This is a genomic window from Corynebacterium mastitidis DSM 44356 (genome assembly GCF_000375365.1).
Lineage (GTDB): Bacteria > Actinomycetota > Actinomycetes > Mycobacteriales > Mycobacteriaceae > Corynebacterium > Corynebacterium mastitidis.
Map to the genome: position 1 here is coordinate 284432 of NZ_AQXB01000002.1, position 57671 is coordinate 342102.

Consider the following 57671-nt stretch of genomic DNA (forward strand, 5'->3'; position numbering starts at 1 on the left):
GGGTGGCCCGGAACATGCCGAGGGGAAGCAACAGGCTTAAGGGGGTGAGCTTGATGGCCGCCGCGATGCCGAGCACGAACCCGGAGAGGGCGGGGCGGTGCGCCGCCATGGCGAGGCCGTAGGCGATGGCCGCCAGGATCAGCGGCGTGGTCTGGCCGATGTCCGAGGAGAGCTGGAAGGCGGCGGTGAGCCACAGCACCACGGTGGCCGCCGCGAGGTGCGGCAGGCGCATGGTCTTTTTAAACCACAGGGTATAGGCGGAGGCCACCAGGGTGACCAGGCAGAAGCCCTGGGCGAAGGTGAGGATGACCTCCGAGGTTCCGTAGCTCATGACCCTGGTGAGCAGGGAGACGAACCAGGCCACGAAGGGGATGTGGACGTAGGGGTGGGGGAAGCGGTAGTCCGCGTTATTTTCCACGTAGGCGTTCCACACCCGCGTGGTCCAGCGGGAGAAGTCCTTCTCCCAGATGTCATAGAGCAGGTGGGTATCGCCGCGCACCACCATCTCCCCGGCGATCCAGAGGGAGGCCCAGTCATCCGTGGACTGGCTGCGGAACCACACCGCCGCGTTCGCGGCCCCGAAGAAGAAAGCAAACACGAGGGTAACGGGGCTGAAAACGCGGATCCTGTGGAGAGAGCGGCGTGGCATAGAGCTACTTTTCAGATGAGGGGAGGCGAGGGGACACGGGGTGGGAAACCCCTTTTCGGTGTTATCGCCACTGACTCCCTTGATGTTAGCGGGTGGGGTGGCGGCCTTAAGAAGCGGTGGGCGCGTTGCCGGTGGGGCGTGCGAGGGATGTGGCGGGCGTCATGGGGTCCGGGTGGGGAGGCGCCCCGCCCGTCACCCCTCTCCTTGAAGTGAGGTCCCGGTCACCCCGTGTTTGTTATTGTTCAGACCATGCCTGATTTCACCCTCACCGCGCAGGACCTCGCGCGCCTGCGCGAGTCCGCCGATACCCCGCAGGTGCGCATGGCCACCAACGCCGTGACCGTCACGGACGTGGACGAGGTGGCGCTCAACCGCAGGGCGGTGGTGGCGCTGCACCCCGTTACGGAGGCCAAGCTCGATTCCCTCAAAGTGACGGATCAGAAGCAGTCGGGCCGCTGCTGGATGTTTGCCGCGCTCAACGTGTTCCGGCACCGGATCGCACGGGACATGGGCGTGCGGGACTTCGAGTTCTCCGAGGCGTACCTCCAGTTCTATGACCTTTTGGGCAAGGCCGAGGTGTTCCTCGACGCCATCGAGGAGCACCTGGGGGATCTTGACGATCGCCGCGCCCACGCCCTGCTGAGCGCCCCGGTGGGCGACGGCGGGGAGTGGAACTACGCGGTGCACCTCATAGAGCGCTACGGCGCGGTGCCCAAGTACGCCATGCCGGAGACGCAGTCCAGCTCCCATACCGTGCACCTGCGCCGGGACCTGAACACGGTGCTGCGCCGGGGCGTGGCGCGCCTGAGGCAGGGCGTCACCACCAAGGAGGAGGTGCTGCGCGCCGCGCACCGGGTGCTGGTGATTCATCTGGGGGTGCCGCCGGAGAGTTTCGTGTGGCAGTACCGGGACAAGGAGGGGGAGTTTCACCGCGAGGGCGAGTTGACCCCGGTGGAGTTCGCCCGCCGGTATCTTCCGGGGGACTTGGGGGAGTACGTGGTGCTGGGGCACGATCCCCGGCCGCAGCGCCGGGTGGGGCGTCGCTACGCCATTGACACCCAGACGAGCGTGCCGGGCACGGAGCCGTTTACCTACCTCAACGTTGAGATGGCGGACCTTACCCGGGCGGCCCGCGATAGCGTGGCGGCGGGGGAGCCGGTGTGGTTCGCCTGCGACGTGAACCGCCAGTTCCACCGGGACATGGGCGTGTGGGACGAGGGGCTGCTGGAGCGCGACGCCCTCTACGGCGTGGACACCGCCACCACCAAGGCGCAGCGCATGGAGACCTTCGAGTCCGTGCTCACGCACGCGATGGTGCTCAGCGGGTACGACGCCGCCCCGGCCCGCTGGCGGGTGGAGAACTCCTGGGGTGAGAAGAAGCAGAGCGCCAAGAACGAGGCGGCGGACAAGGGCTACGCCACGATGTCCCAGGAGTGGTTTGAGCAGAACGCCTTTGCGGTGGCGGTGCATCGCCGCCACGTGCTGCCGCACCTGCGCGCGGCGCTGGACGAGGAGCCCACGCTGCTGCCCCTGTGGGACGCGATGGCCTAGGGCGAGGAGAGGGAGCAATGACGATGGATTATGCACAGTGGAACCGCGACCTTGCCGGAGACCCCGCGGTGCGCCTGGCCACCAACGCGGTGACGGCCACGGACGTGGACCGCATCGCGCTGAACCGCAGGGCCGTGGTGGCCCTGGATACCTCGGTATCGCACAAGGTGGATGACTGGGCGGTGGCCAACCAGAAGCGCTCCGGGCGGTGCTGGATCTTCGCGGGACTGAACTCCCTGCGCGGCGAGGTCATGGCCCGGCACCGGATCAAGGACTTCGAGTTCTCCCAGAACTACATCCACTTTTACGACAAGCTGGAGAAGGCCAACTACTTCCTGGCGGCGATGCGCGACCTCAAGGATCGCCCCCTGGAGGATCGCACGGTCTCCCACCTGCTGCGCACGCCCCTGGAGGACGGCGGCCAGTGGAACATGTTCGTCTCCGTGGTGGAGAAGTACGGCGTGGTGCCCAAGTACGCCATGCCGGAGACGCAGTCCAGCTCCAACACGGGCAAGCTCAACCGCGACCTGCTCACCGTGCTGCGGCGCGCCGCGCTGCGCCTGCGCGAGGCCTCGGACGGCGAGGCGGAGGAGCGGGCGCGCGCGGAGGCCCTGCGGGACGTGTACCGCATCCTGGTGATTCACCTGGGGGTGCCGCCGGAGAGTTTCGTGTGGCAGTACCGGGACAAGGAGGGGGAGTTCCACCGGGAGGGCGAGTTAACCCCGGTGGAGTTCGCCCGCCGCTACCTGCCGGGGGACCTGGCGGAGTACGTGTGCGTGGTCAACGATCCCCGCCACGAGTACCGCGCGCGCTACACCGTGGAGTACCTGGGCAACGTGGTGGGAAGCGGCCCGGTGACCTACCTCAACGCCCCGGCGGGGGTGCTCAAGGAGGCCGCCGCCCGCGCCGTGGCGGAGGGCCACCCGGTGTGGTTTGGCTGCGAGACGAGCCGCCAGGGGGAGCGGGAGAACGGCTTCTGGGCCGCCGACCTGTATGACTACGAGTCCGTCTACGGCGTGGAGATGGGCATGACCAAGGAGGAGCGCCTGCGCACCGGGGAGTCGCTCATGGAGCACGCGATGGTGCTCACCGGCGTGGACCTGGACGAGGGCGGCAGGCCGCGCCGCTGGCGGGTGGAGAACTCCTGGGGAGACGAGAAGGCGGAGAAGGGCTTTTGGACCATGGACGATTCCTGGTTTGACCCCTACGTGTTCGAGATCGCCGTGCCGCCGCGCTTCCTGCCCGAGGAGGTGCTGGCCGCGCGGGACGCCGAGCCGGTGGCGCTGCCGGCCTGGGACCCGATGGGCGCGCTGGCGCGGGCGGCGGGATAGCCCCGCGCCGTCGTCACGGCCCCTGAACCGGGGCTAGTGCCCGGCCTCCGCCGAGCCGTAGGGGGTGGTGCGCGGGTTGCCGCTAAAACACCAGGCCGCCACCGCCGCGCAGGCGGCCGCCACGGCGGCGATGAGCCAGAGGATCACCCGGTAGGCGTGGTCGTAGGCCGTAAGAGGCGCGGCCTCCGGCCCGGAGAACGCCGCGAGCAGGGCGGGGAAGAGGCTGCCCAGCACGGCCACGGAGAGCAGGCTGCCGAACTCGTAGGAGACCTCCTCCACCCCGGAGGCCATGCCCGCGCGCTCCCGGGGAGCGGACCCGATGATGGCCACGGAGGAGACGGACATCACCGCCCCGGCCCCGGCCCCGGTGAGCGCCATGCCGAGCAGGAACAGCGGCATGCTGCCCGCGTGCAGGGAGGCGGCGGCCAGGGCGGTGGCCGCCGCGATGAGCCCGAAGCCCCCGGCGATGAGCGTGCGAAAGCCCAGCCGGTGCAGGTTGGCCCCGCCGAGGATCGCCAGCGGCATGGCGCAGGCCGCCGCGAGGGAGACCACCAGCCCGGCCTGGAGGGGGCTGTAGCCCGCCGCCACCTGGAAGCGCTGGGTGGTCATGTACTGCAGGCCCGTCATGGCGAACATGCCCCCGGCGGCGGCGAGCACCCCGCCGTTGAACATGCGGTGGCGGAACACCGTGGCGTCGAGAAGCGGCATGGTAAGGCGGCGCTGGCGGCGGGCGAAGAGCAACCCGGCGCACGCCGCCACGAGCAGGGCGGCCGCCAGCAGCCACGCCTGACGGTGCGGGTTGGCGGCCTCCTTGATGGACATGACCAGCCCGGAGACCGCCAGGAGCGCCAGCAGGGAGGAGGGGGCGTCCCAGTGGGCGCGGGGGTTGGGTATGTTCGGCGGGGCGAGCAGCAGGGTGGCGATCAGTGCGGCGACGCCCACGGGCACGTTGATGAGAAAGACCGAGCCCCACCACAGGTGCTCCAGGAGCGCCCCACCCACGACCGGCCCGGAGGCCGAGGCCACCACGGCCACGGAGCCCCAGATGCCGATGGCGGTGCTCAGCTCGCGCTCGTCGTGGAAGGTGACGCGGATGAGCGCCAGGGTGGCGGGCATCATCGTGGCGGCGGCCAGGCCCAGCACCGCGCGGGCGGCGATGAGAGCCCAGGCGGTGGGGGAGAAGGCGGCGGCTAGCGAGCCGAGGACGAACAGCCCCATGCCGATGAGGAACATGCGGCGGTGGCCGAGGCGATCGCCCAGGGTGCCGGTGCCCAGCAGCAGGCCGCTGAGCACCAGGGGGTAGGCGTTGATGATCCACAGGGCCTGCAGCTCCGTGGTGTGGAGCTGCTCCTTAAGCTGGGGCAGGGCGGTAAAGAGCACGGAGTTGTCCATGCCGATGAGGAAGAGCCCGGCGCTGATCACGGCCAGGAAGGTCCACCGCTGCCGGGGCGTGGTGGGGGCCGTTGCGGGGTTGCGCCGAGGGGGCTGGGCAGGCCGGGGGGAGTGCATGGGCAAACTGTACCAATGCGGGGCGGGCGCGCCGCGCGGTCGCAGGGCCCTGGCGAGCGGTGGTAAGGAGGAGCATACTGGTGGGCATATCCACACAAGCGGAATAAAACAAAAGCAACCCCACCCGGCGGGACGGCGGGGTGGCCGTCGGGGGATGCCGACACGCGGGCTCCTCGGCGCGCCCGGGGCTTGGGGCTCCGCGCCCCGCCTGGGTGGGCATTGCTCGGACGCGAAGGAGTATTCATGGCTCAGGACTACGCCACCGTACTAATCAGCGCCCTGGAAAGGCAGGGCGTGCGGCGCATCTACGGCGTGGTGGGGGACTCGCTGAACCCCATCGTGGACGCGGTGCGCGATTCCTCCATCGAGTGGGTGCACGTGCGCAACGAGGAGGCCGCGGCCTTTGCCGCCGGGGCGGAATCCCTCGTCACCGGCGGGCTGGCGGTGTGCGCCGGGTCCTGCGGGCCCGGCAACACCCACCTCATCCAGGGGCTGTACGATGCCCACCGCAACGGCGCCAAGGTGCTCGCGCTGGCCAGCCACATCCCCTCCCGGCAGATCGGCTCGCGCTTCTTCCAGGAGACGCACCCGCAGCAGATCTTCCAGGAGTGCTCCGGCTACTGCGAGATGGTCAACTCCGGGGACCAGGGCGCGGTGATTACCCACCACGCCATCCAGGCCACCATGAGCGGCAAGGGGGTGTCCGTGCTGGTCATCCCCGGGGACATCGCCGCAAAGGAGGTGGAGGACACCCGGATCATCGACTCGGTGATCGCCTCCGGGCGGCCCATCTCCTACCCGGATCAGCGCGAGGTCGCCGCCCTGGTGCAGGCCATCAACGAGGCCTCCTCGGTGACGCTCTTCGTGGGCGCGGGCGTCAAGGACGCCCGCGAGCAGGTGCTGGCCTTAGCGGAAAAGGTCAAGGCCCCCATCGGGCACGCCTTCGGCGGCAAGCACTACATCCAGTACGGCAACCCCTTCGACGTGGGCATGTCCGGCCTGCTGGGCTACGGCGCCTGCCACGAGGCCTCTCACGAGGCGGACCTGCTCATCCTCATCGGCACGGACTTCCCCTACAACGACTTCCTGCCCTCGAAGAACGTGGCGCAGATCGACATCGACGGCTCCCACATCGGGCGGCGCACCACCATCACCTACCCCGTGGTGGGCGACGCCGGCGCGGTGATCGAGAACATCCTGCCCCACGTGGAGGAGAAGAAGGACCGCTCCTTCCTGGACAAGATGCTCAAGAAGCACGCCAAGGCCCTCGAGGACGTGGTGGCCGCCTACACCAAGAACGTGGAAAAGCACACCCCCATCCACCCGGAGTACGCGGCCTCGCTCATCGACGAGCTGGCGGCCGAGGACGCGATCTTCACCGTGGACACCGGCATGTGCAACGTGTGGGCCGCGCGCTACCTCACCCCCAACGGGCGGCGCGTGGACATGGGCTCCTACCGCCACGGCACCATGGCCAACGCCCTGCCGCAGGCCATCGGCGCCCAGGCCGCCGACCGCAGCCGCCAGGTGGTGACCTTCAGCGGCGACGGCGGGCTGAGCATGCTCATGGGCGAGCTGATCACCGTCAAGCAGCACGACCTTCCGATCAAGATGTTCGTGTTCAACAACTCCTCCCTGGGCATGGTGAAGCTGGAGATGCTGGTGCAGGGCATGCCGGAGTACGAGACGGACCACGACCAGGTGGACTACGCGCAGATCGCGCGCGGGGTGGGCATCAAGGCGATCCGCATCGAGGACCCCGCCCAGTTGCGCGCCGGGATCCAGGAGGCCCTGGCCCACGAGGGCCCGGTGCTGGTGGACATGGTCACCGACCCCAACGCGCTGTCCATCCCGCCGAGCATCACCTGGGAGATGCTCATGGGCTTTTCCAAGGCGGCCACCCGCACCGTGTTCGGCGGCGGGGTGGGGCAGATGCTCACCCTGGCGCGCTCGAACCTGCGCAACATCCCCACCAGCCCGTCCCAGTTCTAGTGCGCCTTCAGGCGGCCCAGGGGCTCGGCTTGACCTTCACGCCGCGTCAACCCGCAGGATCGTTCCCGTGAGCGATACCACCGGAGATAACGCCGAGTACACCATCGGGCGGGCCGCCGAGATCCTCGGCGTAACCCCGCGCACGCTGCGGCATTGGGAGGCCGTGGGCCTGCTGGAGCCACGGTGGCGCACCCTGGGCGATTACCGCCTGTACACGCCCGAGGACGTGGAGCGCGGCCTGCAGATCGTGGTGTACCGCGCGGCAGGGGTGCCGCTGGCGCAGATCGGGGAGCTGATCGACGCCTCCGGCACCCGCCGCGAGCGCCTGCGGCGGCAGCGCGAGATCCTGGTGGGCAGGATCGCTCACCTGCGCGGAATGATCCGCGTGGTGGACGAGATTCTGGAGGGAGACGCCACGATGAGCGTGGAGGAACCGGCAAAGAAATGGCGTGAGCAGTGGTCCGAATACCGGGCCGAGGCGCAGGAGCGCTGGGGTAATACCCCCGAGTGGGAGCAGTCCCGCGAGCGGATGAGGCAGATGTCCGCCGGGGACTGGGAGGAGGCCACGGCCGAGGCGGCGGCGCTCCGGGAGGCCCTGGCCGAGGCCGCCGAGCGCGGAGTAGAGCCCGGCTCCCCGGAGGGCGACGCCCTGGCGCTGCGCCACCGGGCCGAGATCGCGCGCTGGTACGAGGCCACCCCGAGCAAGCAGGTGATCCTGGCCCGCATGTACGTGGCCGACCACCGCTTTGCGCGCAGCTACGGGGAGCGCCGCGGGTACCTCCGCGACCTGGTGGAGGCCCGCGCGGCGAAGGAGGGGGTGGACCTCGACGCCGTCCAGTGGTGCTAGTCACCCCTTTGGGGGGATTGTGCCGCGCGACGCGCCGCCGCTGGGATAAGGTGGCGGGGGAATCCTGCTGGTTGCAACGAAAAGAGGTTTCCCGTGACCGACCCCGCCACCAACCCCGCCACCGCTACCGCCGCCCCTCCCGCCGCCGATCCGGCGGCGGAGGCCCGGGTGCGCGCCGACGACCGCGCGCACGTCTTTCACTCCTGGTCCGCGCAGGGCGCGATCAACCCCATGCCCGTGGCCGCCGCCGAGGGCGCGCGGATCTATGACTACGAGGGCAACGGCTACCTGGACTTCGGCAGCCAGCTCGTGAGCGCCAACCTCGGCCACAACCACCCGGAGCTGGTGGCGGCCATCCGCCGCCAGGCGGGCCGGGTGACCAACCTCAACCCGGCCTTCGCCAGCGACGTGCGCGGGGAGCTGGCCCGGCGCATCGTGGAGTCCGCCCAAGGCGAGTTCAGCCACGTCTTTTTCACCAACGGCGGGGCGGACGCGGTGGAGCACGCCATCCGCATAGCCCGCCTGCACACGGGCAAGAACAAGATCCTGGCGGCCTACCGCAGCTACCACGGCGCCACCGGCTCCGCGATCATGGCCACCGGGGAGGGGCGCCGCCTGGGCAACCCCACCACGGACGGGGACGTCTACCACTTCTGGGGGCCGTTCTGCTACCGCTCGGCCTTCCACGCGGACTCCCCGGAGCAGGAGTGCGCCCGCGCCCTGGAGCACCTGGAGCAGACCATCCTCTTCGAGGGGCCGGGCCAGATCGCGGCCATCATCCTGGAGTCCATGGTGGGCTCCTCCGGGGTGATCGCCCCGCCCGAGGGCTACCTCAAGGGCGTGCGCGAGCTGTGCGACCGCTACGGCATCCTCTACATCGCGGACGAGGTCATGGTGGGCTTCGGCCGCACCGGCAGGCTGTTCGCCTACGAGCACGGCGGCGAGGACCTCGCCCCGGACCTGGTGACCTTTGCCAAGGGCGTGAACTCCGGCTACGTGCCGCTGGGCGGGGTGCTCATCCACCCGGACATCGTGGAGACCTTCTCCGAGCGCGCCTACCCCGGCGGCCTGACCTACTCCGGGCACCCCCTGGCCTGTGCCCCCGGCGTGGCCGCCCTGGACGTCTACGAGCGCGAGGGGGTGTTCGAGCGGGTGGCCCGCCTCGGGGAGGAGCTGATCGGGCCGCGCCTGCGCGAGATCGCGGAGCGCCACCCCAGCGTGGGCGAGGTGCGCGGCCTGGGCTTCTTCTGGGCGATCGAGTTCGTGCGGGATCGCGCCAGCCGCGAGCCCCTGACCGAGCTGGGGGAGTTCGCCGCCGCCTGCAAGGAGGGCGGCGTGTGGCCGATGGTCAGCGCCAACCGCACGCACATCGCCCCGCCGCTGATCACCTCGGAGGAGGATCTGCGCCACGGCATCGACGTGATCGACGCCGCCGTCGGCAGGATCGACGCCCTGTTGTAATTCCCAGTTTTCTGCCAGTCCGTGGTCAGCGGGGCGGCAGCCCGCCGCGCCATACTCGCCAGTATTGCGCCGTGGCAGCCCCGCGATCCCGCGCGGGCGGCCTGACTGGGAGAGGTGGTAGCAATGGAGAATATGAATGAGAACGTCAATCACGTCAAGGTCCTCGTGGTGGACGACGAGCCCAATATCGTGGAGCTGCTCACCGTGGGCCTGAAGTTCCAGGGCTTCGAGGTGAAGTCCGCCAGCAACGGCAACGACGCCTTGGAGGTGGCCCGCGAGTTCCGCCCGGACGCCTTCATCCTGGACGTGATGATGCCGGGCATGGACGGCTTCGAGCTGCTGCCGCACCTGCGCGACGAGGGCCTGGACGGCCCGGTGCTCTACCTCACGGCCAAGGACGCGGTGGAAAACCGCATCCACGGCCTGACCATCGGCGCGGACGACTACGTGACCAAGCCCTTCTCCCTGGAGGAGGTCATCACCCGCCTGCGCGTGATCCTGCGGCGCGGGCACAGCCTGGGCGACGAGGTGCGCGACGCCACCATCGCCTACGCGGACCTCACCCTCAACGACGACACCCACGAGGTGACCAAGGCCGGGGAGATCGTGGATCTCTCCCCCACGGAGTTCAACCTGCTGCGCTTCCTGATGATCAACGCGGAGGTGGTGCTGAGCAAGGCCAAGATCCTGGACAACGTGTGGCACTACGACTTCGGCGGCGACGGCAACGTGGTGGAGTCCTACATCTCCTATCTCAGGCGCAAGGTGGACACGGGGCGTCGCCCGCTCATCCACACCGTGCGCGGCGTGGGCTACGTGCTGCGTAAGCCGCGCCAGTGAGATGGCACCGTAGGCCGCCCGGGGAGCAGTGGGGCTCGGCGGGCCCACGGCGCGGCGTGAACGGGCCCCTGCGTGCGATACCGCTGCGGGTGTGGCTGGTCATGCTCGTGGTGGCGGTGGCCGGGGTGGGGCTGCTGGGCAGCTCCGTGGCGGTCTCCGCCGTGATGCGCGGCTACTCCCTGGAAAAGGTGGACGAGGACCTGGACTCCGTGCTGCGCAGCTTTACCGCGCCCAGCAGCGCGCTCTCCGCGGACGGCGGGGCCATCCGCCGGGTGCCCCTGGACTTTTACGTGCAGGTGATCTACCCGGACGGCACACCCGCCGGGGAGAATAGCTGGCTGGAATCCTTCCCGGACGTCTCCTCCCTGACGGTGGACGCGGGCCCGCAGACGGTGCCCGCCACCTCGGACTCCGCCTCCAACCAGCGCTGGCGCGCCAAGGCCGTGAACCAGGACGGCGTGGTGGTGGTGCTGGCCAAGAGCCTGGCCAAGGAGGAGACGCAGATCGGCCGCCTCACGGCGGTGCAGACCATCATTTCCTTGACGGTGCTGGTGGTCCTGGCCCTGGTGGCGCACTACCTGGTGTACCGCTCGCTGACCCCGCTGCGGGAGGTGGAGCGCACCGCCGGGGACATCGCGGAGGGCAACCTGGACCGCCGCCTGCCGCAGTGGCCCATGAACACCGAGGTGGGGCAGCTCGCCTACGCGCTCAACGTCATGCTGGGGCGCCTGCAGCGCTCCATCGAGGAGTCGCGGGACAAGGAGGAGCAGATGCGCCGCTTCGTGGGCGATGCCTCCCACGAGCTGCGCACCCCCCTGACCTCCCTGCGCGGCTACACGGAGCTGTACCGCTCGGGCGCCACCACGGACATCGACCTGGTGCTGGGCAAGGTGGACGCGGAGTCCAAGCGGATGAGCCTGCTGGTGGAGGACCTGCTGGCGCTCACCCGCGCCGAGGGTCAGCGCCTCAACAGCGAGACGGTGGACCTGCTGGAGCTGTGCCTCTCCGTGGCGGGCACGGCGCGGGCGGCCTTCCCCAACCGGGGCATTGCCGTGGACAACAAGACCTCTGCCGTGCCGCTGGTGGTGGGGGACGCCAGCCGCCTGCACCAGATCCTGCTCAACCTGCTCACCAACGCCCTGCGCCACGGCGGGGAGGAGGCCACCGCCACCATCCGGCTCTCCTTCTCCGGGCCGGGGGACTCCCAGGTGCGCATCCAGGTGATGGACGACGGCGTGGGCATGTCCCCCGAGCACGCCGCCCACATCTTCGAGCGCTTTTACCGCGCCGATACCTCCCGCTCCCGGGCCTCCGGGGGGTCGGGTCTGGGGCTGGCGATCACCAAGTCCCTGGTGGAAAAGCACGGCGGCACCATCGCCGTGGAGTCCCAGGAGGGGGTGGGCTCCACCTTCACCATCACGCTGGAGCGCAAGCCGGAGCCGGAGGCCGATCACGCGTAGAGGCGGGCGGCGATCTCCCGGGCGGTGGCCTCGGGGAACTGGTAGTGCAGGACCCCGGGGGCGGGGACCATCTCCACCCGCGCGCCGGGGTAGGCGGAAAGATCGGCGTACTCCGGGGGCACGATGGTGTCCAGGGAGGAGGTAAAGGAGACGATCCGCGTCTCCGGGGGCGGGGCAATATCCAGGGGGCGCATGATCTGCGGGTACACCGGCCCCACCAGCGCGCCCATCAGCCTGGGCAAGCGCGGCGGGCAGCCCCGGAAGCAGGCCCCCAGCCCGATGAGCCGGGCCACGGGAAGCCGCCGGGAAAGCAGGAGGCCGAGCAGCCCGCCGAGGGAGTGCCCCACGACGTCGATACGCCCGTCGGGGGAGGCCGCCACCAGGCGGCGGGCGCACACCGTCACCTCCGCCAGGCTGCGCTCCAGCCGCGCGGTGCCGCGCCGCCCGTAGGCGGGGGCGGCCACGGTGCGATCCGCGCGGTCCGCCAGCAGGCGCAGCAGGTCCTCGAAGTTCCCCGGGGAGCCCGCCGCCCCGTGCAGCACCAGCACCGGGCGGCGCCCCGTGGCCGCCGAGACGCCCAGGCCCGGCAGGTAGGGGGCCACCCCATGCGGGGGCACCAGGTCCAGGAGGCGCACGGGCTACGCGCTCGTGCCCAGGGCGGCGCGGATCCTCCGCGCGGCGTCGTCCATCCGGGCGGGGTCGGTGGCGTCCATCGGCATGGCGGCGGAGAGGTCAAAGCCGCCCATGTCCTCGGCGGGGAACACGTGGACGTGGGTGTGCGGCACCTCGAAGCCCGCGATGAGGGTGCCCGCCCGCGAGCAGCCAAAGGCCTCCACGATGGCCCTGCCCACCTGCTGGGACACCTCGGCCACCCGCGCCCAGGTCTCGGCGGGCAGGTCGGTCCAGCGATCCACCTCCGCCACCGGCACCACCAGGGTGTGCCCGTAGGCCACCGGCTCGATGCTGAGGAAGGCCACCACCGCGTCGTCGCGGTACACGAACCGGGCGGGCAGCTCACCCGCGATGATCTTGCTAAACACGCTACTCATGGGGATCAAGGATAGTGGCCGGTTAGACTCGGGGCCATGAACATTCTGGTCATTGGCGCCGGTGCGCGCGAACACGCCCTGCTCCGTGGGCTCTCCCAGGACCCCACGGCCCCCCACCTGCACGTCGCCCCCGGCAACGCCGGGATGGCGGAGCTCGCCAGCCTGCACGAGCTGTCCGTGACCGACGCCGAGGCCACGGTGGCGCTGGCGCGGGAGATCGCCGCCGACCTTGTGGTGATCGGCCCGGAGGTGCCGCTCGTGGCGGGCGTGAGCGACGCCCTGCGCGCGGCGGGCTTCGCCGTGTTCGGCCCCTCCCGGGCCGCCGCGCAGCTCGAGGGCTCCAAGGCCTTTGCCAAGGAGGTCATGGCCAGCGCCGGGGTGTCCACCGCCGCCGCCGAGCGGATCGCCCCCGGGGCCACCCCGGAGGAGATCGAGGCCGCCCTGGACCGCTTTGGGCCCACCTGGGTGGTCAAGGACGACGGCCTGGCCGGGGGCAAGGGCGTGGTGGTCACCCCCGAGCGCGCCGCCGCCCGGGCGCACGCGGACTCCGTGCTCGGGGCGGGCAACCCCGTGCTCCTGGAATCCTTCCTCGACGGCCCCGAGGTGTCCCTGTTCTGCCTGGTGGATGGCGAGACGGTGGTGCCGCTGCTGCCCGCCCAGGACCACAAGCGCGCCTACGACGGCGACGAGGGCCCCAACACCGGCGGCATGGGCGCCTACACGCCCCTGCCGTGGCTGCCCGAGGGCGGCGTGGAGCGCATCGTAAAGGAGGTGTGCGAGCCGGTGGCCCGGGAGATGGTGGCGCGCGGCACCCCGTACTCCGGCCTGCTGTACGCGGGCCTGGCCTGGGGCGCGGACGGCCCCGCCGTGGTGGAGTTCAACGCCCGCTTCGGGGACCCGGAGACGCAGGCCGTGCTCTCCCTGCTGCGCACCCCGCTCGCGGGGCTGCTCGAGGCCGTGGCGCGCGGCACGCTGGCCCAGCACCCGGCCCTGGAGTGGGAGGAGGGCTCGGCGGTGACCGTGGTGCTCGCCGCCGAGGGCTACCCGGAGTCCCCGCGCAAGGGCGACGCGCTGCGCGGCATCCCCGGCGACGAGCCGCAGGCTTACACCCTGCACGCGGGCACGGCGCGCGGCGAGGGCGCGGGGTACGTGTCCGCGGGCGGCCGCGTGCTCTCCGTGGTGGGCAAGGGCGAGGACCTCGCCTCCGCCCGCGAGCGGGCCTACGCGGCGATCGGGCGGATCGAGATGGCCGGTTCCTTCTACCGCAGGGACATCGGCCTGGCCGCGGTGGAGGGGCGCATCGCCACGCCGTAGGGTGGCGGCCCCGGCGGGGGCCTAGAATGGGCCCGTGGCTGAGAAAAAGAACATCGCAAACGTCCTGGCGTCGCGCTACGCCTCCCCGGAACTGACCCTCCTGTGGTCGCCCGAGCACAAGATCATCCTGGAGCGCCAGCTCTGGGTCGCCGTGATGAAGGCGCAGAGCGACCTCGGCGTGGACATCCCCGCCGAGGCCATCTCCGCCTACGAGGCGGCGATGGAGAGGGTGGACCTGGAGTCCATCGCCCGGCGCGAGAGGGTCACCCGCCACGACGTCAAGGCCCGCATCGAGGAGTTCAACGCCCTGGCCGGGTGGGAGCACATCCACAAGGGCATGACCAGCCGCGACCTCACGGAGAACGTGGAGCAGCTCCAGATCCACCGCTCCCTGGCCCTGGTGCGCGATAAGGCCGTGGCGATCCTCGCCCGCATCGGCGGGCACGCCGCCGAGTACCAGGCGCTGGTGATGGCGGGGCGCTCCCACAACGTCGCCGCGCAGGCCACCACCCTGGGCAAGCGCTTTGCCACCGCCGCCGACGAGATCCTGGTGGCCCTGGAGCGCGTGGAGGAGCTGCTCTCCCGCTACCCGCTGCGCGGGATCAAGGGCCCGATGGGCACCAGCCAGGACATGCTGGACCTCCTCGGCGGCGACGAGTCCAAGCTCGCGGAGCTGGAGCGGCGCATCGCCGCGCACCTGGGCTTCGAGCGCACCTTCGACTCCGTGGGGCAGGTCTACCCGCGCTCCCTGGACTTCGACGCCCTCTCGGCCCTGGTGCAGCTCGGCGCGGGCCCCTCCTCCCTGGCCACCACCATCCGCCTCATGGCGGGCAACGAGACGGTCACCGAGGGCTTCAAGGAGGGGCAGGTGGGCTCCTCGGCCATGCCGCACAAGATGAACGCCCGCTCCTGCGAGCGCGTGGGCGGCCTCCAGGTGATCCTGCGCGGCTACCTCGCCATGGCGGCGGACCTCGCCGGGCAGCAGTGGAACGAGGGGGACGTGTTCTGCTCCGTGGTGCGCCGCGTGGCGCTGCCGGACGCCTTCTTCGCCTTCGACGGCATGGCGGAGACGTTCCTCACGGTGCTGGGCGAGTTCGGCGCCTTCCCCGCCATGATCGACCGCGAGCTGGAGCGCTACCTGCCCTTCCTGGCCACCACCCGCATCCTCATGGCGGCGGTGCGCGCCGGGGTGGGCCGCGAGGTGGCCCACGAGGTCATCAAGGAGAACGCGGTGGCGGTGGCCCTCAACATGCGGGAACACGGCGCGGAGCAGGACCTGGTGGAGCGCCTGGCGGCAGACGACCGCCTGCCGCTGGGCGCGGAGGACCTGCGCGCGGCGCTGGCGGATCGCCACGCCTTCATCGGCGCGGCGGAGTCCCAGGTGGGCCGCGTGCTCGCCCGCGTGGAGGAGGTTACGGCCCGGTATCCGCAGGCCGCGCGGTACGCGGGCGGGGAGATCCTGTAGGGCTCCGAGCCTCATTACGGCCTCATTACCGCCCAATTACCGCTGCGCGGTACGCGGGGTTACACTCCCAACCATGCGTCCTGAACTGTCGGAATACCGCCACGTCTCGGCGGGCAAGGTGCGTGAGATTTACGAGATCGACGAGGAGCACCTGCTCATCGTCGCCTCGGACCGCATCTCCGCCTATGACTACATCCTGGATACCGAGATCCCCGATAAGGGCAGAATCCTCACCGCGATGAGCTTCTACTTCTTCGGCGCCCTGGATGTGCCCAACCACCTGGCGGGGCCCGCGGACGACCCCCGCATCCCCGAGAAGGTGCTGGGGCGCGCCATGGTGTGCAAGAAGCTGGCCATGCAGCCCTTCGAGTGCGTGGCGCGCGGCTACCTCACCGGCTCCGGGCTGGCGGAGTACAAGAAGAACGGCACCGTGTGCGGCATCGCCCTGCCCGAGGGACTGGGGGAGGCCTCCCGGCTGCCGGAGCCCATCTTCACCCCGGCCACCAAGGCCGAGCAGGGCGAGCACGACGAGAACGTCTCCTTCGACTACGTGGTGGACTCCCTCGGCCAGGAGCGCGCCGAGCAACTGCGCGATACCACCCTGGAGGTGTACTCCCGGGCGGCGGCCATCGCGGAGGAGCGCGGCCTGATCCTGGCGGATACCAAGCTGGAGTTCGGCCGGGACGCCTCCGGCGCCCTGGTGCTGGCGGACGAGGTGCTCACCCCGGACTCCTCCCGCTACTGGCCCGCCGAGGGCTACGCGCCGGGCAAGGTGCAGCCCAGCTTTGACAAGCAGTACGTGCGCAACTGGCTGACCAGCTCCAAGTCCGGGTGGGACAAGAACTCCGGGGAGCAGCCCCCGGCGCTGCCGGGCTCCGTGGTGGAGGCCACCCGGGAGCGCTACGTGGAGGCCTACGAGAAGATCTCCGGGGAGAAGTTCTGCCACTGGGTCGGGGTGTGCGTCTAGCCCTTCTCCTCCATTAAACGGAGGAGAAGGGGCGCTGCGGGGCGCGGTTTTTAATCCCCGCCAATCTTGGAAAAGGTTGGGTGGAGGAATACAATTCAGCCATGACCTCCCCCGATGTTCTAGCGTCCCAGCTCCGCGAGAGCCTGCGGCTAGGGGTGTACATGCTGCGGCTGATGGATCGGGAGGGGGAGCTGCCCACCACACAGGTGGGCACCCTCATGGCGCTCAAGGGCGGCCCGCTGCCGGTGAGCAGGATCGCCACGCTGAGCGGGATCAGCACCGCCAGCGCCAGCCAGCAGGTCACGCGCCTGGAAAACGCCGGCTACGTGGAGCGCCGCCCCGACCCGCAGGACGCCCGGGGAGTCCTCGTGGTGGTCACGGAGGCGGGCCTGGAGGCCCTGCACGCGACCACCCGGGCGCGCAACAGCCGCCTCGCCCCGGCGGTGGCGCGCCTCTCGGAGCGGGAGCGCGAGGAGATCGCCCGCGCCCTGCCCACCCTGGAGCGTTTTTTCCGTTCCCTCCTGGACGAGTAAGCCCTGCGGTGGGCTAGCATCGGTGCGCATGGCCGTGGCGGTGCTCGTGATCGATAACCAGGACTCCTTTACCCTCAACATCGTGGAGGCCCTGCGCGCCGCGGGCGCATGGGTGCGGGTGCAGCCCAACACGGAGCGCCCGCGCTGGGAGGGGATCGAGGCCGTGGTGATCTCGCCGGGGCCGGGCCACCCCGGCACCCCGGCGGACGTGGGCACCAGCGTGGAGGCCCTGCGGCGCGGCCTGCCGGTGCTGGGGGTGTGCCTGGGCCACCAGCTCATGGCGCAGGAGTGCGGGGGCACGGTGGGCCGGGTGACCCCCGCGCACGGGGTGACCAGCCGTATCTACCACGACGGATCGGACCTCTTTTTTGGCCTGCCGCAGGGCTTCGAGGCGGTGCGGTATCACTCCCTGGCCGTGACCGAGGTTCCGGAGGCCCTCGAGGTCACCGCGCGCACCCCGGAGGGCGTGGTCATGGGCCTGCGCCACCGCGAGCGCCCCTGGTGGGGGGTGCAGTTCCACCCGGAGTCCGTGGGCGCGCCCGAGGCGGTGCGGGTGATCCACCGCTTCGTGGAGATGGTGCGGGAGAGCCGCCGCCCGTTGCGGGTGCACCACCGCCACCTGCGGGACTGCGCCCTGGACGCGCCGGAGGCGTACCGGCGGTTGTGCGCGGGCCGGGACTACTCCTTCTGGCTGGACGATTCCACTGGCCGGGGCTACAGCTACCTGGGGGTCACCGCCGCGCAGGCCCCGCCCGGCGCCGAGGCCGCCGCCGTGGAGGCGCCGGGGCTGCCGTGTGCCCCCGTCCTGGGCTGGGTGGGCTACCTCACCTACCCCGCCGGGCGGCACTTTCGCTTTGCCGACGCCACGGTGGCGGTGGGCCCCACGGGGGTGCACCTTTTGGCCCTGGAGGAGGCGCGGCTCGACGACCTCCAGGAGGCGCTGTCCCGCCCGGCGCCCGGGTCTGCCGGGGAGAAGCGCGCCGGGGCGCGGCCCGTCCTGCGCTGCGCGGACAGCAGGGAGGCGTACCTCGCCAAGATCGCCAGCCTGCAGCGCAGCATCGCCGCCGGGGAGACCTACGAGGCCTGCCTGACCACCCGGCTGCGCGGCCCCTCGCCGGGGCTCGGGCTGGCGGACTACCTGGCGCTGCGCGTCGCCAACCCCACCCCCTACGGGGCCTACCTGCGCTGGGGAGGCACCCAGATCATGAGCACCTCCCCGGAGACCTTCTTGCGCGTGCGCGCCGGGGTGGCGGAGTCGCGCCCCATCAAGGGCACCCGCCCGCGCGGGGACACCCCGGAGGCGGACGCCGCCCTGCGCGCCGACCTCGCCGCCAATCCCAAGGACCGCGCGGAGAACCTCATGGTGGTGGACCTGGTGCGCCACGACCTCACCCGCGTGGCCCGCCCCGGCACCGTGCGGGCCGAGCCCCTCTTCGAGGTGGAGACCTACGCCGCCGCCCACCAGCTCGTGAGCACCGTGCGCGCCGAGCTGGCCGCCACGCCGTGGGAGCTGATCGACGCCGCCTTCCCCGGCGGCTCCATGACGGGCGCGCCGAAGAAGCGCACGATGGAGATCCTGGCGGGCCTGGAGGAGGGCGAGCGCGGCGTGTACTCCGGGGCCATCGGTTACGTGGCCGTGGACGGCACGGTGGACCTCGCCATGACCATCCGCACCCTGGTGGAGGAGGACGGGGAGCTGAGCTACGGGGTGGGCGGCGCGATCCTCGCGGCCTCCGACCCGGAGGCGGAGTACCGGGAGATCGTGACCAAGGCGCAGCCGGTGCGTGCCGTCGCGGACGTGGAGTTCCCGTGACGCCCCCGGCGGATAGCCCGGTGATCCTCGACTCCTGGCTGGTGCGCGCGGGCCGCGTGGAGGGGCTGGACCTGCACCTGGATCGCTTCGCCCGGTCCTGCCGCGCGCTGCTGGGGTACCTCCCGCCCCGGTGGTTCCTCGAGGAGACGGCGGCGGCCTGCGCGGGCGCGGAGGGGGAGTGGTTCCCCCGCATCCGGGCGCGGCGGGGGCGCTGGGAGCGGGAGATGCGCCCGGCCCCGCCGCGCCGCTCGAGCACCGTCCTGTGGGTGGGGCCCGACCCGGACGCGCGCCGCCACCCCGAGCACAAGGGGCCGGACATGCCCGAGCTGCTGGCCCTGCGGGAGCGGGCGCGGGAGCGCGGCGCGGACGACGCCGTGCTCCACCGCGGCGGGGAGGTAGTGGAGGCCGCCACCGCCACCCTGCTCTTCGCCCGCGGCGACACCCTGCTGCGCCCTCCCGGTCCGCGCCTGCCCGGCGTCACGGAGTGCCTGTGGGTGCGCCGCTGGCCGGGGCCGGTGCGCACGGAGGCGGTGTCCCTGGCGGAGGCCCCCGCGCTGCGGTGCTGGGCGCTGAGCAGCCTGCACGGGGCGACCCCGGTGACGCGCTGGATCACCCCGGGGCCGTGAGCATTCGGACGATGAGGGCCCATCCCTTCCGGCTCCGCGACCGGCGCGCCGTGGCGGGGCAGGGGGCGTCGGCACGCGCCGGGAGGCGGCGCTACCATCGGTTCCATGTCTGAGAACCCGCAAGCGCCGCTGGCCCCCGTCCACCCGATCACCCGCGAGCACCACGGCCGCGTTTTTGTGGACGACTACGAGTGGCTGCGGGACAAGGAGTCCCCGGAAACGCTGGGCTACCTGGAGGCGGAGAACGCCTACACGCGGGCCCGCACGCGCCACCTGGAGGGCCTCACGGAGGCGATCTACGGGGAGATCAAGTCCCGCGTGCAGGAGACGGACATGTCCGTGCCGACCCGCGCCGGGGACTTTTGGTACTACGGCCGCACCGTCGAGGGCAAGGATTACGGGCTGTCCTGCCGCCTGCCGGTGGACGCCGCGCACGACCCCTGGACGCCCCCGGAGATCCCCCAGGAGGGCGAGGTCCCGGGCGAGGAGGTGCTGCTGGACCTCAACGAGCTGGCGGCGGGCCACGAGTTCTTCTCCCTCGGGGCCTCCAGCGTGACCACCTCCGGGCGTTATCTGGCCTACTCCGTGGACACGGCGGGCGATGAGCGCTTTGACCTCTTCATCAAGGACCTCGCCACGGGGCGGCTCCTGGAGGATCGCCTGGAGGGCATCTTCTACGGCGCCACCTGGGCGGGCGAGGACTACCTGTTCTACCAGCGGGTGGACGAGTCCTGGCGGCCGGATTCCGTGTGGCGGCACAAGGTGGGCACCCCGCAGGAGGCCGACGTCCGCGTGTTTCACGAGCCGGACGGCCGCTTTAGCACCGGGGTGGGGGCCACGCGCTCCGAGCGCTACCTGATGATCGAGTCCGCCTCCAAGATCACCTCGGAGACGTGGGTGCTGGACATGGACAACCCCGAGGGCGAGTTCGAGGTGCTGTGGCCCCGGCGCACCGGGGTGGAGTATTCCGTGGATCACGCCGTGGTGGCGGGCGAGGACCGCTGGGTGGTCACGCACAACGCCACCGGCCCGAACTTCGCGGTGGGCGAGTGCCCGGTGGGCCGCCTCCCGGAGCTGACCGGCCTGCGCGAGCTGCTTCCGCACCGCGAGGACGTCCGCGTGGAGGGGGTGGACACGTACGCGGGGCAGATCGTGGCGGCCTATCGGCGCGGCGCCATCGGGCGCGCCGCCGTGATGGTGCTGGGCGAGGGCGGCTACACCGACTTCGAGGAGCTGGACTTCGATGAGGAGCTGTACACCGTGGGGGTGCTGGGCAACCCGGAGTGGCGGGCCCCGGTGATCCGCCTGAGCTACGGCTCCTTCATCACCCCCACCCAGATCATCGACCTCACGGTGGCCACCGGCGAGCGCGCCCTGCGCAAGCAGCAGGCGGTGCTCGGCGGCTACGACGCCTCCGCCTACACCGCCTACCGCCTCTGGGCGCGCGCCGGGGACGGCGCGGAGATCCCCGTCTCCGTGATCCACCGGGCGGACCTGGACACCTCCCGGCCCAACCCCACCCTGCTCTACGCCTACGGCTCCTACGAGGCCTCCACGGACCCGGCCTTCTCCGTCTCCCGGCTCTCCCTGCTGGATCGCGGCATGATCTTCGCGGTGGCGCACGTGCGCGGCGGCGGGGAGATGGGCCGGGGCTGGTACGACCACGGCAAGGAGCTGGAGAAGAAGAACACCTTCACCGACTACATCGCGGTGGCCGACGACCTCATCGCCCGGGGCCTGTCCGCCCCGGAGACGATGGTGGCCGAGGGCGGCTCCGCGGGCGGCATGCTCATGGGCGCGGTGGCGAACATGGCGGGGGATCGCTTCGCCGGAATCCAGGCCATCGTGCCCTTCGTGGACCCGCTGACCTCCATGCTCATGCCGGAGCTGCCGCTGACGATGGGCGAGTGGGAGGAGTGGGGCGACCCGCTGCACGATCCGCAGGTGTATGACTACATGGCCTCCTACGCTCCCTACGAGAACGTCGAGGCCAAGGACTACCCGGACATCCTGGCCGTGACCTCGCTGAACGATACGCGCGTGCTGTACGTGGAGCCCGCCAAGTGGATCGCCCGGCTGCGGGCCACCGCCACCGGCGGGGAGTTCCTGCTCAAGACGGAGATGTCCGCCGGGCACGGCGGGGTCTCGGGCCGCTACGCCCGGTGGAGGCAGACGGCCTTCGAATACGCCTGGGCGGTGCACAAGGCCACGGGCCGCACGGCCTGAGCGCTGCCGGGGCGTCAGGGGTGTCAGGGGGCGTCGGCACGCGGGGCGGGGGAGAGGCGGCCCGCGTGCCGGGCCTGGGGGTGACCGCAACTACCCCCACGAGCGTTGAGTGAGTTGGGGCATGGGGGAGCCCGGGGCGATAATGCGGGTAACGAGTTATACCCCCGGATGCTGAATTGAGAAAACCCATGTCTCCTAGCTCCCCGGCCGCCTACGAGGGTGCGCCCAAGATCGCCGAACCGAAGAAGCCGCGCAAGGACCGCACCCATTGGCTCTACATCGCGGTGATCATCGCCATCGTGGCGGGCATCGCGCTGGGCGCCGTGGCCCCCGATGTGGCCGTGAAGTTCAAGGTGCTCGGCACCATGTTCGTGGACCTCATCAAGATGATCGTGCCCCCGGTGATCTTCTGCACCATCGTGCTGGGCATCGGCTCGGTGCGCGCGGCGGCCTCCGTGGGCCGGGCGGGCGGCCTGGCGCTGGCCTACTTCATCACCATGTCCACCTTCGCGCTGTTCATCGGCCTGGTGGTGGGCAACATCCTGGAGCCCGGCGACGGCCTGCACGTGGGCGAGCACGAGGTCAGCGACACGGTGCAGAAGGCCCTCAACAAGAACGAGGAGGCCGGCGGGGCGATGCACTTCATCCAGAGCATCATCCCGGACTCCTTCTTCTCCGCCTTCACCGGCTCCTATAACGCCCCCGGGCACACCGTGTCCATCCTCCAGGTGCTCTTCATCGCCCTGCTGGTGGGCTTCGCGGTGCAGTCCCTGGGCCGCAAGGGCGAGCCGATCCTGGCCTTCGTGGCCAGCCTGCAGACGCTGGTGTTCCGCATTCTGAGCTGGATCCTGTGGCTGGCCCCCATCGCGGCCTTCGGCGCCATCGCCGCCGTGGTGGGCGGCACGGGCATGAAGGCCGTGGTGCAGCTCGGCTACCTCATCCTGGCCTTCTACATCACCTGCTTCATCTTCGTGTTCGTGGTGCTGGGCGCGGTGCTCAAGGTCTTTACCGGGCTGTCCATCTTCAAGCTGGTCAAGTACCTGGGCCGGGAGTTCCTGCTCATCTTCGCCACCTCCTCCTCGGAGTCCGCCCTGCCCAACCTCATGCGCAAGATGGAGCACGTGGGCGTGGACAAGTCCACGGTGGGCATCGTGGTGCCCACCGGGTACTCCTTCAACCTGGACGGCACGGCCATCTACCTCACCATGGCGGCCATCTTCATCTCGGACGCCATGGACATGCCCATGAACATGAGCGAGCAGGTGGGCCTGCTGCTCTTCATGATTATCGCAGCCAAGGGCGCCGCGGGCGTGTCCGGTGCGGGCATCGCCACGCTGGCGGCGGGCCTGCAGTCCTACAAGCCCGCGCTGCTGGGCGGCGTGGACCTCATCCTGGGCATCGATAAGTTCATGTCCGAGGCCCGCGCCCTGACCAACTTCGCGGGCAACTCCGTGGCCACCCTCCTGGTGGGCAAGTGGACGGGCACCCTGGACAAGGAGCGCGCGCAGCGGGTGTTCGTGGGCGAGATCCCCTACGTGCCCTCGGAGGAGGACGACGAGCACGGGGACTTCCGCCGCGATCCCTCGGTGACCAACCCGGCCCACGATCGCCTCCAGGCCACCCCGCAGGTGAACCTGGACGATTACAAGACCCACTGAGCCCTTGTAAGCGCCTTCCCACGGCGGCGATGCCGCGCGCCCGCCACGCCCCTGTGCGATAATCGCGGGCATGAGCGCGCATCTCCTGGTCTCCATCTCCAGCATTTTCGACGAGACGAGGCGCGCCGCGCGGTCCACGGTGGAGCGGCTCAACCAGCAGGGGGTGGGGGTCTCCCTGCTCGTCGCCCCGCACATCGACGGCTCCTGGCACCTCGCCCAGGACCCCGCCACCCTGGAGTGGGTGCGCGCCCACCTCGCGGGCGGCGGGGAGTGGATCCTCAACGGCTTTGACCAGGCGGTGCAGGGCCGCCGCGCGGAGTTCGCGCAGCTCGAGGAGCACGAGGCCCGCCTGCGCCTGCGCGGGGCCACCCGCCAGCTGGAGCGGCTGGGCCTGAGCGCGCGGCTCTTTGCCCCGCCCCGGTGGCGGCTGTCCGCCGGGACGCTGAGTGTGGTGCCGGAGTTCGGCTTTCTGGCCGTGGGCTCTACCAAGGGGATTCATGTGGTCTCCCCGGAGGCCGGGGCGCAGCAGCGCTGCGTGCGCTCGCGCAACCTCTCGGTGGGCGAGGGCTTCGGGGCTCCGGGGTGGTGGCGGCGCAACGTGATCGCGGCGGCGCGGCGCGGGGCGCAGCGGGGCACGGTGGTGCGCCTTTCGGCCTCGGCCCGCAACCTGCGCGACCCGAAGGTGGCCCGGGACTTCGTGGGCGCGGTGGCCGCCGCGATGGCGGAGGGGGCGGTGCCCACCACCTACGAGGCCGTGGCACAGGAGGCACAGGCGGCACAGGCTGCACGGTCGGCACAGCCGGCGCGGGAGGCCTAAGCGGCGTCGCCGGGGCGGGTGCCGGGCGGTGAGGGGAGGGGCGGGGATGAGTAGGAAAGCCCGCCGCGCACAGGTACTCTGTGGGCGTAACAAGAACGTGCGAGATATAGGGGAATAACCGTGGCCCGTGTAGTAGTTCATGTGATGCCCAAGGCGGAGATTCTTGACCCCCAGGGGCAGGCCGTGGTGCGAGCGCTGGGGCGCCTGGGCGTGTCCGGCGTGAGCGACGTGCGCCAGGGCAAGCGCTTCGAGATCGAGGTGGATGACACCGTGACCCGCGAGGACATCCAGCGGGTGTCCGAGGTGCTGCTGGCCAACACCGTGATCGAGGACTTCGAGATCGTGAACGTGGAGGAGATCAAGTGACGGCACGAATCGGGGTGATCACCTTCCCCGGCACGCTGGACGACGTCGATGCCGCCCGCGCGGTGCGCTACGCCGGGGCGGAGGCGGTGAGCCTGTGGCACGCGGACGCGGACCTGCGCGGGGTGGACGCAGTGGTGATCCCCGGCGGGTTCTCCTACGGAGACTACCTGCGCAGCGGCGCCATCTCCGCGCTGGCCCCGGTGATGGGCGCGGTGATCGAGGCCGCTCGGGGCGGCATGCCCGTGCTGGGCATCTGCAACGGCTTCCAGATCCTCAACGAGGCCCGCCTGCTGCCCGGCGCCCTGACCCGCAACAAGGGCCTGCACTTCCACTGCACGGACGCCTACCTCAAGGTGGAAAACGCCGAGACCGCGTGGACGACCACCCTGACCGAGGGGCAGGAGGTGCTCATCCCGGCCAAGCACGGCGAGGGGCGCTTCCAGGCGGACGCCCGCACCCTAGAGGAGCTGGAGGGGGAGGGCCGCGTGGTGTTCCGCTACACGGATAACTTCAACGGCTCCCTCAACGACATCGCCGGGATCACGGACGCCACCGGGCGCATCGTGGGCCTCATGCCGCACCCGGAGCACGCCATCGACCCGCTCACCGGCCCGTCCACGCACGGGTTGGAGCTGTTCCTGTCCGCCGTCGGCTCCATCGCCGCGTGAAGGGAGAATCCATGTCCGTTCTCAATGACACCGTAGCCAAGGCCGCGGCCGAGCCGGATACCGCGCAGCCCTACGCGGAGCTGGGCCTCAAGGATGACGAGTACGCTCGGATCAGGGAGATCCTGGGCCGCCGCCCCACGGACGCGGAGCTGACCATGTACTCCGTGATGTGGTCGGAGCACTGCTCCTATAAGTCCTCCAAGGTGCACCTGCGCTACTTCGGGGAGACCACCACGGAGGAGATGAACTCCAAGATCCTCGCGGGCATCGGGGAGAACGCCGGCGTGGTGGACGTGGGCGACGGCAACGCCGTGACCTTCCGCGTGGAGTCGCACAACCACCCGTCCTACGTGGAGCCGCACCAGGGCGCGGCCACCGGCGTGGGCGGGATCGTGCGGGACATCATGGCGATGGGCGCGCGCCCGATCGCGGTGATGGACCAGCTCCGCTTCGGCCCGGCGGACGCCCCGGACACCCAGCGCGTGCTGCCCGGCGTGGTGGAGGGAATCTCGCACTACGGCAACTGCCTGGGCCTGCCCAACATCGGCGGAGAGACGGTCTTTGACCCCACCTATGCGGGCAACCCCCTGGTCAACGCCCTGTGCGTGGGCACGCTCAAGGTGGAGGACCTCAAGCTGGCCTTCGCCTCCGGTAAGGGCAACAAGGTCATGCTCTTTGGCTCGCGCACCGGCTTGGACGGCATCGGCGGCGTGTCCGTGCTGGCCTCGGACACCTTCGAGGACGGCGCGGAGCGCAAGCTGCCCGCCGTGCAGGTGGGCGACCCCTTCGCGGAGAAGGTGCTCATCGAGTGCTGCCTGGAGCTGTACCACGCCGGCGTGGTGGTGGGCATCCAGGACCTCGGCGGCGCGGGCCTGGCCTGCGCCACCTCCGAGCTGGCGGCCTCCGGAGACGGCGGCATGAGGGTCAACCTGGACGCGGTGCCGCTGCGCGCCAAGAACATGACGGCGGCGGAGATCCTGGCCTCCGAGTCCCAGGAGCGCATGTGCGCCGTGGTGACCCCGGAGAACGTGGAGCGCTTCCGCGAGATCTGCGCGCGCTGGGACGTCACCTGCGCGGAGATCGGTGAGGTCACCGAGGGCGATCACCTGGTGATTACCCACGGCGGCGAGGTGGTGGTGGACGCCCCGGCGGCCACCATCGCGGACGAGGCCCCGGTCTACGAGCGCCCCTACGCCCGGCCCGAGTGGCAGGACGAGGTGCAGCGGGAGGCCGCCGTGCCCGCCCCGACGGACCTGGCGGACACGCTGCGCCGCATGGTGTCCTCCCCGACGCTGTGCTCCCGGGCGTACATCACCGAGCAGTACGACCGCTACGTGCTGGGCAACACGGTCAAGGCGAAGGATTCCGACGCCGGCGTGCTGCGCATCGACGAGGAGACCGGGCGCGGCGTGGCCGTCTCCGCCGACGCCTCCGGGCGCTACACCTACCTGGACCCCAACACCGGCGCGCGCCTGGCGCTGGCGGAGGCCTACCGCAACGTGGCGGTCACGGGCGCCAAGCCGGTGGCGGTGACCAACTGCCTGAACTTTGGCTCCCCGGAGAACCCGGACGTGATGTGGCAGTTCCGCGAGGCCGTGCACGGGCTGGCCGACGGCGCCAAGGAGCTGGGCATCCCGGTCTCCGGCGGCAACGTCTCCTTCTACAACCAGACCGGCGACACCCCGATCCTGCCCACCCCGGTGGTGGGCGTGCTGGGCGTGATCGAGGACGTGCACAACGCCATCGGCCACGACCTCGGCACGGTGCCGGAGGACGAGGTGCTCTACGTCCTGGGTGCCACGGAGGCGGAGTTCGGCGGCTCCATCTACCAGCAGGTCACCACCGGCGAGCTGAAGGGCATGCCGCCGCGCGTGGACCTGGCCAACGAGCAGCGCCTGGCGGACTTCTTCGTGGGCAACACCCTGCTCACCGCCGCGCACGACGTCTCCGAGGGCGGCCTGGCGCAGACCCTCGTGGAGCTGGCCCTGCGCTCCGGGCGCGGCCTGGACCTGGATCTCTCCGGGGTGCACGCGGACCTGCACGCGGCGCTGTTCTCCGAGTCCGCCTCGCGCGCGGTGGTGGCCACCACCGCCGACCGCGCGGACTCCGTGGAGCGCCTGGCCGCCGAGGCCGGGGTGCCGTGCGTGCGCATCGGCGGCACCGTCGAGGGGCGCACCCTGCGCGTCGGGGAGGCCCTGGAGGTCTCCCTCGACGAGCTGCGCGCCGCTTGGGAGGCCACCCTGCCCGAGCTGTTCGGGCACGCGGTGGGCGCGAACTCCGTGGTGGAGTAGGGGGAAAGCCCCGGGAGCGCCGTCCTGTGGGACGGCGCTTTCTGGTGTGGTGGGGAGCGCGACGATGTGAAGGTTGACACTGGCGGGGGGGGGTACCTTCAGATAACGGATCGGTAAAGAGTTTTTGCCGTAACTTTTCTGTTGTCTGTGGAGGAAACATGGATGCTTCAAAGATCGCTGCTCAGAGCGATATAATACTGGCCCCCGGGGAGAAGGGCCTTTATGCTCAACAATTCCGTCCTCGCCTCACTTTATTCTGGTTAAGTACCACGATGGTGGTGACGAACAAGAGGATCCTAATCCGATACCCCAATACCATCCTTGGGGCCATTCCTCTCGGGTTCGAGGAGATGGCGATGCCCATCGGCTCCGTCGCGGGAGTGACGGTGTCGCAAAAAGTCAAGGTGGGGCAGCTACTTTTCTCTGGATTTTTGGCCCTGATCCTGATTCTCTCCGGATTTAGTCAGGTGGGATCGAGCATTGGAATGGCCTTCATCCTGATTCTTCTGGGCGCGTTCTTTGGTGCCGTCGCCCTCAATGCGATTGGCTCCTCCTTTGCCGTCACGAACAGCGGGGGAGGGCGCAACGAGTGCACGGTCTCCATCCTGGAGAAGGAAAAGCTGACGCAGTTCAAGAATAAGGCTAACGAGATCGTTTATTCCGCTTCTCCGGGCGGTACAAGCTGGGCGGACATGTAACTTTTCGATCCGCTGGTAGTGCCCTTGGGCGGCTATAGTGCTTAGGCTATACTTGCCTGAGTCCTTTTCCGCGTTTTCTAGGAGCCGCCGTGGGTTCTCCTCGCACACGCGCCGTGACCGTGGCCGTTGTGGTGCCCCTGCTGATCGCCGCGCAGATTCTCGTGAGCCTGCTCACGGGCTCTCGCGATCTGGGTTTTTCCGAGGTGTGGGAGGCTATCCCGGGGGGACTTCGCTACGCCGTGGGGGCGCAGACGGGGGCCACCGACGTGGAGATGGTGCTGGGCATCCAGCGCATCCCGCGCACCGCCCTGGCGCTGCTCGCCGGGCTCGCGCTGGGCGCGGCGGGGGCGCTCATGCAGGGCTTTACCCGCAATCCGCTGGCCGATCCCGGCTTCCTGGGCGTGGGCGCGGGCGCGGCGGCGGCCGTGGCCGTGGGCCTGAGCCTGGGGTGGCTGACCCCGGAGTCCGCCTACGTGTGGCCCTCCATGCTGGGGGCGGTGCTCGTGACCGCCCTGCTCTTTCTGCTTTCCTCCTCCGGGCCCACGGCGGGCAGCCCGCTGGCCTTCGTACTGGCGGGCACGGCGCTCTCCGCGCTGCTCATGGCCGTGGTCAACGCCCTGGTGATTACCAACGAGCGCGTGCTGGACGCCCTGCGCACATGGGCCACCGGCTCGGTGGCCGGGCGGGACTTCTCCGTGATCGCGGTGGTGGCCCCGGTGGCCGCCGTGGCGCTGCTCGCGGCGCTGTTGCTGGGGCCGTCGGTGAACCTGCTGAGCCTGGGGGAGGAGAGCGCCCACGCGCTGGGCGTCTCGGTGCGCCGGGCGCAGGGGATCGGGGTGGTGGTCATCTCCGCGCTGGTGGCGGCGGCGGTGGCGGCGGCGGGGCCGGTGAGCTTCATCGGCCTGGCGGCCCCGCACATGGTGCGCGCCTTCACCGGCCCGGACTACCGCCTCATCATCCCGCTGTCCGCCCTGGTGGGCGGGGTGCTGGCGCTGGGCGCGGACGTGCTGGGCCGGGTGCTGGCGGCCCCCGGCGAGCTGCCCATGGGCATCGTGCTGGCGCTGCTGGGCGTGCCGGTGTTCGTGTGGCTGGTGCGCCGGGGCCGGGTGGGGGGTGCGCTATGAGCGCGACGATAACGCCCGAGCCCGCCCGGGTGCCCCTCCGGGTGCTGCGCCTGGGGCCGGTGTCCTGGCGGATCAACGCGCGCCTGCTGGCGTGCATGGCCGCCACGGCCGCGCTGCTGGCGCTCGGGGTGTGCTGGGCGGTGACCCAGGGCGAGTACCGCATGACGCTGGGGCAGGTGGTGGAGGTCTTTGCGGGGGGCGGCACCGCGATCCAGCGGGCGGTGGTCTTTGACATGCGCCTGGGCCGGGCCGTGGTGGCCTGCCTGGTGGGCGCGGCCCTGGCCTATTCCGGGGCGCTCACGCAGTCGGTGGCCCGCAACCCCCTGGCCAGCCCGGACATCCTGGGGATCACCCAGGGGGCCTCGCTGGCGGCGGTGACCACCATCGTCTTTGCCGGGGCCGGGCACGGCGGGGTGATCGAGGCGGGGGCCACCACGGTGATGGGCACCGTGGGCCTGCCGGGGGCGGCGATCGCGGGCGCGCTGCTGGCGGCCCTGCTCATCTGGCTGCTCGCCGGGCCCGCGCGCAACTCCATGCTCCAGGTGGTGCTCATCGGCGCGGGCATGTCGATCTTCCTGTCCGCCGGGGTGACCTGGCTGCTGGCCTACGCGCAGTTGGACAGGGCGGCCTCGGCGCGCATGTGGCTCACCGGCTCGCTCAACGGGCGGGACTGGAACCACGCCTGGGCCCCGCTGGCGGTGCTGGTGGTGGCGGTGGCGCTCGGCGGGTGGCTGGCCTTCCAGCTCTCCGCCCTGGTGCTGGGGGAGACCACGGCGCACGTGCTGGGGCACCGGGTGCGGGTGGCGCAGCTCGTGCAGTTGCTCACGGCGGTGGTCCTGGCCGCCGTGGGGGTGGCGGCGGCCGGGCCCATCGGGTTCGTGGCCTTCGTGGTGCCGCACCTGGCGCGCGCGCTGGCGGGCACGCCCACCCCGCCGTTGCTGTTCTCCGCGCTGCTGGGGGCCGCGCTGCTGCTGGGCGCGGACCTGCTGGCGCGGGTGGTGCTGCCCTGGGAGCTGCCCGTGGGCGTGGTCACCGCGTTCCTCGGCGCGCCGTTCCTGCTGTTCATGATCTTCCGCACCCGGAGAGAGGAAACCATCTGATGAGCCAGCCGCTTTTTTCCGCGCGGGGCCTGAGCGCCGGATACGGCGCGCGGCGGGTGATCCGGGACCTGGACCTGGACATCGCGGCCGGTGAGGTCACCTGCCTGATCGGCCCCAATGGCTGCGGCAAGTCCACGCTGCTGAAGTCCCTGTGCGGGCTGCTGGATCATGCGGGCTCGCTGGAGTTCCGGGGCCGGGAGATCTCCCGGTGGCCCCGCCGGGAGCGGGCGCGGGAGTTATCCCTGCTCCCGCAGACCCCCGTGGCCCCCGCGGGGCTGACGGTGGGGCAGCTCATCGCGCGCGGGCGGCACCCGTATCAGTCCTGGATGGCGCAGTGGTCGCGGCGGGATGACGCGGTGGTGGCCCGGGCCATCGAGACCACCGGGCTGGCGGGGCTGGTGGATCGGCGCATCGCGGACCTCTCCGGGGGGCAGCGTCAGCGGGTGTGGATCGCCATGACCATCGCGCAGGATACCCCGGCCACGCTGCTCGACGAGCCCACCACCTACCTGGACCTTTCCACCTCCGTGGAGGTGCTGCGGCTGGTGCGCGGGCTGAGGGAGGGGGCCGGGCGCACGGTGGTGATGGTGCTGCACGACCTCAACCTGGCGGCCCGCTACGCGGATCGGCTGGTGCTGCTCTCGCGCTCCGGCACGGTGGCGGCGGCGGGCACGCCGGGCGAGGTGCTCACGCAGGACCGCCTGGCGGAGGTCTTTGACCTGGACGCGGTGGTGATGACCGATCCCATCAGCGGCGGGCCGCTGGTGGTTCCGCGCTAGGGCGGGGAGTTATAGGGATCACTTTTAGCGGGGGTACCTTTGTTACCTCATATGGTTTATTCTTGGTTTGGGTAGTGTAACCTTAGTTCTATCGGATGTGCGGAACGCCTGCGCACGCGGGCCTCCCGGCCCGTCGGCCGCGTTCCCCGCGCCATCCGCCTTCCCCTTTTGGATCATCGTATTTTGAGGAGACCCCATGACCATCTCCCTTCGTCGCCGCGTGGCGGCCGCCGTCACCGGCCTGGCGCTGGCGGCGGGCCTGGCCGCCTGCTCCAACTCCGCCGAGGAGTCGGCCACCTCCGCCCCGGGCTCGCAGACCAACGCCTCCGGTTCGTCGGACTCCGCCGCGTTCCCGCGCACCGTCGAGACGCAGGATAAGGACAAGAAGCCCACCGAGATCACCATCGAGAAGCAGCCGCAGCGCATCGTCTCCGCCTCGGTGAGCCTCACCGGCGCCCTGCTCGCGCTCGACGCCCCCGTGGTGGGCTCCGGCGGCGGCAACCCCAAGGCCCCGATGTTCGCGGACGAGACGGGCTTTGGCCTCTCCTGGGACGAGCTGGCCAAGGACAAGGGCGTGGAGTCCCTGTTCACCATCGGCTCCGCCAGCGCCGAGGCGATCCTGGCCCAGGACCCGGACCTCGTGGTCATGTCCAACGTGGGCGCGGACACGGGCGCGGAGATCTACGACCAGCTCAAGGACGTGGTTCCCGTCCAGGTGATCGATTACTCCGATCAGTCCTGGGAGGAGACCATGAACGAGGTGGCCGAGGCCACCGGCCTGGAGGACAAGGCCGAGGAGGTCATCTCCGAGTACGAGGAGGCCGTGAGCGAGGCCAAGGACGAGATCAAGATCGACGGCCCGGTCAACCTCATCGCCCTGGCCCCGGAGGGCGCGGTGAACTTCTTCACCGAGGAGTCCGCGCAGGGGCGCATCTTCACCGACCTCGGCATCGAGCTGGCGGTTCCCGGCGAGGACCTGGTGGGAAACTCCGAGCAGGGCTCGGCCCGCTCCGACGTCAAGGCCGTGAACGCGGAGAACGTGCCGCTGGCCCTGGATGGCAACGCGGTGTTCGTGCTCAACATCGACCCCGGCACCCCGGCCGATCAGCAGGTGCGCGATAACGAGCAGCTCGCAGAGACCACCGCCGTGAGCGAGGACCGCGTGTACGGCCTGGACGGGGAGTTCTTCCGCATCGACCCGATCGCCGCGAAGGACCTGGTGGAGTACCTCAAGGAGAACTTCTCCAAGTAGCCGCGTTGCCCGCCGCGTCGCGGTAGCGCCGTGGGCGCTGTATGTACTGTAGGCGCGGCGGGGGCGGTGAATCGGGGCGTCCCTGTGTTTAAGGGGGCGTCCCTTTTTGCGCGCCTCGAGGGCCCGAGGGGCAGGGGAGGGATGGGTCCAGGGCGGCTACGCGCGCACCTGGAAGATCCTCACGCGGCGGTCGGGCCGGTGCTGGAACTCGCCCAGGTCCTCCCAGCCGGACTTGCGCAGCATGGAGTGCACGCGGGCGTTGCGGTGATCCGGCTCCGCGATCACGCGGGGGGCCGTGGGGTTGGCGCGAAGCAGCGCCTGCGGCAGCGCGTCGAAGAAGGGGCGGAAGAACTCGCGCCCGGTCAGCTCCTCCAGGCCCACGGCAAAGTGCAGCCCTAGGTCCTGCGGGGAGCAGTCGAAGCAATAGCTGATGTCGTCGCGGGCCGGGTAGTACACCTCGAGGTAGCCCACCTCGGCGGGGTCGTGGTCGGTCACGGAGAGGATCACCGGCAGCGAGTAGGTCTCGGCGAGCCGGGCGCATAAGTCCTCGCGCCAGCGCTCCACGCTCCACGCCTGCTCCCAGGTCTCGGCCAGGTGGGGGCGGTTCATCCAGTCCGCGATCAGGGGGGCGTCGTCCGGGGTGGCGGCGCGCAGCCGGTAGCGCCCGGAGAACTCGGGCAGGCGCGGCGGGGCGGGGGCGACGTGCTCCGCCGGGACGTCGGTGCGCAGGCGGTGCAGGACGGTCTCGGGCGTGGGGGGCATGGGTGTTTTTCCTTCCGCAGATTTGGTAAATCTATCCTTAGTAAACTTATCCGTCGAGCGTATATCTGTAAAAGGCACCCCTGCATGAACCCTTCCCCCGCCGAGGCCACCGGCTCCGCCTGCCCGTCCGGCTCCGCCGACCCCACCGCCACCGGCGCCGCGAACCCCGCCCCCACCGTCACGGACCTGCTCGAGCGCTCCCTCGCCGGGGGCGGCGAGGACCCCGCCGTGATCGTGGACGGGGGAGAGACCCTCAGCTACGCGCGGCTGCGCGCGCTCAGCGGCGCCCTGGCCCGCAGGCTCGCGGCGGCGGGGGCGGGGCCCGGCGCGCGGGTGGCGGTGCTCGCGGATCGCTGCGCCTGGCAGGTGATCGCGGCGGTGGCCGTGCTGCGCGCCGGGGCGGTGTACGTGCCGGTGGACGCGGGCTCCCCGCCCGCCCGCGTGGCCCACCTGCTGCGCGACGCCGACCCCGCCGCGCTGCTGCGCGCGCGGGCCGCAGAGGCTACTGAGTTCACCGAGTCCACCCCGGACCACGAGCCCGCCTACCCCGGCCCCGCGCTGAACCTCGCGGACCCGGCCGTGCGGGCCGACCTCGAGGAGGAGGCCCGGGTGCTCGGCGGGGAGGCGGGCCCGTCGCGGCGTCCCACCGGGGAGGATCCGGCCTACATCATCTACACCTCCGGGACCACGGGCGCGCCCAAGGGCGCGGTCAACCTGCACCGGGGCGTGGCCCTGCACCTGCGCTGGATGGCCCGGGTGTTCGGCGGCGGGGAGCACGTGGTGGTCAACAAGGCCCCCGTGGCCTTCGACGTCGGCGTGGCGGAGATGCTCAGCCCCCTTATCACCGGCGGCACGGTGGTGCTGCCGCCCGCCGGGTGGTGGCCGGGGGACGCCCGCGCACTGCTGGGCCTGGTGCGCCGTCACCGGGTGAGCGTGATGTCCATCGTGCCCAGCATGATGCGCGCGCTGCTGGACTCCGGGGTGGAAAGCGGGGAGCTGGACTCCCTGCGCCACCTCCTGCTCGGCGGGGAGGCCGTCCCGGCGGACCTCGTGGCGCGGGTGCGCGAGGTTACCCCCGCCCGGGTCCACGGGCTCTACGGCCCCTCGGAGACCGCGATGGACGTGATGTGGGTGGAATACACCCCGGACCTGCCGCTGCGCCCCGGTCAGGCCCTGCTGGGCGCGGCCGAGCCGGAGGTGCGGCTGCGGGTGCTGGAACCCGGCGGGCTCGAGGAGGTCGCCCCGGGGGAGATCGGGGAGCTGGCGATCGGCGGCCCCCAGGTGGGCGGGGGCTACTTTAGGCGCCCCGACCTCACCGCCGCCGCGTTCCTGCCCGACCCCGAGGGCGGCACGATGTATCGCACCGGGGACCTGGTGCGCCTCGACGAGGGCTTGGGCATGTACGAGTTCCGGGGCCGCCTGGGCGATCAGGTCAAGGTGCGCGGCAACCGGGTGGAGCTGGGCGAGGTGGAGGCGGCCCTGCGCGCCGCCCCGGGGGTGCGCGCCGCGGCGGCCCGCCTGGTGGGCGAGGAGCTGTGGGGCTACGTCACCGGGGAGCCCGACCTGGGGCGGGTGCGCGCGCACGTCGCCGGGGAGCTGCCCGGCTACGCGGTGCCCGGCCGCCTCGTGCCGCTGGCGGAGCTGCCGCTCAACGCCAACGGCAAGCTCGACCGCGCGGCCCTGCCGGACCGCCGCTAGCCCCCACGCCGTCCCTATCACCACGAGATCACCACGAGCCGCAAGGAACCATCTGCATGAGCACGCTCCCGCACCCCGCCCTGCTGCCGCTGACCGGCGCGCAGCGGGGGATCTACGACGCCCAGAGCATCGACCCGCACTCGCCCTTCTACGTGGTGGGCGAGGTGCTGCGGCTTCGCGGCGGCATCGACGTGCCCGCCCTGTGCGCCGCCATCGAGGCCACCCAGCGCGAGGCGGAGACGCTGCGCCTGCGGGTCGTCGCCCCCGCCGAGGGGCAGGACGCCCCGCGCCAGTACGTCAGCGAGGAGATCGTGCCCGCCGTGGTGCGCGACCTGCGCGGCACCCCCCACCCGGAGCGCCTGGCCCTGGCGCGCATCGACGCCGCCAAGACCGCCCTCGCGGAGGCCACGGCCGGGATGGTGGACGCCCCGCTGTGCCGCTACGAGGTGCTGCTGCTCGACGACGAGCACACCTGGGTGATCCAGCTCTACCACCACCTCGTGGTGGACGGCTACTCCGCCACCCTGCTCACCCGCCGGATCGCGGAGCACTACACCGCCGCCGTGACCGGGGCCAAGCCCAAGCGCTACCGGGGCGTGGGCATGGCGCAGATCGTGGAGCAGGACGCCGAGTACCACGGCTCCGAGGCGGCGCGGGAGGACCGCGCCTTCTTCCGGGATCTGCTCGACCCGCTGCCGGACCTCACCGAGCGCGAGCGCCTCAACGCCGCCACCGGGTCCGCGCGGACCTCCGGGGCCACGATCACCACCACCGTGACCCTGAGCGCGGGCGAGCACGAGGCCTTCCAGGCCGCCGCCCGCGCCGCCGGAACCACCTGGGTTACCTGCCTGATCGCGCTGTATGCGGCCCAGGTGTGGCAGGCCGAGGGCCGCCCGGAGCGCGACGCGTGCCTGGCCATGCCGGTGATGGCGCGCGGCAGCGTGGCCCAGCGCGCCACGCCCCACATGGCGGTGAACGTGCTCCCGCTGCTGGTGCCCGTGCGGGCTCAGGCCACCCTGGGGGAGCTGGCGGCCGCCACGGAGGCCCGCCTGAAGGACCTGCGCCGCCACCAGCGCTACCGGGGCGAGAACCTGCCGCGCGACCTCGGCGCGCCGGGCGCGGGCGCGCTGCTGCACGGCATGGGCGTGAACGCCAAGATCTTCGACGTGCGCTTCCGCTTCGGGGAGGCCACCGGGGTGCTGAGCAACGTGGCGGGCGGCCCGCCGGAGGACTGGGGCCTGGTGGTCATGCCCGCCCCCGACGGCGGCCTGGACCTCGGCCTGGAGACGGACCCGGCGCGCGTGCCCGCGCCCGTGGCCCGCCGCAGGCTGAGCCGCCTGCGCGACCTCCTGGTGCGCGTGGCGCGGCGGGAGGACCCCGCCGGGGCGCGGGTGGCGGAGCTGCTGGGCGGGGAGGCCGAGAGCGCCGGGCTCATCGACGCCCGGGCGGGCAGCACGCCCCCGGAGGAGCCGGAGGGGGCCGCCGCCACGCTGCGCGGACTCATCGAATCCCTGGCCGGGGTGGACCAGGCGCGGCTCATCACGCAGGAGGGGGCGCTCAGCGGCGCGGAGCTGCACCGCCGGGTGCTGGACGCGGCGCGCCGCCTGCCCCGGGGCCCCATCGGGATCGACGTCCCGCGCGGCGCGGAGCTGGTGGTCACCGTCCTGGCCGCGCTGTACGCGGGCGTGCCCTTTACCTACCTGGAATCCGGGGCGCCCGGGGCGCGCCGGGAGCAGATCCTTAGCGCCCTGGGGGCGCGGTGGGTGGCCGGGCGCGATCCCTGGCCGGAGCCTTCGGCGTCGGGTGAGTTCGAGTTGCCTGCGCCGCCCGTGCCGCCCGCGCCCAGCCCCGAGGACCTGGCCTACGTGATCTTCACCTCGGGCAGCACGGGCACGCCCAAGGGGGTGCAGGTGACCCGGGGCAACCTGGAGGCGCTGCTGCGCGGGCACCTGCATGGTCTGTACCGGCGCCCGCCCGCCGTGGTGGCGCACACCGCCAGCTTTGCCTTCGACGCCGCCCTGGATCAGCTCCTGTGGCTGCTGGCCGGGCACTGCGTGCGCCTCTACCCGGAGGAGATCGCCACGGACGCCGAGGCCGCCGTGGCCGCGCTGCGGGCGGACCGCGTCACGGTGTTCGATACCACCCCCTCCCTGGCGCAGGCGCTCATGGCGGCGGGCCTGGGCGAGCTGCCGGACCTGGAGCTGCTCGTGCTCGGCGGCGAGGCCCTGCCCGCGCCCCTGTGGGACCGGCTGGCCACCGGGCGGCTGCGCGCCCTCAACGCCTACGGCCCCACCGAGGCCTGCGTGGACGCCCTGATCGCGGAGGTCACCCCCGGCCGCCCGGTGATCGGGCGGCCCGTGGCGGGCATGCGCGCCTACGCCCTGGACGGTCACCTCCGTGTAGTGGGGGACTTCGAGCGCGGCCGCCTCTTTCTGGCCGGGCCGCAGGTGGCGCGCGGCTACCTCAACGCCGGGGACGCCGAGGATGCCGCCTTTATCACCGCCACCATCGACCCGCGCCGGGGCGCGGAGCGCCTGTACGATACCGGCGATCTGGTGCGCTGGCTGCCCGGGCGCGGGTACGAGTACCTGGGCCGGGCGGATGACCAGGTGGAGGTCAACGGCCGCCGCGTGGAGCTCGGGGAGGTCGAGGCCGCGCTGCGGGCCACCGAGTCCGTGGCGGCCGCGGCGGTGACCCCGCACGGGCGCGCCGGGCTGTTCGGCTGGGTGGTGGCCCAGCCGGGGGCCACCCTGATCCCGGGCGAGGTGCGCGAGTCGGTGGCCGCCCAGCTCCCGCGCGCCCTGGTGCCGGGGCGCATCGAGGTGATCCCGGAGCTGCCCACCACGGTCTCCGGCAAGGCGGATCGCGCGGCGCTGGCGGCGCGGGTCGCGGCCCTCGGGGCTGCGGAGCGGGGGAACGCTCCGGGCGAGGAGGCCGGGGCGCCCGCCTCCTCCGCCTCTCTCGCCGAGGCCGCCCTGCTGCGGGCCTGCCGCGAGCAGGCAGGCGTGGAGATGGGCCTTCGGGGGGACTTCATCGCCCAGGGCGGGGACTCGATCAGCGCCCTGACGGTGGCCACCCGCCTGCGCCGGGAGGGCTGGGCGATCTGGCCCAAGGAGCTGCTCTCCGGGGCGCCGCTGGCCCGCGTGGCCGCCGGGATGAGGCGCGCGGAGGCGGCGGGGGAGCGGGAGGACGCGCCCTTCCTCGCCGTCGGCGCGCTCCAGGAGACCCCGGTGGCGGCCCGGCAGCGCGAGGCCGCGCCGGACGGCCCCGCCTGGGCGGGCTTCGTCCAGTACGCGGAGATCCCCGGCCCCGAGGGCGCGGGCGCGGTCTCCCCGGATCTGCTGCGCGGGGTCGCCTCCCAGCTCGCCGCCGCCCACGGCGCCCTGCGGATGATCCTGGACGCTCGCTCCGGCGAGCTGATCGTCCCCCGGGTGGCGCTGGCCGCGCCGGAGGAGTGCGTGGGCGCCGCGGCGGCGGAGGACCTGGGCGCGGTGGCGCGCACCCCCGGCCTGCTCGACCCCGAGGCCGGGCGCATGTTCCACCTCGTGGCCCTGCGGGCCGGGGGCGTGGGGCTGGTGGCGCACCACAGTGCCGTGGATGCGCTGAGCTGGCGCACCCTGCGCGCGGAGGTGCAGCGCCTCCTGCGCGGGGGCCGCCTGGATCACGCGGATGACCGCTGGCGCGCCCACGTCCTGGGTTCGCGGGCGCGGGATCGCCGCGCGGAGCTGCCGCACTGGGCGCGGGTGCAGCGCGCGGGCGCGATCGTCGCCGCGCCCCTGCTCGCCCGGGCCGAGGCCGCCTGCGCGAGCCTGGATCTTTCCCCCGAGTCGGCCGGGGCCCTGGGGGCCGAGCCGGAGGCAAAGCTGCTGGCGGCCCTGGCGCTGTCCGGCGTGGCCCCCGGCGGCTACGTCGGCGTGGAGGCCCACGGGCGCTCCGCCGTGGGGCCCGCCGGGGGCGCGGCGCACACCGTGGGCTGGTTCACCGTGGAGTATCCCCTGGCGGTGCGCGCGCCGGGGGAAGGCAACCCGGTGGAGCGCGCGGCGGACGCCCTGGCCGCCGCCCGCCGCGCCCGGCGGGAGACTCCCGGCGGGGGAGAGGGCTACGGGTGGCTGGCCCACGGCGACGCCGCCGGGGCGCTGTACGGCCTGGGCCTGCGCCGCCCCGAGGTGGTGCTCAACGTCCTGCCCGGCGCCGCCGGGGGGTTCGGGGTGGCGGATCATCCGCGCCGCAGGCTCACCGAGGCGCTCACGGTGAACGTCTTTGTGGGCGAGTCCCGCGTGGAGTACACCGCCGACCCTGCCCGCTTCGACCCGCGCGAGGTGCACCGCCGGCTGGAGGAGGGGCTGATCGCGCTGCGGGCCGCCGAGCTGGGCGGTGTGGGCGACACCCCCCGCCGGGCCCTGGAGCGCGTGCACGGGCCGCTCGAGCGGGCGCTGCCGCTGAGCCCGCCGCAGGAGGGGCTGCTCTTCCACGCGCTGAGCGCCCCCGAGGGTGCGGACCCCTACGCGCTGGCCATGCGCGTGGACCTGGAGGCCGCCGAGGAGATCGACCTGCCCCGCCTGGAGGCGGCCTGGGAGGGGGTGCTCGACCGGCACCCCACCCTGCGCGCGGGCTTTAACGCCACCGCCACGGAGCACCCCCGGCAGTTCGTCCCGCGCTCCCGCCCGGCCACGTTCCGGGCCGTGGACGCGCGCCCCCTGGGCGATGCCTGGCGGGACCTGGCGGAGCACCTGCTGCGCGCGGAGGAGAACCGCCGCGTGGACGTGGCCGCCCCGCCCCTGGTGCGCGCCACGGCGGTGCGCTACGCGCCGCGCCGCGCCTGCCTGATCGTGGCCGGGCACCACCTGCTCACCGACGGCTGGTCCACGGGCATCATGCTCCGCGAGCTGGCGGCCTTCTACGGCGGGGAGGAGCTGCCCCCGGCCCCGCAGCCCGAGGCGTTTTTGGACTGGGTGGAGGGCCGCCGGGAGGCGGATCGCCGGGCCTGGCGCGCCTACCTGGGGGATCACGCCCCCCGCACGCTGCTCGCGGCCCCGGGAACCGAGGGCGCCGCCGGGGAGGAGGCCCTGGACGTGGGAGTGGCGGGGGAGGAGGCCGACGCCCTGGTGGCCGCCGCGCGCGCCGCCGGGGCCACCCCCGCCGAGCTGCTCCAGGTGGCCTGGGCCTACGTGCTCAGCGAGCTGACCGGGCGGGTTAAAGGAGAGGGCCCCGCGGAGGTGGTCTGCGGCGTGACCGCCTCCGGGCGGCCCCCGCAGCTTCCGGAGGCGGCGGAGATGATCGGGCTGTTTGCCACCACGCTGCCCGCCCGCATCGCGGTCAGCGGGGACCCGGTGGCGGACCTGCGCGCCCACCACGCCGCACGGGCGGAGCTGGCGGATCACACGGCGGTGTCCCCGGCGGACATCGGCGCGGCGGGGTTGTTTGACACGATCGTGGTCTACGAGAACGCCCCCGCGCCCCGGAGCCAGGGCGCGCTGCGGGTCACCGCCACCGAGGCGGTGGGGCAGACGCACTACCCGATCACGGTGGTCTCCCGTCCCGGCGGGGACTTCGACGTAGCGCTGGCCTTCCGGCCCGGCCTGGTGGATCGGGAGCGGGCGCGCTGGGCGGCGCGCCGCCTGGGGCAGGCGCTGCGCGCCTTCCTGGGCGAGCCGCTGGAACCGGCGCGGCCCCCGGCGCCTGCGGCACCCGCCGCGCCCCGGAGCCAGGGCGCAGAGGGCGTCGTCGAGGGCGTGCCGGCAGAGTACGAGCAGGCGGCACCCGAGCAACCCGTGCCCGCAGTGCCCACTGCGCCCACTGTGGCCACTGTGCCCACCGCCTCGCGCGCCACGGCCGAGGGGATCGCGGCGGCGATGTCCGCCGTGCTGGGCCGCACGGTGGGCCTGGACGAGGACTTTGCCGAGGCCGGGGGCCATTCCCTGCTGGCCGTGCGGCTGCTGGGCCGCCTGCAACGCGAGGGAATAGAGCTCGGCATGGGGGACATCCTCGCCGGGGGCAGCCCCCGGGGCATTGCGGCCCGCCTGGGCGGCCAGCCCGCCCCCGGGCCGCTCGTGGCGCACACGGTGGGCTCCCCGACCCTGTGGTGCATGCCGCCCGGGGACGGGATTCACGCCCCCTGGGCGCGGCTGGCGCGGCAGGTGCCGGTGCGCCTGCGGGCGGTGTCCTGGACGGGCCGGATCGAGCAGGACGCGCTCGACCAGGCCGCCCGGGACGTGGCCGCGCTCATCCGCGCCGAGCAGCCCCGAGGCCCCTACCTGCTGCTGGGCTGGTCCTTTGGTGGCGTGCTCGCGCACGCGGTGGCCCACGCCCTCGGCGGGCCGGGGGAGGTGTCCTTCCTGGGGATCGTGGATTCCTATCCCGCCGGGGTGCTGCCCGCCGGGCTGAGCCCCGAGCACGATCCCACCCCGCTGGTGGACGGCCTCGTGGGCCTGGACGATCACCCCGAGGTGCTGCGCGAGCTGGTGGCGGAGAACCTCGCCGCCAGCGGCCGCCTCATGGCCGGGGCCGCGCCGCTGCGCTGGGACGGCCCCGTGCACCTGGTGGTGGGCACGCGGGGCGCGGAGGCCTCCGGCCCGGCGGCCTGGGACCCGGCGGCCGCCTGGGCGGGCGCGGGCGCGCGCGTGGCCTCCCTGGAGGTGGACGAGGATCACTTTGGCCTGGTCAAGGACGCTGGGTGGCGCATTATTGCGCCCTTTTTTGCACAAGCCATAGCTACTATTCAGGAGGAAGAACATGACCGCTGACCTACTCGTGGTGGGCGCGGGCCCCAAGGGCGTGGCGGTGGCCGCCAAGGCCGCCGCGATGTCCCGGCTCGGGCTGCCCGCCCCCTCGGTGGTGCTGGTGGACCCGCTGGGGGTGGGCGGGAACTGGCGGGCCGAGGGCGGCTGGACGGACGGCCGCCACGGTCTGGGCACCCCGCCGGAGAAGGACGTGGGCTTTCCCTACCGCACGCGGATCGCCGGGGAGGCGGATTCGCCCCGGGTGGATGAGGAGCTGGCCCGCCACGGGTGGGGCGCCTTCCTCATCGAGCGCGGGGAGTTCGCCGCCTGGGTGGATCGCGGGCGGCCCGCCCCGCTGCACGATACCTGGGCGGACTACCTGCGGTGGGTGGTCGAGCGCCTGGGCATTACCGTGGTGCGCGCGGAGGTCACCTGCGCCGCCCTGGGGGAGGAGGGCTGGGCGGTAGAGACCACCGAGGGCCCGATGGCGGCGCGTTCCCTCATGGTCACCGGCCCGGGGGCCAGCACCCGGCGCATCGCGAAGCTGCCCGGGGTGTGCTCGCTGGCGCAGTTCTGGCGCCGCCGCGTGGAGCCCGGGGCGCGGGTGGCGGTGATCGGCTCCGGGGAGTCCTCGGCCAGCGTGGTCGATCAGCTCCTGGACGGGCCCGCGGGCGGGGTCACGGTGGTCTCGCCCAGCGCGGCGATCTTCACCCGGGGCGAGGGGCAGTTTGAAAACCGCCTGTACTCCGACCCCCACCGCTGGGTGGAGCTGGACGACGCCTCCCGGCGCGACCTCCTCGCCCGCACGGATCGCAGTGTGTACTCGGTGCGCATCCAGGCGAAGGTGGCCCGGGACGCGCGCACGGATCACGTGCGCGGCACGGTCAGCGCCGTGCGCCCGGCCTCGGAGGCCGAGGGCGGGGCCCTGGCCGTGGAGTATCGCCGCGAGGAGGCGGGCGGCCGGGAGCGCGTGGGCACCTTGGGCGCGGACCTGGTGGTGGACGCCCGGGGAAACTCCCCGCTGTGGTTCGGCTGCTACCTGGACGAGCCGGTGCGCGCGCGCCTGGCCAGGGAGGCCGGGGCGGGGTCCTGGGCGGGGCTGCGCCCGCAGCAGGTGGAGGAGCGTATCGACGCCTCCCTGCGCTTCGAGGGGCTCGACGGGCGGCTGTTCCTGCCCACCCTGGCGGGGTACCGGCAGGGGCCGGGCTTTGCCAACCTCAGTTGCTTAGGCGAACTCTCCGATAGGATCGTTGCGGGCGTGAAAGGACTACGGCAGTGAGCAAGAACAGCAGGCACCGCGACATCTATCCCATCAGCGTGCGCGACCTCGAGGTGGTGGAGGTCATCGACCTCAACCCCGGCATGCGCCGCGTGGTGCTGGGCGGGGAGCAGTTGGCCGCCCACACCTACGCGGGCTTTGAGGTCCCCGCCCTGGTCAGCGACGGCTTTGACGACGACGTCCGCCTCATCTTCCCCGACCCCGCCACCGGGCAGCGCCCCCGCCCGGAGCCGGACGCCCACGGCGTGAACCAGTGGACGGCGGAGACCAAGGATCTCTTTCGCACCTACACCGTGCGCCGCTGGGAGCCGGAGGCGGGAAGGCTCACCGTGGACTTCGCCCACCACGAGCAGGGGCTGGCGGACGAGTGGGCGCGCCGCGCCCGGGTGGGCGACCGCCTGTGGGTGGCCGGGCCCAAGAACTGCCTGCACCTGCCCGCCCACACGGACTGGCTGCTGCTCGCGGGGGATGAGACGGCCCTGCCCGCCATGAGCCGCTGCCTGGAGGAGCTGCCCGCAGGGCACCGCTGCCTGGTGATAGCGGAGGTGGCGCGCCGCGAGCACATCCAGGAGCTATCCAGCGCGGCGGAGGCGGAGGTGCGCTGGGTGGTGCGCGCCGAGGGCGGCAGCCTGGCCGAGGCCGTGGCCGAGGCCCAGTTCCCGCCGGGCACCCCGTACGCCTGGGTGGCCGGGGAGGCCGGCAGCCTCCGCCAGATCCGCCGCGACCTCAAGGAGCGCGGCGTTAAGCCGCAGCACCTGGAGGCCACCGGCTACTGGCGGCGCCGCGCCGTGGCCCAGGACGAGGAGAAGGCCAACACCGGCTACGCGCTGTTTACCCAGCTCGCCGCGCTGCTGGACCCGGTGCCCGGCTTCGCGGTGCGCGCGGCCATGCGCGCCGGGGTCTTTGCCGCCATCGCGGACGCGCACGCCCCGGAGTTACGGGAACTCAGCCGCGCCACCGGGATCGAGGGGGACGCCCTGGGCAGGCTGCTGCGGTACCTGGAGTCCCTGGGCCTGATCGCGCGCGCCGGGCGGGGGTACGCGCTCACGGCGCTCTCCCGGGAGCTGGCGGACGAGGAATCGCACATCTTCGAGCACCTGGCCGGAGTCTCCGCCCGGCGCACCCTGGCCGTGGCGGGCATCGAGGAGGTGCTGCGCACCGGCGCGCCGCGCCCGGTGCCCTTCGACGCCGCTGAGTGGGAGGAGGAGGCGGAGGAATCCGCCCAGTGGGTGGCCCCGGCGCTTGCCGACGCCGTCGGCCCCACCGCCTCCGTGGCCGTTGCGGGCCCGGGTGCGCGCGTGTACGCCGAGGAGTTCCGGCGGCGCGGCGCGGCGGCCTCGGCGGCCACGGCGGCACGGTGGGAGGACCTGGCGGGGGCCCGGGCCGAGGCGACGATCCTGGTGGACCCCTTCGGGCAGGCCCCGCCGGAGCGGATCGCCGGATGCCTGCGCGCCCTGGGCGGCAGGGTGGGGCTGCTCACCAAGATCACCCCCGAGGGCGAGGACACCGAGCACGACTTTGCCGAGGACGTGGTGCGGCTGTGCCTGGACGGCACCCGCGTGCCGGACGCCGAGGACGTGGCGGACCTGGCCCGCGCCGCCGGGATGACCGTGGCGCGCACCGCCAGGGTGGGGTGGTCCTCCACGCTAGTGTGGCTAGAACGGTAGGCCCCGGTGTTCCACCAGGGTGCGCATCACCAGGGTGGAGGTGATCTTGCTCAGGCCGGGCAGCTCCCCCAGGTGGTTATCGCGCAGGCGCTGGTAGTCCTCCAGGTCCCTGGCCGCCACGCGCAGCAGGTAGTCCGGGTCCCCAAAGAGGCGCTCCGCGCTGACCACCTGCGTGATCGTGGCCACCTCCCGCTCGAAGGCCTCGATGGTGGCGCGGTCCTCCCGGTCCAGGGTGACAAAGGCGATGACCTGGAGGGAAAAGCCCACGGCGGCGGGATCGACGTCCGCGTGGTAGCCGCGTATCGCCCCGGAGGACTCCAGGGCGCGCAGGCGGCGCAGGCAGGTGGAGGCGGCCGCGCCGGTGCGGGCGGCCAGCTCGGCGGCGGTGGTGCGCGCGTTGCGCTGAAGGCTGGCAAGAATCATGCGGGAAACCTCGTCCATGTGCATGAATTATGCTTGGGTGCCGGGTGAATCGCTACTTTATGGGGGATTATTCGCGTATTTGGGCGTTTTCCTGCGCTGCGGCAGCCTCGTGTGCATGGATATTGCGCTGCTGCTGAGTTTCTTAGGCATATCCGTGGCCATGAGCTGCGTGCCCGGCCCGGACTGGGGGCTGATCCTGCGCCACGTGATCGGCGCGGACTCCCGGGCCGCCGTGAACCAGGCCCTGATGGGGCTTGGGGCGGGGTACGTGGTGCTCAGCGCCGTGGTGGCAGCCGGGGTGGGGGCCGCGGTGGCCGGGCACCCGGCGATCCTCACCGCCGTCACCCTCGGCGGCGCGGCGCTGCTGCTCTACCTGGGCACCACCATGCTGTGGGGGCTGCGCCGGTCGGATTCGCACGGGGCGTCGGCACCCGCCCCCGGTACTCAGGGGCAGCGCCCCGCCAAGGCTTCCTCCCCCGTGTGGGAGGGGATGGGCGTGAGCCTGCTTAACCCCAAGGCCATCATGTTCTTCGTGGCGCTGCTGCCGCAGTTCGTGAACAAGCAGGCCCCCTGGCCGGTGAGCACGCAGATGTTCACCCTGGGCATGGGTTTTACCGTGAGCGTGGTGGCCGTGTATGCCTGCCTGAGCCTGGCGGCGCGCCGGGTGCTGTGTGCCAATGAGAGGGCCGCCGTGGCGTTGCAGGCCGCCGGCGGGGTGGCGATGATCGTGCTGGCCATGGTGATGGTGGCGGAGGCGGCCCAGGGGGTGTGAGGGGCGGGGTAGCCCCGAAATTACCCCTGTTTTGCACACGAGCGCGCAATTATGCATAGAATCCGGGTTAGCCTCCGCGCCCGGGGGCACGAACACGAGAATCCCTACCTCTCGCTTCAGAAAAGTAGGGATTCTCGGGTGGGACTATGTGAGGTCGATCAACCAGCGAATCCCATCGCGGATGTATCCCGCGATGACGCTGGAAACGACCCGCCCGAGGAGCCGCCGCAGAGAGCTGTCACTCTCGCGGCGGCTCCTTTTCTTCACTAGGGCCATGATCCCCACCTCCCTTCTTGAAGAGAGGACCTACCTTCACAGGCGTCCCCACTCGTGGCGGGGACATGCGCCACTGAAGGGATGAGCGTTCGGGGTGGACTAAGAGTTCCCCCGAACGTCGCTATTTTATTCTGACGCCTGATCTGTGCGCCATGCGCTACCCCCTCGGGTCTACTGGCACCACCGCCGGGGTGCCGGTTACCGGGTCGGGCACCACCAGACAGCGCAGCCCAAAGACCTCCTTCATGAGCTCGGGGGTGAGCACGTCGCTCGGTGCTCCCGTGGTCACGATGTCCCCCTGTCTCATCACCACCAGACGATCCGCGTAGCGGGCCGCTTGGTTGAGGTCGTGCAGCACCGTCACGATGGTCTTGCCCTCCTCGTGCAGGTCGCGCAGCAGCTCCATCAACTCGTATTGGTGGGCGATGTCGAGGAAGGTGGTGGGCTCGTCGAGCAGCATGAGGGGTGTGCGCTGCGCCAGGAGCATGGCGATCCATACGCGCTGGCGCTGCCCGCCGGAGAGTTCCTCCACCAGACGATCGGAGAGGTCGAGGGTTCCGGTGGCCTCCAGGGCGTCGCGCACGGCCTCCTCGTCGCTGGGCCGCCACTGGTGGAACAAGCTTTGGTAGGGGGAGCGCCCGCGCGCCACCAAGTCGGTCACGCGGATGCCCTCGGGGGCCAGGGAGGTCTGCGGCAGGAGGCCAAGCTCGCGCGCCACCGCCTTGGCGGGTATGCGGTGTATGGCCTTTCCATCTAGGGTGACGGCTCCGGAGGTGGGCACGAGCACGCGGGCCAGGGCGCGTAGGAGGGTGGACTTGCCGCAGCCGTTGGGGCCGATGATGGCGGTGAACGAGCCGTCGGGGATGTCCACGGAAAGGCCCGAGGAGATGGTGTGGGTGTCGTAGCCGATGGTGGCGTTGCGGGCGCGCAGGCGGGCGGGGGAGTCGGGCACGGCACGGAGCCTTTCTATGAGAGGAAGCGTGGTTATGCGGGGGTTGCGTGGGCGCGGGCCTCGCGGACGAGCAGCCAGATCATGTATGCCCCGCCCAGGCACACGGTGATGAGCCCCACGGGGACGGGGCGGTATGCCTGCGAGATCGCCACCGCGCACACGTGGGCGGCGCAGAGTAGCGCCGCGCCCATCGCGGCCGAGGCGATCAGGCTGACCCCGGCGGTGCGGGTAAGGCGGCGCGCGAGCTGCGGGGCGGTCAGGGCGATGAACCCGATGGGACCCGCTGCGGCGGTTACGAGAGCGGTGGTGGCTACCCCCAGGGCCATGAGGGAGGGCTTGACCAGCGGTACCTTTGTGCCCTGGGTGGTGGCGGTGGCGTCGCCAAGCTCTAGGCTGCGCAGCGCCGGGGAGAGCAGCGCGGCACCCAGCAGCACGAACACTCCGAGGATGAGCGCGGGGACGAGGCCCTGCCAGGTCACCCTGGTGAGTGAGCCAGCGGCCCAGAAGCCCACCACCATCGCGTCCTCCACCTGGGCGCGGGTGATGAGGTAGGAGTTGAGGGAACCCAACCCTGCGGATATCGCGATGCCCACGATGATGAGCCGAAAGCCCGGAGCGCCGCGCCGTCTCGCTAGGAGGTAGACGGCGAGCGCGGTGAGGAGTCCGCCGGTAACGGCCGCCGCCGCGAGGGCCCATGCATCGTTGGTCCCGGCCACGAGTACCGCGACGGTCACGGCGGTGTACGCTCCGGCGTCGAAGCCGATCACGTCCGGGGAACCCAGGGGATTGCGCGTGAGAGACTGGAAGATCGCCCCGCCTACGCCGAGAAGCAGGCCGAAGAGGAGCGCGGCCAGTGCGATGGGCATGCGCCACTGCGTGACGATGACCCGCTGGATCTGCGTTCCTCCGCCGCCTAGGACGTGCAGCACCTCGCCCGGGGAGAGCGGGAAGTCCCCCATACCTATGCCGAGCAGACACAGGAGGCAGGCCCCGAGGAGCAGGGCGAGGCTCCACCACGCCAGGCGCAGCGACACGCGGAAGGAGAAGAAGCGCGTGCGTATGCTGGTGTGGGCGTAGCCGGGGTTCAGGGGAGGCCTCACAGTCCACTTACCTTCCTGCGCCGTACCAGCGCGATGAGTACGGGCGCGCCGATCAGCGCGGTGACGATCCCTGCCTCGATCTCCCCGGGGCGGCCGAGGATGCGCCCGAGGATGTCGGCTAAAAGCACCAGGGCGGGCGCAGCGAGGGCGGAGTAGGCGATGATCCAGCGCTGGTCCGGCCCCACGAACCACCGCACCGCGTGCGGGACCATCAGCCCCACGAAGCCGATTCCCCCGGTCAGGGCCGTTGCGGAACCGGCCAGCAGGGTGAGTGCCACGACGCTGGCCGCACGGGTGCGCCCCACCCTGGTGCCCAGGGAGGCGGCGAGGTCGTCGCCCAGGGCGATGGAGTTGAGCGCGGGGGAGAGAGCGAGAGCCACCGTCAGGCCGAGAGCGAGGAAGGGGAGCACGGCGTAGGCGTCGGCAAGCGAGGTCCCGGATACCGATCCCACGCCCCAGTGCCGGATGGCGTCGAAGGTGCGCGGGTTGAGGAGCATGAGAAAACGCGATATTCCCGTGAGTACCGACCCCAGCGCTACTCCCGCAAGCACCAGAGTGGCGGGATGAGCGGTGCCGCCACCGGCGGCCCCGATGGCGTACACCAGCACCGTGGCCAGCGCCGCGCCGAGGAAGGCACACCAAACGTAGCCCGCCGCGCTGCTCAGACCGAACAGGCTTACCCCCACGGTCACGGCGAAGCTCGCCCCGGCGTTGACGCCCAGGATGCCGGGATCGGCCAGCGGGTTGCGGGTGATCGCCTGGATGAGGGCTCCGGAGACGCCAAAGCCCGCACCCGCGATCACCGCCACGACGGTGCGTGGTACCCGTTGTCCCCACACGATGGCCTCCGCTTGTTGCGTTGTCGTGTCCCCGCCCCGGTGCCACAGCGCGTCCCAGACGGCGGTGTAGGGCAGGGGGTTGGAACCGTGGGCGAGGCTTGCGGCGCAGGTCAGCAGCAGTGCGGCGAGGATGAGCAGGAGGCCCAGGGCGCGGCGGGTCGGGCGGCTGCGGGAGGGTGTCGCGGTCATGCGAGCTGTGGAACGGAGAGACGGTGTTTCATAGGTAAGGCTAAGTATATACCATGATGGGCGGGGTGTTCTTCCCCGGCTGTGTCGGTAACCTCGTGCATAAAAGCGAGCGGTCCGAGTACACGCCACGCCCGCAGGCTATCCCAGCCCCTAATTCCCCCGACCCCGCGCCACCCCTTATTACCTAGTCCAACCTAGTCCACGTGCTGCGCGCGCGGCGGGGTAATCAGCGGCTTGGGCGAGTACTCGGCGCGCAGGTTGCGCAGGATCGTGGCGTGCTCGGCCAGGCGCTGATCCTCCTCGGTCACCGGGGTGAACTGTCGGGAGGGCAGGGCGTGCCCGTCCACGTCCTTGGCGATGTAGGTCACGGTGGCGTGGATCGCGGTCTCCAGCTCGGTGCGGCCCCGGTGGGCGTCGCCCGCGCGCACGTGGATGGACATCTGCATGCTGCGCTCGTCGGTGCGCAGCATGCGGGCGTCCACCTCGATGAGGTCACCGATGGAGATCGGCTGGTAGAAGCGGATGCCCCCGGCGTACACGGCCACGGTGTGTTCCCCGGACCACTCCATGGTGCAGGCGGTGCCCGCCTCGTCGATCCACTCCATCGCGGTGCCGCCGTGGACCTTGCCGCCCCAGTTGACGTCGGTGGGCTTGGCCAGGAATCGGGTAATCAGGCGGGGGGCGTCGGAGGGGCCGTCGTAGGTCTGCTTTTCCATCTCCGCCTCGATGGCGCTGCGCAGGCCGATGCGGGAGCGGGCGGCCTCCTGCACCCGGTGCTCCTCGTCGGAGGTGGGCACGAAGGTGGGCACGGGGGTGGACTTGCCGGTGCCGGGGCTCTTGGCCACGAAGATCACCAGGCAGTCGCAGGCGCGGGTGAACACTCCCTCGCGGGGGTCGGCGGAAAAGACCTCGTTGATGATGTGCATGGAGGTGCGCCCGGTCATGGCGATGCGGGAGCGCACCTCCACGATGTGCCCGGAGGGGATGGGGCGGGTGAAGTGGATATGTCCCACGTAGGCGGTCACGCAGTAGGTGCCGCACCACTGGGTGGCGCAGGCGTAGGCCGCCTTGTCGATCCACTCCAGCACGCGCCCGCCGGAGATACCGTGGGAGTCGGCAAAGAGCACGTCCGTGGGCGCGGCCATGAAGCGCAGGGTGACGGCGGGGGACTTGGTGGCGGGATTAGTCATGGATGTGGCATTCTCCGGGGTAATACGGGGTGGGTTCCATAGAAAAGTCCCCACCACCATACCGCGCGCCCGGCCGCGCCCACGAGCCGCGCCCACGAGGGGGGCAGTGAGATAGCAGGGAGAGAGATAGAGGAGGCGTGGGGCAAGGGCGGGCGGGATATACTGCCGTGGTGGCTAAGAAGATCGATCCTGTGGCCGCGCGCCGCGCGGTGGAGGCCGTCCGGGAGTGGGCGTGCGACCCCGAGGGCACCCCGGCGCCCCCGCGCGCGGAGCTGGCGGCGGCGGTGCGCCAGTCCGCCCGGCTGCTGGAGCACACCGCCCCGGGGCACTCGGTGGAGGTGCGGGTGCCGCCGTTTGTGGCGGTGCAGTGCATCGAGGGGCCGCGCCATACGCGCGGCACGCCGCCCAACGTGGTGGAAACCACCGCCCTCACCTGGCTGCGCCTGGTGGTGGGCGCGGAGGAGTACGAGGCGGCGGTGCGGAGCAACCGTGTGGAGGCCTCCGGGGCCCGCGCGGGGGAGGTGGCCCGCTGGCTGCCGTTGTTTAGGCTGGGTGGCTAAGGGTGGCTATGATGTTGCCCGTGGCACTTAGGAACACGCATTGTCCTCCCGTCCCTGTCTCGCCTCCCGTGAACCTCGACGATCGCGGGGAGACCGCCCCGCGCGAGGAGTGCGGTGTCTTCGGTGTGTGGGCGCCGGGCGAGGAGGTCGCCAAGCTGACGTACTTCGGATTGTTCGCCCTCCAGCATCGCGGCCAGGAGGCCGCGGGCATCGCGGTGGGCGATGGCGACCGGATCATCGTGTACAAGGACATGGGCCTGGTCTCCCAGATCTTCGACGAGATGCTGCTGGATTCCTTCGAGGGGGACGTGGCCATCGGGCATACCCGGTACTCCACGGCGGGCGGCACGGACTGGAACAACGTCCAGCCCATGTTCCGCACCTCCTCCAACGGCACGGACATCGCCCTGGGGCACAACGGCAACCTGGTGAACTTCATGGAGCTGCGCGACGAGGCCACGGAGCGCGGCGTGCTGGACGCCGCCAGCGCCTCGGACACCAACGTGCTCACGGCCCTGCTTGCCGACGCCGTCGCGGACGGCACCACCGTGCTCGACGCCGCCCGCGAGCTGCTGCCGCGCGTGCACGGCGCCTTCTGCCTGACCTTCACCGACGGCCAGACCCTGTACGCCGCCCGCGATCCCTATGGCGTGCGGCCCCTGGCCCTGGGCCGCCTGGAGCGCGGCTGGGTGGTGGCCAGCGAGACGTGCGCCCTGGACATCGTGGGGGCCTCCTTCGTCCGGGAGATCGAGCCCGGCGAGATGGTGGCGATCGACGCCACGGGCATCCACAGCGAGCGCTTTGCCGAGCCGCGCCACAAGGGCTGCGTGTTCGAGTACGTCTACCTGGCCCGACCGGACACGGTGATCCGGGACCGCTCGGTCAACGCGGTGCGCATCGACATCGGCCGCCGCCTGGCCCGGGAGTTCCCCGCCGAGGGCGACCTGGTGATGCCGGTTCCGGAGTCCGGCACACCCGCGGCGGTGGGGTACGCGCGCGAGTCGGGCATCCCCTTCGGCCAGGGCCTGGTGAAGAACTCCTACGTGGGCCGCACCTTCATCCAGCCCTCGCAGACGCTGCGCCAGCTCGGCATCCGCCTCAAGCTCAACCCGCTGCGGGAGGTCATCGAGGGCAAGCGCCTGATCGTGGTGGACGATTCGATCGTGCGCGGCAACACCCAGCGCGCCCTGATCCGCATGCTGCGGGAGGCGGGCGCCGCGGAGGTGCACGTGCGCATCGCCTCTCCGCCGGTGAAGTGGCCCTGCTTCTACGGCATCGACTTTGCCAGCCCCGGCGAGCTGATCGCCAACTCCGGGGATAGCCAAAACGACGAGGACGTGGCGCAGTCCATCTGCACCGCCATCGGGGCGGATTCCCTGGGGTTTGTGTCCATCGAGCAGATGGTGGAGGCCACCGAGCAGCCCATGAGCGAGCTGTGCACCGCGTGCTTCTCCGGGGAATACCCCCTCGGCCTGCCCGAGGGCAACCCCAACGCCGAGCTTGTGGCCCGCCTGCAAGAACCCCTCGCCCAGAGCTAACCCCGTGACCACGAACAAGGACGGAAAGAGACAAAACGATGAGTCAGAATGAGACGCAAGGTGCCTCCTACGCCGCCGCCGGGGTAGACATCGAGGCCGGGGACCGCGCGGTGGAGCTGTTCGCCCCGCTGGCCAAGAAGGCCACCCGCCCCGAGGTGCGCGGCGGGCTGGGCGGCTTCGCCGGTCTCTTCGCCCTGGGCAAGTACCGCGAGCCGCTGCTGGCCGCCGGGTCCGACGGCGTGGGCACCAAGCTCGCGGTGGCCCAGGCGATGGGCAAGCACGACACCATCGGCATCGACCTGGTGGCCATGTGCGTGGACGACCTCGTGGTGTGCGGCGCGGAGCCGCTCTTCCTCCAGGACTACATCGCCATCGGCAAGGTCGTTCCGGAGCACGTGGCGCAGATCGTCTCCGGCATCGCGGAGGGCTGCACCGAGGCCGGCTGCGCCCTGCTCGGCGGGGAGACCGCCGAGCACCCGGGCCTGATGGAGCCGGGGGAGTACGACGTTTCCGCCACCGCCGTGGGCGTGGTGGAGGCGGACGAGCTGCTGGGCCCGGACCGGGTGCGCCCCGGGGACGTCATCATCGGCATGGCCTCCTCCGGCCTGCACTCCAACGGCTACTCCCTGGCGCGCCACGTGCTGCTGGAGCGCGCCGGCTTGCCGCTCGACGGCCACGTGGAGGAGCTGGGCCGCACCCTGGGCGAGGAGCTGCTGGAGCCCACCCGCATCTACACCAAGGACTGCCTGGCCCTGGCGGCGGAGTGCGATATTCACACCTTCTGCCACGTCACCGGCGGCGGCCTGGCGGGCAACCTGGCGCGCGTGATCCCGGATCACCTCGTGGCCACGATCTCGCGCGGGGCGTGGACCCCGGGGCAGATCTTCCGCACCATCGCCTCCCTGGGCAAGGTGTCCGAGGAGGAGATGGAAAAGACCTTCAACATGGGCGTGGGCATGGTCGCGGTGGTCTCCGCCCAGGATCGGGACCGCGCCCTGGCGATGCTCGCGGCCCGCCACGTGCCGAGCTTCGAGATCGGCACGGTGCGCGACGCCGCCGAGGGCGACGCCCAGCGCGTGGTGATGACGGGCAGTCACCCCGGCTACTGATTGCCCGGCGGGGGACAGGAAAAGGGGCGGCACCTCTTCTCGGTGGAGAGGGTGCCGCCCCTTTTCCTGGCGGTGACGAGGAGGGCGGGCCCTAGCGGCCCTCCTCCCTGTCATCCCAGTAGGCGTACTCCGCGTACGGGTCGTCGTAATCCGTCTCGGAGGAGTCCTCGTAGGAGCGGTGAGGAGCCTTGCCGGCTAGTTCACGCTGTAGGGACTCCAGATCCATGTCTGGCGTGCTGTATTTCAACCGGCGTGCAACTTTGGTCTGTTTTGCCTTCGCGCGACCGCGACCCATGGCGATGACCCCCTTGGAGTTTCAGGGCACCCAGGGAATTCGGATGCCCCATCTGCTTTACGTGTGTCTATATTCCTGTAAGACACAATAGCGGTTCTGACCAAAAATTTCTGCACCGCCTCCGCCGGGGGCGGCTTTGGGCAGGGTACGGGGCTAAAAGCTACCGCCCCCGCAGCCGATCCATTGCGGCGCGCCCGGCCTTATCCCCCTCGAAGCTCGGCAGGGAGTCCTCGTCCACGGACAGCGCGGCGTCCCCGGCCACCAGGGCGGGCCCGCCGGGGCTCAGCGCGGAGCGCTTGAGCAGGCCCAGCGCGATGGGCCCCCACTCGTGGTCGTGCACCACCGTGCCCAGGCGCCCCACCCGTCGCCCCTGGGGGCCCGCCGTGATGTCCGTCCCGGGGGCGGGCAGCGCGGGCACGGAGCCGTCGAGGTGCAGGCGCACCAGCAGGCGCGGGGAGCGCCCGATGTTTTCCACCCGGGCCACCGTCTCCTGCCCCCGGTAACACCCCTTGACCAAGTGCACGGCGCCGGGGTTCTCCCCCCGGCCGATCCAGCGGGGCACCTCGTGCGGGATCGCCTTGGCGTCCAGGTCCGCGCCCAGCTCCGGCTCCAGGGCGTGCACCCGGTGCGCGCTCCACGCCATGAGCCCCGCCGGGTGCAGGCCGCGCTCGCGCAGGCGTTCCACGGCGGCGGGCAGGTCGGCGCGCTCCACGGCGAGGTCGAGGCGGCCGCCCAGGGGCCGGGACAAGGCCAGCGGCAGGCCGCCGAGGTCGGGGGCGGGGTCGAACCGGCCGAGCAGGGTGAGCAGGCCCAGGGAGGTCTCCTCGATCTCCACCTCGGACCAGAACACCATGCGGCGCAGGTACGCCAGCAGGGAATCCGCCTGTACTTGGGGCAGGTCGAGGTAGAACCCCGCCTCCGTCCGGCTGATCCCGGCGTGGTGGAGCACGCGCCCCTGGGCGTCGAGGTCGAGGGCCTCGGCGTGGAAGCCCGGGGGGGCGTCGTCGAGCTTCTGGCTGAGCAGGTTGTTGAGGAAGGCCGCGGCGTCCGCGCCGCCCACGCGGATGATGGCGCGGTGCGATCTGTCGATGACCACCCCGGAGCCTGCGGCCCGGCGCTGCTCGGCCAGGGGATCGCCGTAGTGCCAGGCCACGCCCCGGCCGTCCACGGCCAGGGCCAGGGGATCGGACTCGTGGGCCGGGGTGGCCCCGGGCAGGCTCAGCAGCGGGGAGGTGTAATCGGTGGTTTCAGACACAGGTAGATGGTAACCCCCCGCGGCGGGCATAATTCAAGGTATGGCTGGAAGCACGGCACCCATCATCTTCATCCTGGAGCCCTTCGGCGGGTCCATCCGCAGGCACAACGCCTCCCTTCCGTTCCTGTTCTGGGATGACGCGGCGGTCACCCGTGGCGACGGCGTCTTTGAAACCTTCCTGGTGCGCGGGGGCCGCGTGTGCAATCAGGAGCGCCACGCGCGGCGCTTCGCCGCCTCCGCCCGCGCCCTGGGCCTGCCGGAACCCGACCTCGATTACTGGCGCTCGGCCACCGCCGAGGCCGTGGCGGCGTGGGCGGCCGAGCGCGGCGAGGAGGCCGAGGGAAAGTGCGTGTGGACCTACAGCCACGGGCGGGCCACCACCGGCTTTCCCTCCGCGTGGCTCACCCTCACGGAGGTGGGGCGGCGGCAGCGCGAGCAGCGCGAGGAGGGGGTGAGCGCCCTGACCCTGCCGCGCGGGCTGGTGCCCAACCCTCAGGCGCGAGACTGGATGCCCGCCGGGGCCAAGACCCTCGGCTACGCGGAGGCGATGTCCGCCCTGCGCCACGCGCGCTCCCGGGGCTGCGAGGAGGTGATCTTCACCGAGGGCACCGGGGAGGAGGCCCGCGTGCTGGAGGGGGCGACCTCCACCGTGGTGCTGGTGAAAAAGAACCGCAAGATGCGCACCCCCGTCCCCGGCGGGGAGGTGCTGCCGGGCACCACCCAGGAGGCGCTGTTCCACGCCGCCCAGGAGGCGGGATGGCGGTGCAAGGCCAAGGACCTCACGGTGGCCGACCTCCGCGCGGCGCAGTCCGTGTGGCTGGTCAGCTCCGTGCGGCTGGCGGCCCGCGTGACCAGCCTCGACGGCGCCGCGCTCCCGGACCCCGGGCGCGGGCACGAGAGGGAGGTCAGGGCGCTCATCGAGGCGGCGGTGACCGCCTAGGCGTACTCGGCTGGGGGCGCTAGCCCACCACCCGGGTCAGCTCGGCGGACATGCGCGGGTGCAGCTCGCCGTCCACCACGCGCTCGTCCACCCAGCCCAGGTGGTTGTTGGGCATGAGCCCGTAGAGGCGCTTGCCCGGCCCCAGGGTGGCGGGCCCGGTCTCCGTGACCATCGTGGAGGCGGACTGGATCTCCCAGGCGCGCTCGTTGACGGGCTTGCCGTAGAAGATCTCCACCGCGCCCGCGGAGTTGGCGCAGACGAACTCGATGTTGTCCTTCAGGTCGATGCGCACGAAGCCGGACTCGCGCTGGTCCAGGTCGGAGGGGTTGCCCTCCTCGTCCACCTTCCACATGCGGGACTCGTAGGTCAGGTAGTTCTCGCCGTCGTGGGCGAAGGTAATCTGCTGCCCGAAGGTGTACTGCCCGCCCTCCGGGGTGTCGGCCTGGCCCTCGCCGCGCCACACGCCCACCAGGGGCAGCAGGGCGAGGAGGCCGTCGTGCAGGTTCGGCCCCAGGCGCAGGTTGGCGGTGTCGGCCGCCACCGGCAGGTCCTCGAGGGAGGGGATGTTGCGGCCCGCCGTGGACTTGGACTGCTCGGCGGCGAGGTTCACCGCGTCGGTGCCGCTGCGGGTGGGGCGGGACTCGGGGGCGCCGGAGGCGGCGGCGTCGCCGGGGGTATCGGGAACGTGATTTTCTTCAGCCATGCCCACCAGGGTACTGGTAGGGTCGCGCGCGGGGGCTACACTGGTACCGGTGCGTGCGCTGATGATTTCCAACCCCCATGCCACCACCCAATCCGGCCTCATGCTGCGCCGGGTGATGGCGGCCCTGCGCGAGGTGGAGGGGCTGCGGGTGCGCAGCGTGCTGACCCACCACGCCGGGCACGCCGCAGAGATGTGCCGGGGGCTGCGCCGCGAGGACTACGACGTGGTGATCGCCGTGGGCGGGGACGGCACCGTCAACGAGGTCATCAACGGCCTGCTGGGGGAGGTGGAGGGCGCCCCGGCGGCGGGGGAGGTCCCGGCCCTGGCGGTGGTGCCCACCGGTTCCGCCAACGTCTTTGCCCGCGCCCTGGGCTACCAGCCCTTCTCCGACGTCGTGGCCCGCCAGCTCGCCCAGGCCCTCCGCGGGGACCAGCGCCGCAGCATCTGCCTGGGCACCTGGAACGAGGGGTGGTTCGCCGTCAACGCGGGCTTCGGCATCGACGCCACCGTGATCGAGCGGGTGGAGCAGGTGCGCAGCCGGGGTTTTGCCGCCACGCCCCTGCGCTACCTGGTGGTCTCCACGGAGGCGTGGCTGCGCAGCCAGATCAAGCCGCCCTCCATCGAGGTGCGCGCCACCTCGGCCGCCGGGGGCGACCTGCACTTAAGCCGCATGCCCCTGCTCTTCGCCTCCAACACCAACCCCTGGACCTTCCTCGGCCCGCTGCCCGTGGTCACCAACCCCGGCAACTCCTTCGACCAGGGGCTTGGGCTCTTCGGCCTCACCGACATCCGGGGCTTGGGCGGGGTGGCCAGCATGCTCCACCTCATCGGCGTGGGTCACCAGCGCCGCTTCGAGGGATGGATCAAGCGGCGCACCGTGCGGTTCGACGACGCAACCGCCGTGGAGATGGTCTGCCCCACGCCCGAGCACTTCCAGGTGGACGGCGAGTACGAGGGGGACTACACCCGGGTGCGGCTCGGCTCCGTTCCCGCCGCCCTGGAGGTGTTCGCCCCGCGCG

The 57671-nt window shown here is 71.7% G+C and carries 47 protein-coding genes (2 of these 47 running past the window's edge); 34 read left to right on the forward strand and 13 right to left on the reverse strand.

Annotated elements, in window-relative coordinates:
• Positions 1-598, reverse strand: the start of a protein-coding gene (locus B140_RS12930; protein WP_018118004.1) for a glycosyltransferase family 87 protein. It extends 707 nt beyond the left edge of the window; 598 of the gene's 1305 nt are visible here — the first part of the coding sequence; the start codon lies at positions 596-598; its stop codon lies beyond the left edge, outside the window.
• Positions 599-898: 300 nt separating this feature from the next.
• On the opposite strand from B140_RS12930, the gene B140_RS0103690 reads away from it, so the two are divergent.
• Both B140_RS0103690 and B140_RS0103695 read left to right on the forward strand, forming a co-directional pair.
• The gene (locus tag B140_RS0103690; protein ID WP_018118005.1) at positions 899-2200 is read left to right on the forward strand and encodes a C1 family peptidase; all 1302 of its coding nucleotides are present in this window, start codon (positions 899-901) and stop codon (positions 2198-2200) included.
• A 17-nt stretch (positions 2201-2217) separates the two neighbouring features.
• The gene (locus B140_RS0103695) at positions 2218-3531 is read left to right on the forward strand and encodes a C1 family peptidase (protein WP_018118006.1); all 1314 of its coding nucleotides are present in this window, start codon (positions 2218-2220) and stop codon (positions 3529-3531) included.
• A 33-nt stretch (positions 3532-3564) separates the two neighbouring features.
• Here B140_RS0103695 and B140_RS0103700 read toward each other — a convergent pair whose 3' ends face one another.
• Positions 3565-5040: an MFS transporter gene (locus tag B140_RS0103700; protein ID WP_051069230.1), complete on the reverse strand. Its 1476-nt coding sequence runs from the start codon at positions 5038-5040 to the stop codon at positions 3565-3567.
• Between the two features lie 243 nt (positions 5041-5283).
• On the opposite strand from B140_RS0103700, the gene B140_RS0103705 reads away from it, so the two are divergent.
• The 5 genes from B140_RS0103705 (at position 5284) to B140_RS0103725 (ending at position 11640) form a co-directional block, all read left to right on the forward strand.
• Entirely contained in the window at positions 5284-7032 is a 1749-nt protein-coding gene (locus B140_RS0103705; RefSeq protein WP_018118008.1) for a pyruvate dehydrogenase, read from the forward strand.
• 67 nt (positions 7033-7099) lie between these two features.
• Positions 7100-7879, forward strand: a complete 780-nt coding sequence (locus tag B140_RS0103710) for a TipAS antibiotic-recognition domain-containing protein (RefSeq protein WP_018118009.1) — start codon at positions 7100-7102, stop codon at positions 7877-7879.
• Between the two features lie 93 nt (positions 7880-7972).
• Entirely contained in the window at positions 7973-9340 is a 1368-nt protein-coding gene (locus tag B140_RS0103715) for an aspartate aminotransferase family protein (protein ID WP_018118010.1), read from the forward strand.
• Positions 9341-9463: 123 nt separating this feature from the next.
• The gene (locus tag B140_RS0103720) at positions 9464-10180 is read left to right on the forward strand and encodes a response regulator transcription factor (protein WP_018118011.1); all 717 of its coding nucleotides are present in this window, start codon (positions 9464-9466) and stop codon (positions 10178-10180) included.
• Positions 10181-10236: 56 nt separating this feature from the next.
• The gene (locus B140_RS0103725; RefSeq protein WP_018118012.1) at positions 10237-11640 is read left to right on the forward strand and encodes a sensor histidine kinase; all 1404 of its coding nucleotides are present in this window, start codon (positions 10237-10239) and stop codon (positions 11638-11640) included.
• Here the strand turns inward: B140_RS0103725 and B140_RS12935 are convergent.
• Both B140_RS12935 and B140_RS0103735 read right to left on the reverse strand, forming a co-directional pair.
• Complete coding sequence (locus tag B140_RS12935) at positions 11631-12275, reverse strand: alpha/beta fold hydrolase (protein ID WP_018118013.1); 645 nt, start codon at positions 12273-12275, stop codon at positions 11631-11633. The two genes, B140_RS0103725 and B140_RS12935, sit on opposite strands and share 10 nt — an antisense overlap.
• 3 nt (positions 12276-12278) lie before the next feature.
• Positions 12279-12689 (reverse strand): HIT family protein, encoded by a 411-nt coding sequence (locus B140_RS0103735; protein WP_026165959.1) that lies wholly within the window; start codon positions 12687-12689, stop codon positions 12279-12281.
• Between the two features lie 36 nt (positions 12690-12725).
• On the opposite strand from B140_RS0103735, the gene purD reads away from it, so the two are divergent.
• From purD to fepB, 17 genes are all read left to right on the forward strand, one after another.
• Positions 12726-14003: a phosphoribosylamine--glycine ligase gene (gene purD / locus B140_RS0103740; RefSeq protein WP_018118015.1), complete on the forward strand. Its 1278-nt coding sequence runs from the start codon at positions 12726-12728 to the stop codon at positions 14001-14003.
• A gap of 34 nt (positions 14004-14037) precedes the next feature.
• Complete coding sequence (gene purB / locus B140_RS0103745) at positions 14038-15468, forward strand: adenylosuccinate lyase (protein WP_018118016.1); 1431 nt, start codon at positions 14038-14040, stop codon at positions 15466-15468.
• 73 nt (positions 15469-15541) lie between these two features.
• Entirely contained in the window at positions 15542-16435 is an 894-nt protein-coding gene (locus B140_RS0103750) for a phosphoribosylaminoimidazolesuccinocarboxamide synthase (protein WP_026165960.1), read from the forward strand.
• 101 nt (positions 16436-16536) lie between these two features.
• Positions 16537-16968, forward strand: coding sequence for a MarR family winged helix-turn-helix transcriptional regulator (locus B140_RS0103755; protein ID WP_018118018.1), 432 nt, complete (start codon positions 16537-16539; stop codon positions 16966-16968).
• A gap of 28 nt (positions 16969-16996) precedes the next feature.
• Complete coding sequence (gene pabB / locus B140_RS0103760) at positions 16997-18781, forward strand: aminodeoxychorismate synthase component I (RefSeq protein ID WP_018118019.1); 1785 nt, start codon at positions 16997-16999, stop codon at positions 18779-18781.
• Complete coding sequence (locus tag B140_RS11870) at positions 18778-19407, forward strand: aminotransferase class IV (protein WP_018118020.1); 630 nt, start codon at positions 18778-18780, stop codon at positions 19405-19407. The genes pabB and B140_RS11870 overlap by 4 nt, the downstream gene beginning before the upstream one ends.
• A 105-nt stretch (positions 19408-19512) precedes the next feature.
• The gene (locus tag B140_RS0103770) at positions 19513-21633 is read left to right on the forward strand and encodes a S9 family peptidase (RefSeq protein WP_018118021.1); all 2121 of its coding nucleotides are present in this window, start codon (positions 19513-19515) and stop codon (positions 21631-21633) included.
• A 188-nt stretch (positions 21634-21821) separates the two neighbouring features.
• Positions 21822-23291, forward strand: coding sequence for a C4-dicarboxylate transporter DctA (locus B140_RS0103775; RefSeq protein ID WP_018118022.1), 1470 nt, complete (start codon positions 21822-21824; stop codon positions 23289-23291).
• Between the two features lie 70 nt (positions 23292-23361).
• Positions 23362-24108 carry a DUF2334 domain-containing protein gene (locus B140_RS11875; RefSeq protein WP_018118023.1) on the forward strand — a complete coding sequence of 249 codons (747 nt, stop codon included), beginning with the start codon at positions 23362-23364 and terminating at the stop codon, positions 24106-24108.
• A gap of 120 nt (positions 24109-24228) precedes the next feature.
• Positions 24229-24474 (forward strand): phosphoribosylformylglycinamidine synthase subunit PurS, encoded by a 246-nt coding sequence (gene purS / locus B140_RS0103785; protein ID WP_026165962.1) that lies wholly within the window; start codon positions 24229-24231, stop codon positions 24472-24474.
• Positions 24471-25142 (forward strand): phosphoribosylformylglycinamidine synthase subunit PurQ, encoded by a 672-nt coding sequence (purQ, locus tag B140_RS0103790; RefSeq protein WP_026165963.1) that lies wholly within the window; start codon positions 24471-24473, stop codon positions 25140-25142. The genes purS and purQ overlap by 4 nt, the downstream gene beginning before the upstream one ends.
• Before the next feature lie 11 nt (positions 25143-25153).
• Positions 25154-27433: a phosphoribosylformylglycinamidine synthase subunit PurL gene (gene purL, locus B140_RS11880; RefSeq protein WP_018118026.1), complete on the forward strand. Its 2280-nt coding sequence runs from the start codon at positions 25154-25156 to the stop codon at positions 27431-27433.
• Between the two features lie 158 nt (positions 27434-27591).
• Positions 27592-28131 carry a hypothetical protein gene (locus B140_RS0103800; protein WP_018118027.1) on the forward strand — a complete coding sequence of 180 codons (540 nt, stop codon included), beginning with the start codon at positions 27592-27594 and terminating at the stop codon, positions 28129-28131.
• 89 nt (positions 28132-28220) lie between these two features.
• The gene (locus B140_RS11885) at positions 28221-29255 is read left to right on the forward strand and encodes a FecCD family ABC transporter permease (protein WP_169332518.1); all 1035 of its coding nucleotides are present in this window, start codon (positions 28221-28223) and stop codon (positions 29253-29255) included.
• Entirely contained in the window at positions 29252-30355 is a 1104-nt protein-coding gene (locus B140_RS0103810) for a FecCD family ABC transporter permease (protein ID WP_026165964.1), read from the forward strand. Before B140_RS11885 ends, B140_RS0103810 begins: the two co-directional genes overlap by 4 nt.
• Entirely contained in the window at positions 30355-31134 is a 780-nt protein-coding gene (locus B140_RS0103815) for an ABC transporter ATP-binding protein (protein ID WP_018118030.1), read from the forward strand. Before B140_RS0103810 ends, B140_RS0103815 begins: the two co-directional genes overlap by 1 nt.
• Positions 31135-31330: 196 nt before the next feature.
• A complete protein-coding gene (fepB, locus tag B140_RS0103820; RefSeq protein WP_018118031.1) occupies positions 31331-32386 on the forward strand; it encodes a Fe2+-enterobactin ABC transporter substrate-binding protein in 1056 nt (351 codons plus the stop codon).
• A gap of 156 nt (positions 32387-32542) precedes the next feature.
• Here the strand turns inward: fepB and B140_RS0103825 are convergent, their stop codons facing one another.
• The gene (locus tag B140_RS0103825; RefSeq protein ID WP_018118032.1) at positions 32543-33148 is read right to left on the reverse strand and encodes a GNAT family N-acetyltransferase; all 606 of its coding nucleotides are present in this window, start codon (positions 33146-33148) and stop codon (positions 32543-32545) included.
• A gap of 84 nt (positions 33149-33232) precedes the next feature.
• On the opposite strand from B140_RS0103825, the gene B140_RS11890 reads away from it, so the two are divergent.
• The 4 genes from B140_RS11890 to B140_RS14510 are packed head-to-tail and all read left to right on the forward strand — an operon-like array spanning position 33233 to position 44511.
• Complete coding sequence (locus B140_RS11890) at positions 33233-34846, forward strand: amino acid adenylation domain-containing protein (protein WP_018118033.1); 1614 nt, start codon at positions 33233-33235, stop codon at positions 34844-34846.
• A 56-nt stretch (positions 34847-34902) separates the two neighbouring features.
• Complete coding sequence (locus B140_RS11895; protein WP_018118034.1) at positions 34903-41589, forward strand: condensation domain-containing protein; 6687 nt, start codon at positions 34903-34905, stop codon at positions 41587-41589.
• Positions 41579-42844, forward strand: a complete 1266-nt coding sequence (locus B140_RS11900; protein ID WP_018118035.1) for a SidA/IucD/PvdA family monooxygenase — start codon at positions 41579-41581, stop codon at positions 42842-42844. The genes B140_RS11895 and B140_RS11900 overlap by 11 nt, the downstream gene beginning before the upstream one ends.
• On the forward strand, positions 42841-44511 hold the full coding sequence (locus tag B140_RS14510) for a siderophore-interacting protein (RefSeq protein WP_018118036.1): 1671 nt from the start codon (positions 42841-42843) through the stop codon (positions 44509-44511). Before B140_RS11900 ends, B140_RS14510 begins: the two co-directional genes overlap by 4 nt.
• Here B140_RS14510 and B140_RS0103850 read toward each other — a convergent pair.
• Entirely contained in the window at positions 44500-44952 is a 453-nt protein-coding gene (locus B140_RS0103850; protein WP_026165965.1) for an Lrp/AsnC family transcriptional regulator, read from the reverse strand. The genes B140_RS14510 and B140_RS0103850 overlap by 12 nt on opposite strands.
• 97 nt (positions 44953-45049) lie before the next feature.
• Between B140_RS0103850 and B140_RS0103855 the strand changes: the two genes are divergently transcribed.
• Positions 45050-45706, forward strand: a complete 657-nt coding sequence (locus tag B140_RS0103855) for a LysE family translocator (protein WP_169332519.1) — start codon at positions 45050-45052, stop codon at positions 45704-45706.
• A 433-nt stretch (positions 45707-46139) separates the two neighbouring features.
• Here the strand turns inward: B140_RS0103855 and B140_RS0103865 are convergent, their stop codons facing one another.
• From B140_RS0103865 to B140_RS0103880, 4 genes are all read right to left on the reverse strand, one after another.
• Positions 46140-46934: an ABC transporter ATP-binding protein gene (locus B140_RS0103865; RefSeq protein WP_018118040.1), complete on the reverse strand. Its 795-nt coding sequence runs from the start codon at positions 46932-46934 to the stop codon at positions 46140-46142.
• 32 nt (positions 46935-46966) lie between these two features.
• A complete protein-coding gene (locus tag B140_RS0103870) occupies positions 46967-48034 on the reverse strand; it encodes a FecCD family ABC transporter permease (RefSeq protein ID WP_018118041.1) in 1068 nt (355 codons plus the stop codon).
• Positions 48031-49062: a FecCD family ABC transporter permease gene (locus B140_RS0103875; protein ID WP_018118042.1), complete on the reverse strand. Its 1032-nt coding sequence runs from the start codon at positions 49060-49062 to the stop codon at positions 48031-48033. The genes B140_RS0103870 and B140_RS0103875 overlap by 4 nt, the downstream gene beginning before the upstream one ends.
• A gap of 194 nt (positions 49063-49256) precedes the next feature.
• The gene (locus tag B140_RS0103880) at positions 49257-50252 is read right to left on the reverse strand and encodes an acyl-CoA thioesterase (protein WP_018118043.1); all 996 of its coding nucleotides are present in this window, start codon (positions 50250-50252) and stop codon (positions 49257-49259) included.
• A gap of 170 nt (positions 50253-50422) precedes the next feature.
• On the opposite strand from B140_RS0103880, the gene B140_RS0103885 reads away from it, so the two are divergent.
• From B140_RS0103885 to purM, 3 genes are read left to right on the forward strand one after another with little or no spacing between them, the layout of a single operon-like run.
• Positions 50423-50812: a sterol carrier family protein gene (locus B140_RS0103885; RefSeq protein WP_026165967.1), complete on the forward strand. Its 390-nt coding sequence runs from the start codon at positions 50423-50425 to the stop codon at positions 50810-50812.
• A gap of 11 nt (positions 50813-50823) precedes the next feature.
• Entirely contained in the window at positions 50824-52350 is a 1527-nt protein-coding gene (gene purF, locus B140_RS0103890) for an amidophosphoribosyltransferase (RefSeq protein WP_051069238.1), read from the forward strand.
• A 38-nt stretch (positions 52351-52388) separates the two neighbouring features.
• A complete protein-coding gene (purM, locus tag B140_RS0103895; protein ID WP_018118046.1) occupies positions 52389-53459 on the forward strand; it encodes a phosphoribosylformylglycinamidine cyclo-ligase in 1071 nt (356 codons plus the stop codon).
• A gap of 91 nt (positions 53460-53550) precedes the next feature.
• Here the strand turns inward: purM and B140_RS0103900 are convergent, their stop codons facing one another.
• Together B140_RS0103900 and ygfZ are read right to left on the reverse strand one after the other, a co-directional pair.
• Complete coding sequence (locus B140_RS0103900) at positions 53551-53754, reverse strand: DUF3073 domain-containing protein (RefSeq protein WP_026165969.1); 204 nt, start codon at positions 53752-53754, stop codon at positions 53551-53553.
• Between the two features lie 160 nt (positions 53755-53914).
• Positions 53915-55009, reverse strand: a complete 1095-nt coding sequence (gene ygfZ / locus B140_RS0103905) for a CAF17-like 4Fe-4S cluster assembly/insertion protein YgfZ (RefSeq protein WP_018118048.1) — start codon at positions 55007-55009, stop codon at positions 53915-53917.
• 40 nt (positions 55010-55049) lie between these two features.
• Here ygfZ and B140_RS0103910 point away from each other — a divergent pair, with 40 nt between their 5' ends.
• Positions 55050-55949 (forward strand): aminodeoxychorismate lyase, encoded by a 900-nt coding sequence (locus B140_RS0103910; RefSeq protein ID WP_018118049.1) that lies wholly within the window; start codon positions 55050-55052, stop codon positions 55947-55949.
• Positions 55950-55968: 19 nt separating this feature from the next.
• Here B140_RS0103910 and B140_RS0103915 read toward each other — a convergent pair whose 3' ends face one another.
• Positions 55969-56652 (reverse strand): heme-binding beta-barrel domain-containing protein, encoded by a 684-nt coding sequence (locus B140_RS0103915; RefSeq protein ID WP_018118050.1) that lies wholly within the window; start codon positions 56650-56652, stop codon positions 55969-55971.
• 61 nt (positions 56653-56713) lie between these two features.
• Here B140_RS0103915 and B140_RS0103920 point away from each other — a divergent pair, with 61 nt between their 5' ends.
• A protein-coding gene (locus B140_RS0103920; protein ID WP_018118051.1) for a diacylglycerol/lipid kinase family protein crosses the window boundary here: on the forward strand, positions 56714-57671 show its 5' portion. 65 nt of this gene lie beyond the right edge of the window; the window shows 958 of its 1023 coding nt (coding positions 1-958); its start codon is at positions 56714-56716; its stop codon lies beyond the right edge, outside the window.

Bases quoted from the DNA above. Each gene is read 5' to 3' on its own strand.
- B140_RS0103695 (WP_018118006.1), top strand. From the start codon at position 2,218: ATGACGATGGATTATGCACAGTGGAACCGCGACCTTGCCGGAGACCCC.
- B140_RS0103700 (WP_051069230.1), bottom strand. From the start codon at position 5,040: ATGCACTCCCCCCGGCCTGCCCAGCCCCCTCGGCGCAACCCCGCAACG.
- B140_RS0103915 (WP_018118050.1), bottom strand. From the start codon at position 56,652: ATGGCTGAAGAAAATCACGTTCCCGATACCCCCGGCGACGCCGCCGCC.
- purF (WP_051069238.1), top strand. From the start codon at position 50,824: ATGTTGCCCGTGGCACTTAGGAACACGCATTGTCCTCCCGTCCCTGTC.
- B140_RS0103720 (WP_018118011.1), top strand. From the start codon at position 9,464: ATGGAGAATATGAATGAGAACGTCAATCACGTCAAGGTCCTCGTGGTG.
- B140_RS0103875 (WP_018118042.1), bottom strand. From the start codon at position 49,062: ATGACCGCGACACCCTCCCGCAGCCGCCCGACCCGCCGCGCCCTGGGC.
- B140_RS0103755 (WP_018118018.1), top strand. From the start codon at position 16,537: ATGACCTCCCCCGATGTTCTAGCGTCCCAGCTCCGCGAGAGCCTGCGG.
- B140_RS0103735 (WP_026165959.1), bottom strand. From the start codon at position 12,689: ATGAGTAGCGTGTTTAGCAAGATCATCGCGGGTGAGCTGCCCGCCCGG.
- B140_RS0103705 (WP_018118008.1), top strand. From the start codon at position 5,284: ATGGCTCAGGACTACGCCACCGTACTAATCAGCGCCCTGGAAAGGCAG.
- B140_RS0103900 (WP_026165969.1), bottom strand. From the start codon at position 53,754: ATGGGTCGCGGTCGCGCGAAGGCAAAACAGACCAAAGTTGCACGCCGG.
- B140_RS0103810 (WP_026165964.1), top strand. From the start codon at position 29,252: ATGAGCGCGACGATAACGCCCGAGCCCGCCCGGGTGCCCCTCCGGGTG.
- B140_RS0103770 (WP_018118021.1), top strand. From the start codon at position 19,513: ATGTCTGAGAACCCGCAAGCGCCGCTGGCCCCCGTCCACCCGATCACC.
- purM (WP_018118046.1), top strand. From the start codon at position 52,389: ATGAGTCAGAATGAGACGCAAGGTGCCTCCTACGCCGCCGCCGGGGTA.
- B140_RS0103825 (WP_018118032.1), bottom strand. From the start codon at position 33,148: ATGCCCCCCACGCCCGAGACCGTCCTGCACCGCCTGCGCACCGACGTC.
- purL (WP_018118026.1), top strand. From the start codon at position 25,154: ATGTCCGTTCTCAATGACACCGTAGCCAAGGCCGCGGCCGAGCCGGAT.
- B140_RS0103690 (WP_018118005.1), top strand. From the start codon at position 899: ATGCCTGATTTCACCCTCACCGCGCAGGACCTCGCGCGCCTGCGCGAG.
- B140_RS0103855 (WP_169332519.1), top strand. From the start codon at position 45,050: ATGGATATTGCGCTGCTGCTGAGTTTCTTAGGCATATCCGTGGCCATG.
- B140_RS0103880 (WP_018118043.1), bottom strand. From the start codon at position 50,252: ATGACTAATCCCGCCACCAAGTCCCCCGCCGTCACCCTGCGCTTCATG.
- B140_RS0103815 (WP_018118030.1), top strand. From the start codon at position 30,355: ATGAGCCAGCCGCTTTTTTCCGCGCGGGGCCTGAGCGCCGGATACGGC.
- B140_RS0103750 (WP_026165960.1), top strand. From the start codon at position 15,542: ATGCGTCCTGAACTGTCGGAATACCGCCACGTCTCGGCGGGCAAGGTG.
- B140_RS0103910 (WP_018118049.1), top strand. From the start codon at position 55,050: ATGGCTGGAAGCACGGCACCCATCATCTTCATCCTGGAGCCCTTCGGC.
- pabB (WP_018118019.1), top strand. From the start codon at position 16,997: ATGGCCGTGGCGGTGCTCGTGATCGATAACCAGGACTCCTTTACCCTC.
- purD (WP_018118015.1), top strand. From the start codon at position 12,726: ATGAACATTCTGGTCATTGGCGCCGGTGCGCGCGAACACGCCCTGCTC.
- B140_RS0103850 (WP_026165965.1), bottom strand. From the start codon at position 44,952: ATGGACGAGGTTTCCCGCATGATTCTTGCCAGCCTTCAGCGCAACGCG.
- B140_RS11875 (WP_018118023.1), top strand. From the start codon at position 23,362: ATGAGCGCGCATCTCCTGGTCTCCATCTCCAGCATTTTCGACGAGACG.
- fepB (WP_018118031.1), top strand. From the start codon at position 31,331: ATGACCATCTCCCTTCGTCGCCGCGTGGCGGCCGCCGTCACCGGCCTG.
- B140_RS11895 (WP_018118034.1), top strand. From the start codon at position 34,903: ATGAGCACGCTCCCGCACCCCGCCCTGCTGCCGCTGACCGGCGCGCAG.
- B140_RS0103775 (WP_018118022.1), top strand. From the start codon at position 21,822: ATGTCTCCTAGCTCCCCGGCCGCCTACGAGGGTGCGCCCAAGATCGCC.
- B140_RS11890 (WP_018118033.1), top strand. From the start codon at position 33,233: ATGAACCCTTCCCCCGCCGAGGCCACCGGCTCCGCCTGCCCGTCCGGC.
- B140_RS11900 (WP_018118035.1), top strand. From the start codon at position 41,579: ATGACCGCTGACCTACTCGTGGTGGGCGCGGGCCCCAAGGGCGTGGCG.
- B140_RS0103800 (WP_018118027.1), top strand. From the start codon at position 27,592: ATGGATGCTTCAAAGATCGCTGCTCAGAGCGATATAATACTGGCCCCC.